The following is a 57671-nucleotide window of genomic DNA, read 5'->3' as shown; positions in this document are numbered from 1 at the left end:
TCGTCCTGCGAAGTTGGTGGCGGAACAAGACGTTCTCCATCATATCAATCGTCAGCCTGGCAATCGGCATTGCCTGCACAAACCTGTTGGCTGTTTTCGTCATCCATGAATATAACCTGGAAGCGGATAATCCGAACCGGGATAATATCTACCTGATGGACCAGGATTCACCACTCCAACCCGGCGAACGGGTTTGTTTCATTGTCGGCGGCATTCCGGGCGAAATAAAAGAAAAATATCCGGAAGTAACCGATTATGTACGCATGAATAATACCGGAATGGATTATATAATGGTAAACAATACCCGTTTCGATCCGATCACGATAGTGGTAGCCGATGCCTCCTTCCCCCGTTTCTTTCCCTACAAAGTAGTGAACGGAGACCTGAACGAGGTGCTGACTCAACCGAATAAAATCGCTTTGACGGAAGAATGTGCCCGGAAATACTTCGGCAAAGAAAACCCGATCGGCCAAACGATCACCACCGGCACGAACAATACGATTACTCGTGTCCGGAAAGATGGTACGATAGAAAAGGAAGAAAACGAAACGACCTATCAAGTTGCCGCTATCGTCGAATCGCGCGACCAATCCTATATCTCATTCGATGCATTAACCGGAACCGGAGGAACGCTCAACGGAGGATTGTGCCTCTTAATGACCAATCGCCCTATCGACGCGGATAAATTCGCCGAACAGATCAATAAAGACGGCATGCAGACATTTCTCCCAGGAGGGAAATACCATTTATACACTTTACAGGAAAGCTATTTCCGGAAATATACACAGGAAGGTTTCCTGTTCCTCAACAGCCGCCAGAAGACCTTGCTCTATGTCGGACTGATCTCCGCCATCCTGATCCTGCTGATCGCCTGTTTCAACTATATCAACCTCAACTTCTCACGTCTGCTGCAACAGGTACGGATGATTCATACACAGAAACTTATGGGTGCGACAAAAGCTGATATCAACCGCCAGCTTTTCCTCGATACATTCCTGACCGTTATCGCAGCATTCCTCATCTCCCTGCTGATCACAAACGACCTGATCCCGCTATTCAACTCGATTGTCTCAGGGAACATACAAACATCTTTCTTCTTCAATAAACAGGTATTGCCGATGATCGCCCTGTTTATATTCCTGTTATCCATCATCCCTTCCGTCTATATAAGCCGGAAAATAGGTAAGCTGTCGGCCTCCGGTTACCGCGAGTTTTTCACCGGGAATAAGAAAAGAAGGATCGTAACCGCCCTCTCCATCGCCCAATATACCGTTTCCATCGGCCTGATCATCGCGACACTTACGGTAAACAGCCAACTTCGTTTTATACAAAAAGGAGGAGAAGGTTACCGCGACTTAATTGAGGTAGGTTCCTGGGGAGGAGATAATTCCTACATGCCGGCTTTTGTACGCGAAATAAAAAAAATACCCGGTGTGGAAAATGTGACACTCACGGGAAGCTGTTTATTAAATATGGGGTTATCTACTGCGGACATCAAGAATCCGGACGGAAGCGAAACCCATTATATGAGTGCACAATATATGGGTGGACGTGATTTTCTGAAAACATTAAAGATAAAGATTATGCAGGGAATCGAACCGGACCGTGCACTTGAACAGTTCAAGAATCCGACTTATATCACTCAAAAATATGCAGATCTCCTGGTTCCTCCGGGAGAAAACCCGGTTGGCCAACCGCTGAGTAAATACGATAAAAAGAATGCAGAATATGAGGCAGACGGCAACAAGCCTAAAATGATCGTTGCAGGTATTGTCGAAGACATTTTTGCGAATTCACTCGAAGAAGATGTTTTCCCCAGTATCATCTATATAGTTCAGGATGACGACAAAAGATATGCCTTTGCAGAGATCAAACTCGGCAAAGGCCGCCTGCAAACCATTGCCTCCATCAAGAAAGTATGGGAAAAGATGAATCCCGGTAAATATTTCACTTTTCAGGATGTTTATAAGGAGTTCATGCAACGCAACAGCAGGACAACCGAACTGGCGGAATTAATGATCATGTACTCGCTGATCAGTATTTTCCTGACTTGTTTCGGGCTGTTCGGAATGGCTTTGTATGCTACGGAACAACGCACCAAAGAAATAGGCATCCGGAAAGTAAACGGTTCCAGCACTTTAGGGATTATGTTTCTACTGAATAAACAGTTTGTCGGCTGGATCGGAATAGCCTTCGTTATTGCCGTTCCTGTCTCATGGCTTTTCCTCAACCAATGGCTGGAACACTTTGCCTATCATACGGAAATATCCGTTTTCCACTTTCTGCTCGGTGGATTCAGTGTACTTTTTATAACGCTGCTCACCGTCAGCTGGCATACTTACAAAGCAGCTTCGGGCAATCCTGTCAAAGTTTTAAGAAGTGAATAACAACTAAGCTCAAAGGCTACTTACTTTAAGGACAAAAGCTATAGCTTCTAATCTCGAAAGCTATAGCTTTTGCATCATACCACCCCGGTGACGTTTCATCATCACCTAGGTGGCATTCCGGTATCATCCCGGTGATATATCGGACAGAAATTATATGTTTTCAAATGTTAATAGTGACAAACTCGAGGTCAAAAGTAGGGACCTTTTTACCCCGGTTGTAAGCCGTTTTCACCGTAACACACTGATAATAAGCCGTGACAAACTTTTTGCTGCCCCCTATAAAACAAAGAAAATATTATTTGTCACCGACGGCCTATCCGTTCACCTTTTTATAGTCGGCCAGGAAGGTTGCCAGTCCGCTATCGGTAAGCGGGTGTTTCAACAAACCTTTGATAGCAGCCAACGGGCAGGTTGCCACATCGGCTCCCGCCTCGATACATTGGATAATATGTTGTGTGCTACGGATAGAAGCAGCAAGCACCTCCGTCTCATAACCATAATAAGTATACATTTCCACTATTTTGGCAACCAGTTCAATTCCGTCACTGGATATATCGTCGAGACGTCCGACAAACGGAGAGACATAAGTAGCCCCGGCCTTTGCCGCCAAAAGAGCCTGACCACGGGAAAAGACCAGCGTACAGTTCGTACGGATACCTTTGTCCGTAAAATATTTAATTGCCTTAATCCCTGCTTCAATGCAAGGAACTTTTACTACGATATGCGGATTCAGGGCAGCCAGTTCCTCCCCTTCTTTGATCATTCCTTCATAATCGGTAGAGATCACCTCGGCACTCACATCGCCATCCACGATCTCGCAAATCTTTAAATAATGTGCCCGTTGGTTTTCCACTCCTTTAATTCCTTCTTTGGCCATCAATGACGGATTGGTCGTCACACCATCCAACACGCCCAAATCATTCGCTTCCCGGATCTGATCCAGGTTCGCTGTGTCTATAAAAAATTTCATCGCCTTATTTGTTTATGATTCTATTTAAATAACAAATTCATTCACTGATAGTTCTAATGTATTCAAAAGAAGATCAAAAAATGATTACTTCTTCACCGCAATCTTACTCAACAACCGAATCTCCTTCAAATCCGAATAATCATACTGGTAAATACCGTCTTCGGCAATCATCATCAATACATTATTATAAGGGATCACATCATAGCCCTCCATACCGGAATAATGGGCCAGGCGGTTTGCCATCAGAGTCTGCGGGTCATTGGCATTATAGATCTTCAAACCATCGTCACAAAGGAAAAGCGTACCGTTATCGATACCCAATCCTTTCGGTTTAGTCATCGTATAAGCAACGATCGGCTGGGGACGTTTCACGTCACTGACATCCAATATGATCAGTTCATTAAAATTCTGTCCGCAGTTATTACCTGCATGGACTGTCACATAAGCAATATCATCTTCCACAACGACCGGATCACAACCATACACATGCGACATAAACGACTGATATTCCGGATTTACAGGATCGGCCACCGAATAAATCAACATACCGGTCGGAGTTCCCATAAACATACAATCCTTATAGCTGAAAATGGTTTCCACATTTCCTCCGATATACATATTATCTGCCGCTTTCTCCGGCTTGGCTCCCCCCAGATTAAAAATACTCATCTGATTATTCAAGACAACATATAGATAATCCTGATAAAGACCAAAGCGGGACATGGAGCCATTCACACCTGTAGAACCACCACTGCTATTGCTTAAAGCCATATCATAATAGATTTCTTCATTCTTGTAATATTCATACGTTATTGTCTTTTCCTTTTTAGTCCAGCCGACAACAACGCCTTTCGTTTTTGCCTCTTCCGAAAAACACATCTGATAATCGATCTCACCTTCTTCCACCGGCGGTAAAGTTTCAAACACATTTTCCAAACGGTCTTTCAAAACGGGAAGAGCCGGATTGGCAATATCGAACCAAATCAGGTCCACATAGGAATCGGCATACAACATATTATTACGAATGGCTATATCCGCATTCCCGATCAACTCAATAAAACCTGTGGCACGGGGAGAAGAAGGATTCCGGTTGTCAATGATATGAATACCTCTTCCCGGTTCCGATACATACAGATACCCCTCATAAAAACAAATCTTACCTTGCTGAGTAATTTCTTCGGGTTGTGTTTTTACTTTCACTGACGAACGGAAAACATCGGCAGGCATAAATACAGGTTCATTCATGGTCAACGTAATCGTCTCCCTCACTTTCATATCATCGTTGCATCCGCAAAGCAAACAGATCAACGACACACAAAACAGACTCATTAGTTTTTTCATCTTCAATACATTTAGTGGATAAATACTTATAGTTCTTTCAATTAAAAATCAAAACGAATACCTGCACCAAGTCCGATAATCACAGAATTCTCTGTCCGGATGCTCGGCGGCTGGTCATTATCAAAATAATGCGAAATACGTGGTTCGAAATAAAAACTCCAATCCCTGTAAAAACGATAGGACACACCGGCAGAGGCATTCAAGGACCATTGAAGGCCGTTTATGCCTTTCTTCTCAACATTATTTACCTGTTCAAACTGCCAGAACCTGTTCTCCGTCTGTTTGGACCGTAACCCTTTTTCCATCATAAAGCCGCCCGACAGGTATATTTTCCATCGTGGATTTTGCCAAAGAGAGACAACCAGATTGACAGGTATACCCAGATAATGAAGTTCCAGACGGGACTTATACTGAACTTTATCCCATGCTGACAGATTGGAAGATAAATAAGTATATACCAACCCTGTCTCCACCCCGATATAACGATTGAAATCTTTCCGGACTGTCACACCGAAAGAGAGAGGCAATGCTGCATCCACATCTGTATATTGTTCAGGAGGCAATACATTCGAATTCTCAAACAAAGGCGGCTTGACCGGAGGAGGAGATACCTCTCCCGGATTACCCGGAGTTATACTACTCGAAGGATCATCCATATCCGCTACAAGATCCCCATTTCCGAGTCCTAGCGAGACATGACCACCAGTACCGAAACCTGCATTGACAGACCATCCGCCTTCCGCTGTCTTTTTCTTACCGGCAGAAGAGAAATTATATTTTTTCGATTCATAGCTATACAAATCCTGTTGCTTCTGTTTCTTTTCCGGCTGCTGCACCGTTTTTTCTTGTTCCTGTATTTCTTCTGCGACTTCCGCTTCCGATACTTCATTTTCAGTTATTTGCAATGGCTTGTCAGGTCTCGCGGCAGCAATCAGTTTCTTCGCTGGTACAGACTCAGTAACAGATGGTTTCGTTTTTTCCGGAATGTTCTCCTGAATCTCCTGATATATTTTCTCTTCATCCTGAACGGAAGCCACTGGCGGTACCACGCCGTCATAGGATCCGTCCCCTGCCCGAAAGGGTAAAAACAAAAACAGTAATGCAATGACGGCAGCAGCCACAGAACTTCCGGCCCACCACAACCATTTCTGTCCGCGGGGCTTCATATGAGGCTCGATATCCTCCCAGCAAAGATCATCGACAGGTAACCGGTGATCTTCCAGTTTCTGCTTCATGAATTCGCTGAAATCATCCAACTGTTCTCTATGATCCGTATCACTGCGCATCTTCATGCATAATTAATGATTGAACACTTTTCTGTAACACTTTCCGCGCCCTGATAAACTGTGTCCGCGAGGTTACTTCGCTTATATGTAGCATTTCTGCTATTTCACTGTGAGAATATCCCTCTATCGCATAGAGGTTGAACACCGTCCGGTAGCCATTCGGCAAACGGGCAATACAAGCATGCAGGTCATCTGCCGACAAACGGTCTAAAGCCGACACATCGACCTCATCAGCCAAATCCCCGCAGTCATCAAAGTTTACGCTTAACCGGATTGCATCATTTTTTCGGAGATATTCAAGAGCTGTAGTAACGAATACCCTGCGTACCCAACCGGGAAACGCACCGGATCCCGTATAACTTCCGATCTTTGTGAATATCTTGATAAATCCGTCCTGCAACAAGTCGCGAGCTGTTTCCCTGTTATTGACATACCGCATACATACACTCATCATGGCAGGAGCATACAGCTCGTAGACTTCTTTACGAGCCCATGACTCCCCACGTTTGCATCCGGCAATTAACAGCTGTTCGTCCATAGGTAATATTACTCTCTATCTGTATGATGAAAAAGCCTCTCCTAATGTTGCAGCTATAGTGGAGAAAAATAAAAATAAATAATTATCACTCGATATATAATACCATATTATTTCTAATACTCTGTTGGGGAGAATAAGAAATATCCAAAGGAACAGGCTTTGAAGCAGAACGCACCGATTTCAATGAAGACCGACCTGTTATTTCGTAAATAGCCTCTGCCAACAAAGGTTCATTCGTTTCTCCAAAACTTACCAAGTTCCAATTAAACTCATTGATCCTTATATCAGGAGAAAAACCATCTGCATAATCAGCCTTACCTTCCTTATTATAACTACGGAATGTAACAGGTGAAAAAATCCACCCATATTTCTCCGATTCGTCATAAACACTCATCCCTACCGTTTTACCGAAAGTTTGTACACCGATCAAACGAACATTATTACCCAGATAAGGCTTCAAAGAATTGATAACAAGTTCAGAAGATGAAGCAGTATTGCTTCCTGTCAAAACGAACAACCGTTTCAAGTTGAGATTTCCAGATCGGACCTCTGATGTTTTCAGGAGAGGTATCACATTATTCTTACTTTCGTTTTTGTCATTATATTCCAGTTTACAAAATGTATCTCCCAACACACTTTCAGGAGCAAGTAAAGAGGCCAGTAACTGGGCACATCTCACATCACCACCGCCATTATACCGTAAATCGAGCACAAACTCATTTACATTCCGGCTTTTGAACTTTTCAAATAATTGTTGCAGGTAAAGATTATAACTCATATCGTCACGCCCATCCGGACCGATAGTAAAATGATTATACATCAAATAACCGATACAACTATTACCGATAGTATAAACCGAATCTTTCAGAAAAGGGGTATCTTCCACAACACGGGATGCTCCCAAAGCTATTTCTTTGGTCGGAATAATAACCTCCCTATCCTCATCATATCGTGCCAGTTGAAGAGACACACTGCCTCCGCTTCTCAATATATCATAATTTTGAATCGTGCCTTCTGCCCCATTTACACCCAGAATCCAGTCACCACGTTTCAACCCGGCTTCCTCGGCCGGTGAGTCCTTTAATACATAAAGGACAACAGCTATTTTATAAATGTTATTCCCACTTTTTAAATTGGAAGTAGCGAAATCGAATCCATACGAATCTCTATCATTAAAAATACTTTTCGTCGCTACCGCCTTTTCCAGAGTTGAATAATAATGATGGCCTTCGGGCAGGTCTTTCCCGTCTTTATCTGATAATAAAGAAAGCAAAAAATCCTTCGGTTCCGCATCAAAGTTCAACGTGTTTTTTTCAGGAAGTTCAGAATACCAAAGATAGTTTTCTCTCATAATCCTTTCTATCCACAGATTCACATCATTATCTGTTTTTGGTCCATTGTTATCCTCCTTCTCGCAAGCTGCAAATGACAGCGAAAATAAAATAACCAGTATATAACTTTTAATTTTCATACGTAACATTCCTTTCTTTTTCTTATTAAAGGCAAAGATATGCTATATTTTCTCCTGCTAGCAGCCTCTACAAGAATTAATATGTAGTTTTTCTACTATTTTAAGTAAAAACAAGATCAATAAATATCTTATTTTAAGTAAATAATCTATCTTAGCGTCAATAAAATGATGTTGTGTATGAAGCGGGGATATTTTATAATTATAGCACTAGTGACATGTGTATGCTGTGGGCACGCACAGTCTGTTTTTGACTATGTTCTGAATGGTGATGGGAAAATGACTGCCATTCCCAAGTTTCAAAAATTCAATTTCAATATTCCTGAATTTTCATATAAAACATATACTCCTTCTCTAAGGACGGAGTTGGAGAAAAAACTCAGGGAATTCACTCCGGACTTTCCTGAAATTCAAGATCAACGTCCGATGGATATGCAGGTTCTGTCAGCCGCTTACCGTCCGTTCTTTAATCCGTTTACTCCAATGCTACGCCGCGTATCTCCAATGGCACTCGATTTTCAAGAGTCTAGTTTTACCCCGATCAGCGAAACAACCGGTCTGCTGACAGTCGGAGAACAATTTACCTGGCCAGGAGTAGGAGGACTTACAAGGGTTAGTTCATCATTAGTATGGCACCAGGACCGATGGACACTTACAGGAGGTACATTTGCCGGACGTTACTTCACGCCGTTCAACTACAGTCCTGACTTTATGGGAGGTGTTAATGCCACTGTCAGCATTGAGGTGGTCGACTGGATGACTGTCAAAGGTTGGGGGCAATATGCATTCTATCAGAAAGGAGAACGAATGAATCCTCACATGTTGCTGAATCCCTATTATAATCATACAAGCGTAGGAGGTGCTTTTGAATTTAAAGTAAAAGATAATTTCAGCTTCGGTGTCGGAGTAAATTATGAATATAATCCCTGGAACAAACGTATGGATCCGCAGTTCCTGTTCTATCCGGCGTTCAAAGGCAAAAATATCAGGATAGGCATTAATTAACGTACCGATTATTCATAAATCATCTTCTTAGTCATCCCGCCGTCTATTACAATATTCTGGCCGTTGATGAAATCATTTTCCGGGGCAGCCAGGAAAAGGCAGGCGCTTGCTATATCTGAGGACGCCCCACACGTCCTGACGGATGCTGGCTATGGTCCGACCGTTTCAGCAAACGGTAATCTTCATTCTGTATCCATCCCGGACTGATACTGTTTACAGTAATATTATAATCACTGAAAGACAATGCTAGCGCATGTGTCAACGAAACAATCCCCCCTTTGGAAGCAGCATAGCATTCCGAACCGGGTTCGCTTTGGAGATAACGGGTAGAAGCGATATTGATGATCCGGCCGTAACGCTGTTTCCCTTCCTCATTATTCCGATGGATAGCCAATGCCCGCGAAGTTATAAACACCGGCCGCAGGTTTGTTGACAACACTTTATCGAACTGTTCAATGCTCGTTTCGGCCAATGGAGAAAACTCACTGATTCCCACATTATTAACAATCACATCTATATCTCCCCACATGTTGAAAAGCCTGTTGATAACTTTTTGAAGAGCTTCCGGATCACTTGCATCAGCCTGGAAGAACTGGACGAAAGTAGGTAATAGATCGCAAAGACGCGAAGCCGCTTTTTCATCTGTATCACAAAAAGCGACCCTTGCTCCCACATTACAAAATGCAGTCACAATAGCTGCACCGATACCTTTAGCACCACCGGTGACAAAAACTCTCTTACCGTCCATACCCTGTTCTGTGTTTGATTGTCTGCTGCAAAGATAACAAAAGAGTCTTGTAAAACTGTTGTAACACTAATAAATAAAAAATTCACCCCTATTTATCCGAAATTTAATTAATTTCGCGGAGCTAAACAAAATTACATAAACACCATGAAAAAAGGTCTATTCGCAACAGTTCTACTGTTTATGATCACTTTCTGTTTCTCTTCTTGTCAGAAAACAGAAACATTTAAAGTTCTCCAGTTTAATATCTGGCAAGAAGGAACCGTAGTAGAAAACGGATTTGATGCCGTTGCAGATGAAATTGTTCGTAGCGATGCCGATTTCGTTACATTGAGCGAGGTACGAAATTACCACAACACACGTTTCTGCGACCGTATCGTTGAAGCTCTCAAAAAACGCGGACAAACATATTACTCATTCTACACGGAAGATTCAGGATTATTAAGCCGCTATCCCATCAACGACAGCAGTACTGTTTATCCTTTGAACGACGACCGGGGAAGCATTTATCGCCTGGTAACGAAAAAAGGGAACCAGGAATTTGCCGTATACACTGCCCATCTGGATTACCGCAATTGTGCTTACTACGATGCCCGTGGATATGACGGTAACAATTGGGAAAAAATAGAACCTGTTACGAATCTGGACTCGATCCTGGTATTGAACCGTGCATCCGTGCGTGACGATGCTATCGCCCGTTTCATCAAAGAAGCGGAAAAAGACAAGGCGGCAAGCCGTATCGTTATTCTGGGAGGTGACTTCAACGAGCCTTCTCATCTGGACTGGACGGAAGCAACTAAAGATATGCGCGACCATTATGGCCAGGTTGTTCCCTGGGACGTATCCGTTATGCTTGAAAAAGCCGGATATAAAGACTCCTATCGCGAAAAATATCCGGATCCTGTCACTCATCCCGGATTTACCTGCCCGGCAGATTGCCCGGACATTGCCTTAAAAAAACTGGTCTGGTCACCGGAAGCCGATGATCGCGACCGTATAGACTTTATCATGTACGCACCTTTCAATGGACTGAGCCTGACTGATGTAACAATTATCGGTCCTAAAGGAGATATACTTCGTGGTGAACGTATTATAGAAGAAACAGTCGATCCGATCATCGAACCACTTGGAGTATGGCCTACCGACCATAAAGCAGTTTTGGCAACCTTCCAGTTCATTAGACATCTATAGAAATGAATAAAACACATAAATACAGTTGGTTAACCTTTATACCGGCAGGTATTGCCTGTTTTTATTTTTACTTGCACACCTGCCCCTATCATTTGCTTCACAAAGAACAGACGACACTTTTTGTCTATGCCTCAGAAGTTTTATATTCTTATTTGAATAAACCCGCCGTATTATCTTGTTTGACCGGCGATTACCTGACTCAATTCTTTCGTACCCCGGTAACGGCTTCCATTTTGATGGGGGGTATTATGCTAGTATTGGGATTGATCTGTTATGCCGCATTTCGGAAATGGACAAACGGCTGGCTAGCCATCATTCCAGCTATCACTATCATGAGTTGGGAGATGATGCGTTCTTGCGGATTGCTTTACCCTTTATCTTCCACAATATCTTTAATTGGTGGTGGATGTTTATTTCTTCTCTATGATCCTATAAAGAACAGATATTTACGCATCGGAGCCGTTTTTTTCGGAATCGTTTTAGGATATTGGTTGTTCGGGTATGGAGTTTTTATCTTTCTGATTTTCGTGTTGATTTCTTCCCTAATACACAAAAGGAATAGATTATGGAACTGCCTGGCAGCCATCATGACGATTGTTTTACCGGGAATATGCAGTAAAAGTTATTTACTTACCTACAGCCAGGCCAGCCAATATCCTGCTACCTCCTGGTGGGATACCCCTAATTCTTTATACGAACGATTGATAGGACTCGATATTGAAGCTGAGGCAGGACATTGGGACAAAGTCCGTGAATTATCTTTCCCCGAAGAACACATAAGTGCTTGCAGTTATTATTATAATTTAGCAAATGCTGTTGAAAATAAACTGCCTGACAGACTGATGTATTATTACCAACCGGGAACCGAAGGTCTATTCATACCTATCAGTTCCTCCTCTTCTTATCTTTCTTCATTGTATGCCAATGAGGTCTGGTTCCATTTAGGTGACATGACGATGGCCGAACATGCAACTATACTGGGTATGATCTTTTCTCCCAATCACACAGGTAGCCGTATGGTAAAGCGATTGGCAGAAATCAACCTGATCAACCGAGATGAAGAAGCTGCCATGAAATACTTGCGCATTCTGTCAAAAACAAAATTTTACAGTCAATGGGCTAAAGACAGAATCCCCGGAAAAGAAAGCGACTCCGTCAAACGATGGTTAAAAGAAAAAAGGGCATTTATTCCTAAAACAGATACGATACGTATCTCCACAACCGATGTCGTCAAATCACTCCGGCTTCTACTTGCGAGTAACCCTAAAAACGAAATGGCACGCGACTATTTGCTTTGCCTACATCTGTTGGCAAAAAACTTGCCTGCTTTTATTGAAGACTATCCGAAACAACCGGGGAAAGCCCCCAAACGGTTATATGCCGAAGCATTGATGATTGATCTTGTTCGTCACCACGCCTCTGGTAAAGAAATACAGGAGACCATTATAGATCCTACTGTCGTACAAGATTTTAAAGAATATACTCGTTTACACCGACAATCAAAAGGAGACCCACAAGCATTGACCGGCAAATTCGGGAAAACCTACTGGTACTATTATCATTTTGCACAAAACCAATAAAAAGAAATAAAGATGATCTATAATATAAAAAGACTTATTCGATTGACAATGCTACTGGTATGTACAGCATGTACCTCCCAACCCAAACAGGTGACAGAAGTGAGCGAACCCGCTCCCATTTATCCTGATTACACAAATGTGACCATTCCATACAACATTGCCCCTTTAAACTTCCTGCTTCGCAACGAGGCATCCGCTTTACAGGTAACCGTTAGCGGACAACAGGAAAGTTTGACCGTCCACGGAAACCGAAAAGTTTGTTTTCCGCTCCGCAAATGGAAAAACTTGCTGGATGCTGAAAAAGGACAGACACTAACCGTCACTATCACAGCCAAGGTCGAAGGTAAATGGCTGCAATACCCAACATTCACTTGGAAGGTCGTTTCCGAAAAACTAGACAGTTTCTTAAGTTACCGCTTAATAGAACCGGGGTATGAGGTATGGAATACCATCCAATTATGCGAACGCAACATCGAAACCTTTGAAGAAAAAGTAATTGCCGACAACAACCTGGTAGATGGCAACTGTATGAACTGTCACATTTACGGAAAACAAAACGGCAATCTATCTCTGTTTCATCTGCGTGGAAAGAATGGCGGCACAATCCTCAACCGCAACGGCGTATTACGCAAACTGTCACTTAAAAATGACCAAATGGTTTCCGGTGCCGTATACGGAGATTTCCATCCATCGGGACGCTATGGAGTCTTCTCTTCCAATATCATCATTCCGGCTTATCATGCCAGAACAACAAACGCTTGGAAGTATATGACACAGTTTCCGACCTAGTTATTGCCGATTTCGACAACAACAAAATGCTTACCTCTCCTCAAACAGCCCGAAAAGAGGTATTCGAAACTTTCCCCACCTTCTCTGCCGACGGTAATTGGATATATTATTGCGCCTCTCCAGCTGTGGAACTACCGGACAGCCTTCATCAACTCCAATATTCCCTTTGCCGCATCGCTTTCGATGCAGAAAAAGGAGAATGGGGCAACCATATCGACACACTTTGGAATGCAGCAGAACATCATGCCTCCGTTTGCTTCCCGAAAGCCTCTCCCGATGGTCGCTATCTGCTCTATTCGGTTGCCGATTACGGCACTTTTCCCATTTGGCACAGGGAAACAGACTTAAAACTAATGGATTTACAAACCGGCCAAATCAATTCATTGCCTACTGTAAATTCCGACCGATCAGATACGTATCATAGCTGGTCGTCGAACAGCCGTTGGTTCGTCTTTGCCAGTAAACGGGGTGACGGGCAATATGGCAAACCCTACTTTGCTTATATCTCTCCCGACGGAACAGCAGGAAAACCTTTCGTCTTACCCCAAAAAGATCCGGAACATTACGATTATACATTCAAATCATACAATATTCCGGAGCTATCCTCCACACCTGTACCCTTCGACGCCTTCGACATATATCGGATATATCAGGGACATGAGTAATAAAACAGATTCCATCTGTTCATATTTTCATTTTTATCACTATCTTCGCTTTTGTTCACACTGTTTTAATATTACATACCATGATAACAGAAGTTTTCAGAGAAAAGTCACCTCTATCCATTAAGGACAGTTTCATACTATTCGAACGTACAAAATCCTCTTTCACTTTCCCTATACATGTCCACAATGTTTGGGAACTCAACTTTGTAGAAAATGCAAGCGGTGCCCAGCGTATTGTCGGCGACTCGGAAGAAACTATCGGCGAAAAAGACCTTGTACTGATCACCAATACAGAACTAAAACATGCCTGGATGAACGGAAACTGCCGTTCGAACGACATCCATGAGATCACTCTCCAGTTTCATCCCTCCCTGTTTTCTAACCCTGCATTCCAGAAAAACCAGTTCGATTCAATCATGAAAATGATGGCAAAAGCAGAACATGGATTGGCATTCGGACAAGCCGAGATCAACCGCATACAACCTATTATGCGAATGATATCTACGGAAAAAGGATTCTATTCGGTCATAAAATTCTTTATTCTCCTACATGAGCTCTCCTTGTCGGAAGATGTACGCGTTTTATCTAAAAACATATCTCCGCAATATACGGAGGCAGACTACCAAATGAAAAAAATACTCGACTATATCAGTAAGAATTTAGCCGAGCCTATAACGATAGACGAACTGGCTCAATATATGGGTATGAGTCTTTCCACACTTTCCCGGTTCCTCAAAAAGAACACAAATCGTAATTTCACAGACTTCCTGCAGGAATACCGCATCAACTCTGTTGTGCGCGAACTAAATAATAATGAAAAGGAATGCATCATGGACATCGCTTCCCGGTGTGGTTTTGTCAGCCAGTCCTATTTTTACAAAGTATTTAAGAAATTCAAAGGTGTTACCCCACAGGAGTATCGCGAGAATTACCAGCGTATGCGAGTTATTATATAACTCGCTGCTTGCTTCCGGTCAGTCAAAATAAAACCTGCACTTATTCATGTGACCGAATAGAGCAATCCGGTTTGACTTTACAGCGCACTCAAGATTCAGATAACATGCTAAATATAAACAACTTAAACAAATATAGCAAAACGAAATAACAAAAACATTTATTCACAATTAATATGTTTTCATTTCTTAATTTAATCTCTAAAAACACGTCTAGAAATTAATTTATGTTTAAAACAATATCCTAAAATAGTTTCACTTTAATAAAATTGACAGAAACACGCAATAAATTTGACTGAATAAGACACTTCTCGGTATTCTCCATTTCCTACATTTGCAATCAAAGATTAACATTAATATCATTTAATTATGAAAACACATCGAAATCTAACCTTAGGATTGTTCGCCTGTCTTTTCCTGCTAGGATCTTGTACTGACAGCGAAATTGTAGACCAGAAAGCTGGTGGTTCCATTGCGACAAAAGCCGTTGCAAATACTGACGTAATACTTCACTGGGATAAAGAAGAACAAAACATTGATGGTTTCGGTGTGGCACAGGCCGGATGGGCTGATTATCTGTATGCACACCGAAAACGTGATACAGTATTAGACCTAATGTTCGGAAAAGATGGATTGCACCTGAATATCTTAAGAGGCGAAATCTATTCCCATTATTGGAAAAACGAAGGAGATACTTCTTTCCATTTGGATGAAGATATCGATATGCCGCTCGACGATCCATTCTTCGATATCGACTACAGCGCCGCCGGGAATGAAGCAGAAGAAGAAATAGCCCAACGCAAAGGCCAGTTATGGATCAACCAACGTGTCAAAGCGTTATATGACGTCGATAAATTCGTTTATTCAGTCTGGAGTCCGCCTGCCTATATGAAAAGTAACGGCAGTGATTCGGAAGGGTATTTAAAATCAGCTTACTATCAAAAATTTGCCGATTATCTGTCAGCTTTTTGTGATGCTTACAGTTCGGTAGGTTTGAAACCTTATGCCATATCACCAGCCAATGAACCGGAATATGCAGCTCCCTGGAGTTCTTGCCTCTGGTTACCGGGAACAACGACCCTAGGGCGATTCATTGTTAACAACATGGGACCGACGTTTGCCACCAATCACCCGGATGTGAAGATTATCTTCGGTGAAAATGCACAATGGACAGGTATTTTAGGTTTTATCATGGGTAGTAAAAACTATGTACGCGATATTTTAAATGTCAATACCCGCATTACCAATTACCCGATCATCGCAGCCGGGCACGGTTATGTGGACCCAGTAACGAAAAAAGATCCGGGTATCGAACCGTTTACGAAGGCTGAATCAAAAAATATACCGGTATGGTTAACTGAAATCAGCGATCCGAACGACTCATACACAACTTCCATAGATGACGGGCTAAACTGGGCAGTCAAATTCCACCGTTACCTTTGTGAAGCCAATGTTAGTTCAATTATCTGGTGGGCAGGAGCCTTACCCGACAATGGTACTAATGAAGGGTTGATTTATATTAACAAAGAAAACCGTACTGATTACGAAATCGGTAAACGTTATGAAACATTCGGAAACTTTACACGCTATATTCCTGTAGGTAGTACCCGCATCTCAGCCGAATACAACTCCGACCAAGGCTATATGGTATCCGGTTATAAAAAAGGCAATGACTTTACGATTGTAGCCATCAATACCAACGACACAGAAACGACTATCGACCTGGCGTTAGACAACAACCAAACAGCTAGCCCGCTTGCCGGTTACCTGACTGATGCCACCCACAAATGGGAAGTTCAGGAGACTATCCAACCGGTAGGTAATACGTATGTGATAACTCTTCCTGCAAAGAGCGTTGTAACATTTACAGGAAACGTTGAATAACTTTAAAATCATTTAAATATTAATTTTATGAACAAAAAACTAGCTTTTTCTCTATTACTAGGAGCCTTTGCAGTATCCAGTTGGGCACAGCAGGCAGTTACCGTGAAAGGTACGGTAAAAGACTCGGAGAACAACCCAGTCATCGGAGCAACAGTTGTTGTAAAAGGAACCACAATAGGTACAACAACTGACATTGATGGGAATTACACCATCAATGTCAACCCAGGACAGGTCCTGGAATTTTCGTATGTAGGTATGCAACAATCATCTGTCACTGTTGGCAACAAAAACGTAATTGATATCACAATGGCCGATGGTGAATTATTAGATGAAGTTGTAGTAATCGGTTACGGTACTGTAAAGAAAAGTCACTTGACTGGAGCCGTTTCTTCCGTTTCCGGAAAAGAATTGCAGGCTAATGTTGCACGAACTACAGCTTCTGCCCTACAAGGACGTGTACCGGGTGTTACCGTATCAGCCAACACCGGACAACCAGGTTCAGGTATGACCATCAATATCCGTGGTATAAGCTCCTTGCAATCAACTACTCCGTTATATGTTATTGACGGCGTGTACGGTGATATAAATATGGTAGATCCATCAGACATTCAATCCATTGAAGTATTGAAAGATGCTTCTGCTGCCGCCATTTATGGATCGCGTGCTGCCAACGGTGTTGTTCTGATTACTACTAAAGGCGGACGAAAAGACATGCCGACTACAGTAACAGTAGACGCTTACACTGGTATCCAGATGGTTGCAAAAAAATATGATGTAATGGACGGTAATCAATATCGCGACTTCGCCAAGATCTACAACATCAATCAAGGTGTTGCAGAACTGACTGGCTGGCAAGGTAAAGGTACCGACTGGCAAGACGAATTATTCGAACAAGCCAATGTCAGCAAAGTGAACTTAAATGTAACAGGAGGTAGCAAAACTGCCACATTCAACGTATCCGGCAGTTATCTGAAACAAGACGGTATTGTAAAAACAACGGGATACGAAGCCTGGAACTTACGTACAAAGAACACATTTTCTCTCTTCAACAACCATGTCCGCATAGGAAACACTTTCTTAATGAAATTCGCAAAAAAAGATTTCGATGATATTTCTTTCAGCGAATTATTAAATATCGTCCCTCAACAGAATGTATATGACGAGAACAACTCTGTCGGTCATTGGGGTACAACTCCGAGTTGGGCAAAAGCCGGTGGAAACCCTGTCGGTTGGGCAGAAGCACACGACCGGCAAAAACATTCCATCGACTTAATGTTGAACGGCTGGGCAGAAGTGGATCTGTACCTTGAAGGATTAAAATACAAATTCAATGTCGGCCTGAACAAATATACCAATCGTAATTATACGTATATCGCACCTTACTATTTCAGTTCTGCCGGACAGAACCTAAAAACGCAATTGGACGAAAGTACCGGTTGGCAAAACGAATGGTTGATTGAAAATACCATCAACTATGACAAGGTATTCGGTAAACATACCATCAATGCAGTTGTAGGTTACTCTGCACAACAAAACGAATGGAGAGGTTTCGGTGCCGGACGTGACAATTTGCCGGAAGGCTTGTACGTGATTGATACCGGTGACTCTTCCACATCCACAACCAGTGGATCCACTTGGCGCGAATCAATGGTTTCCATGTTCGCCCGTGCTATGTATTCGTATGACGATCGCTATATGGCCAGTTTGTCTATTCGTCGCGACGGTTCTTCCAAATTTAATGACGGACACAAATGGGGTAATTTCCCTTCCGGTTCTATAGGTTGGAATATCATGAATGAAGATTTCTTTGAAGATTTGAAAGAAACATTCAATGAAGTGAAACTACGTGGTAGCTATGGTGTATTGGGTAACTTGAATGGTATTGGACGCTACGCAATGCAATCAGCACCTTACCAAGGTTTGAACGGTGTATTTGGAAGCCAATGGCAAAACAACGGAGCCATCACTGGATACGAATGGGCAACACCGGGTGTTACAACCTGGGAAAAAAATAAAACATTGGATATCGGTCTTGACTTAGGTTTGTGGAATAACAAATTGACAGTTAGTGCGGACTACTTTATCCAAAAAACAGAAGACATGTTATTAGCTATTCCGCAACCGGGTAGCTTCGGATTAGCAGGAACTCCAGTGTCTAACGCTGGTAACGTAGAAAACAAAGGCTTTGAAATCGCAATCAATCACCGTAACACAATTGGAGAAGTTTACTATCATGTTGGCGTGAACGCTTCTTTCTTGAGTAATGAATTAACTAAAGTAAATTCAACTGCTGATGAATGGACAGGTTATGACCCACACGGTGGAGGTGCTGTTACATACGCCAAAACCGGATATCCTATCGGAGGTTTTGGGTAATCAAGTCAAAAGGTATTTTCCAGAATCAAGGAGAAATTGATGCGGTAAACAAAGCAAACGGTTATACAGATGGTGAAGGCGTTTATCACGGTGTACAGGAAAAAGCACAACCCGGTGACTTGATTTTTGAAGATGCAAACGGCGATGGTAAAATCGACGTGGAAGATAAACAATATGCCGGTAGTGCATTACCTAAAGTCACTTTAGGATTGAATCTCGGTTTCGCATGGAAAGGTATCGACCTGAACATGTTCTTCGATGGTCAGTTCGGACATAAGATTTACAATGCGCTACCTTATTATAATATCAAAAAAGAAGGAGTTGGAAACTACTTGACCACATTTATGGACTCATGGCGTCCGGATAACACAAATACAACGATTCCTCGTTTTATTGGAGCCAGCGATGATCCGACTTCTATAACAGACAATAACGGTACGAATTGGGCTTATACAGACCGTTGGCTAGAAAACGGCGACTTCTTCCGCCTAAAAACATTAGAATTGGGATACACATTACCGAAAGCTTGGGTTACAAAAGCAATGTTGGAAAATGTACGTATTTATACAGCCATGGAAAACTTATTTACAATAACAGGGTATTCTGGTTATACACCTGATTTGGGAGTCAATACCGGTGACGGTGCAACAGGATCGGGTACAGACAATGTCATGAGTCGTGGTTGCGACGACGGTCGTTATCCTTCTGCCCGTACAATCAGTTTCGGTTTACAAGTAACATTCTAATTGATTTTAAAGAGATAGAAATATGAAAACAAATTTAAAGAAATATATCGCTGCCTTGGCTTTTTTTCCACTTCTGTTCGCATCATGTAGCGATAGTTTCCTGGATCAAGGAAATAACCCCAATAAAGAAACAGAAGGTACATGGTGGAATAATGCTGCTAATGTAGAACGCGCATTAGTTGCCGTTTATAATCCGATACGTGACCATATGTATGGTTATTATGGTGTATTCTGTGGCATATGGAATCATTCCATGCGTGCAGACGATTTATACCCGACTCGCGGAGAAGAAGCTTTCGCATGGGAAGTTTTGTCGTTTACCAATACTCCGGAAAGCGGTTATGCCAGTAACCTGTGGGAAAACCTTTATAAAAGTATACAGTACGCCAACAGTTTTCTGTTTTACGCCCCAAACTCTCCAGCAGATCCGAATAAATTGAAAGAGTGGATGGCAGAAGCACACTTTATGCGCGGTTTCAATTACTTCCTGCTCCAGCAAAACTATCGCGAAGCCGTTTTACGCACTTTGCCGGAAAAAGAAGCACCGGAGCATATTCCCTATTCTTCCCAGGAAGATCTCTTAAAACAATGTGAAGAAGATTTCAAAGCCGCTGCTGCTGCACTGCCCGACACACGTCCGGCAGAAGAAAACGGACGGGTTACCAAAGGTGCAGCTCTGGCAATGTTAGGAAAAACATATCTCTGGCAAAAAAGATATGATGAAGCAAAAAAGCAACTAGCCGATGTCATTAATGGTCCCTACGGTTATGATTTGGTGGAATACGAAAATAATTTCCGAGATGATACTGAATTTAATAAAGAATCCATTTTTGAAATTAATTATGAATTCGTTCCTGGTACAAGTGATGACTTGTGGGGAAATCAAAACGGAACAAATGCTTCCATGGGCAATAATATGGCCAATTTCTTCGGTCCGGAATTTAGAAAAGGGGGATGGTACAAAATGCAGCCTTCCGCTCACCTGATAGATGAATATATCGTAGAAGAACGTCCAGCAGGTTCAGACAGTCGTTGGGACAAACGTTTATACACAACCTGTTACTTCAATTATGAAGATTACAATGACGTAAAGAAAAACGAAATATTTTATGGAGATGCTGATTTTGAAGAAATGTGGGAAGGTTGTTTAAATAAAAAATTAAAACCTATGCCTGCGTTCCCGACGATTAACGGAAAGCCCGGACGTTTCTTATTCAAAAAATGGACATCATGGTGGGTAGAAGCCGGAGCATCCATGTATGCCGGTAATGATGCCCGTAAAAATAACCTTCGTGTCATGCGTTTTGCCGAAGTATTATTCCTGCATGCTGAAGCTTGCCTGCAAACCGGTGATATAGCTGGTGCTATGGCAGATATCAACCGCATCCGCATCCGTGCCGGACTTGCTGAAAAACAAATAAGTGACAGCAATGCTGCCTGGAAAGAACTCCGTCATCAGAAACTGTTGGAATTCTGTGGAGAAAACATCCGTTGGTACGACTTGATCCGCTGGTATGACGCCGCTGAACTAAAAGCATACCTGATGGATACCAAAGATCCGACACAGAATATCACTGCTTTCGAAGCTAAACACATGTATCTGCCGATCCCTCAAAGCGAAGTGGATGCCAACCATGCTTTGGAACAGAAAGAAGATTGGAGATAGTTCCTATTAGATATTAGTCTTACATGTACAGCCGGGGCAATCCCGCCCCGGTTGTTTTTATCCGGCAAAATAATAATGTTATAAATACTTACAGTTGAATCGATGATCATGAAAACAAATATTACATACATATTCTTTTTTATTTTATTCTCTTTTACCGCTTGCAGTGAAGATCAGGAGGAAACTGTGTGGATCTCCCCTAAAGAATGTACCACTATCAAACAATTAATAGAAAACAACTCCTTTTTGAAAGAAATCACGAAGAACAAAGAAGATTACACCTTATCATTTGAAACACAAACAGTAACTTTAAACCAAAAAGATATCAAGGACATAGATATCAATAAAGATAACTGGAACACAACCATCACGTTCCCAGATAATTCGACATTGGAGATTCCGACTGTCGGCACATCTATCGACCAATTTATCAGCTATATAAACATCAATCCTTCCCAATACAATCCACTGGCAGCAGAGGTTCGTCTGAATCTTCCAGCCGGAGGGGGGGTTAAGACAATTGTATACACAAAAAAAGGATATCAAACACCTGATATAGAGCATCAGAATTCTTTTACTTCTCAAAATATTCAATTCATAACGATATTGGGGTTATACGAAAATTATACCAACAAGGTAGAATTTATTTATACAGACCGCAACGGAAAAGAACGTGGACGTACCACCATAGAAATTCCGATTAAAGCATTGACTATGGACAATCTCCCCCTTTTTCATGTGGTAAAAGTATTACCTAACAGAATGGAACCAGGCTTGAATTTGGTAAATAGTCCTGGACATGACGAAGACGATACTTCACGCCCCTATATGGTAGACATGGATGGGGAAATCCGTTGGTTACTTGATTGGCGTGAATCAAAAGAGTTGTTACATATCGGTGCCCAATGTGGCCTACATAGAATGAAAAACGGTAATTTCATCACTGGAGATGCTAACTTCCATCGGCTTGTCGAATTGGATTTATTAGGAAATGTTATTAATATATGGGATCTGAAAGCATGGGGATATAACTTTCACCATGAAGTATTCGAAGATAAAAACGGGAATATTATAGCTACAGTAACTAATAACAATGCAAAACTTCCTGATAATAAAACCTCCCGCATTTTTGACCATGCAATAGAAATTAATCCTGAAACATCTACAATCACTAAAGTTTGGGATTTTACATCCTTTTTAGACCAGACCCGGATATTAAGTGTAGATAAAGATTTACCGCTTTATGCTTACTTTGGCCAAAATGAAGCAAACTGGTTACATAATAACGGCCTTACGGAAATAGGTGATGACTTATTAGCTACAGGACGTTGGCAAGGCGTGTTCAAATATACCCGTGAAGGTCAATTAAAATGGATCATTGCACCACATAATGACTGGAAGGATTCGTATAAACAGTATTTACTCACTCCTTTAGACAAAAACAATCAACCTATCACAGATCTGGATGTATTGAACGGGAAAAAATCTCATCCAGATTTCGAATGGTGTTGGGGAGTACATTGTCCGGTAGCAATGCCTAATGGACATATTCTGGCTTTTGATAACGGATATTGCCGTAACTATGTACCCCAATTGACTAATGCATCCGGTCAATATAGCCGTATCGTTGAATACGAAATTAATGAAAAGAATAAAACAATACGTCAAGTATATCAATATGGAAGAGAACGTACAGATTGTTTTGCTTTTGCTATATCCGGTGTACAGTATCTGCCTAAAACAGATAACAGATTATTCTGTCCAGGGCAAAACAATCAATTAAGTGATGGAACAACAGGAGGGCGAATTATTGAAATAGATCCTCGGACAGGAGAAGTCGTATTCGAATTAGAAGTAAATACGAATACATGCGCCAGTGCTTTCCACCGTGCCAACCGCATCTCCCTTTATCCCGAGGTCTTTAAAACATTATTCCGAACAGCCATTCTCAATACGGCGTATTGAGGACGTCAATATGACGTATTGAGCGCGTCAATACGCCGTATCGAGAAATTAACATATTTATTAATAAAAAAACAAAAAGCTATGCCATTCTACAAGAAAGCGTACAACTCAAAGCAGAAAGTGTATTACCCTCGCGCCATCGTGCAAGGTAAACCGGTAGAAACAGAAACAATCGCCAAAGATTTGGCTAAGATTTCTACAGTAAGTAACTCGGACGTTCAGGCCGTGTTAGGTGACATCGCAGGCGTAATGCACACCCGTATGTCGCAAGGTAAGAGCGTACATATTAAAGGATTAGGATATTTCCGTTACGTACTCGACACGACTGGCGTAAAAGATTTGAAGGATTTCAACTTCACCAAACAGGTAAAAGCCGTCCACGTTGAATTTATTCCGGAACGTACGAAAATGGCAGGCGGTAATTACAGTCGTGCCTGGTGGACAGCGACGACCTGGAATGGATCGAACTTTCACCCGAAACGGAAGATACGACTCCCGGCGATGGTGGCGAAGGCGACCGTCCTGAGATCGAATAGAACAGAACACTTTGCCGCATACCGGTAAATTACATAGATAAATAAAGAACAATACGATAATGGAAATCAATTTCTCAGATACGATCGAAAAGTTGCAGATACAGCATGAAATGCTTCTATCTGCAGAGAATGTCCCTCTGGATGCTCCCCGCAGCATTGCTACACGTTATAAGAACCCTGTCGTAACAGCATCGCATGTGCCACTCGAATGGCGTTACGACCTGAATCCGGAAACCAACCCGTATTGCCTGGAACGCATCGGGGTGAATGCCTGTATGAATGCAGGTGCCATCAAATGGAACGGTAAATACCTGCTGATGGTACGCGTAGAGGGATTCGACCGAAAATCGTTTTTCGCCATTGCCGAGAGTCCGAACGGCATAGATAATTTTCGGTTTTGGGAACGTCCGGTCAATCTTCCAGATATTGATCCGGAAGAAACCAACGTGTATGATATGCGCCTGACGGCACATGAAGACGGGTGGATATACGGTATCTTTTGCAGCGAACGGCATGACCGGGCAGCTGCTCCGGGTGATCTGTCTTCGGCTGTGGCCAAAGCCGGGATTGTCCGTACCAAAAATTTGATCGACTGGGAAAGGTTACCCGATCTGATATCGAAAAGCCAGCAACGCAATGTTGTGCTGCATCCGGAATTCGTGGATGGGAAATATGCATTATATACCCGTCCGCAGGATGGTTTTATCGATGCCGGTAGCGGTGGCGGCATAGGCTGGAGCCTGATCGATGATATAACAAACGCGTCTATTCTCTCTGAACAAATTATAGACAAACGCCACTATCATACAATCAAAGAGGTCAAGAATGGGGAGGGACCACATCCTATCAAGACTCCGGCGGGCTGGTTACATCTGGCCCACGGAGTCAGGGGATGTGCTGCCGGATTGCGCTACGTACTTTATCTGTATATGACATCGCTGGAAGATCCGACCAAAGTCATCGCACAGCCCGGAGGCTACTTTCTCGCTCCGTGTGGCGGAGAACGAATCGGGGATGTTTCCAACGTCTTGTTCTCCAACGGATGGATTGCCGACGAAGATGGGAAGGTATCATTATTATGCATCCAGTGATACAAGGATGCATGTTGCGGTTTCAACAATAGAGGTACTAGTCGATTATTGTATGAATACCCCGCCCGACGGCCTCCGGTCTGCCGCTTCTGTAGCAAAGATCAACGAGTTGATTGACAAGAACAAACAATACAAGGTGATGTGTCAAAAGTTGAAATTAAAGAACGCTGATCTCTAATCGTTATCCGGCAAAACTTTATTGGGAATAGCAACAGTGAGACTATCCACACAAGCTGTTCCCAATATGCCTACTCCTCCTTCGATATTATTGAATACACGAACCGGTTCGGCAAGACCAATATCCGCAAGGTCGTTATTCAATGATCCGTCATTCAAAGAAGCCAAAGCTAACATATATTTATAATAAGATTCAGATATAGCGTATAAATAAACCCTCATTGAATCCGGCATAATAGGCTCAGAACTTTCAGGTGAATAAGAATAACCACCTTCCAACTTCATAGTATATTCCTTCCCGTTAAACAACTCATCCGAAAAAGGCCGTCCTTGTCCGCCAGACAACCAGTCATTTCCCATTACCTTATCCAGAATAGTAATTTTATTTTCAAATATCGGTTCAGATGCAAAATTAACAGACTGCGAATACCATTTATAAGATCCCCTGTAAACCTTCGTTTTCTCCCAATCATCCCCCACATAATCATACTCTGGATAGCCTCTGGCAAAACGAACAAGATAGCAGTTTCCAGCAGATGGATCATCCCGGAATGTAACTTTCAAACGTTCCTGGAAATAACGATAATAATAACTCTGATTAAAATAATTTTCCACAGCAAAATTAAGTAATGTAGGAGGACCCGGTATTACATCTTCTGCCATAACCGATTTATACCCCTCCATTTCCGCTTCAACACGTATTTTATCTCCGACAACCGGAACATAAGTAGCCACATAGCCTCCAAATGTATTATAATTATACGCATTTAGATTAAATGATAACTGTTCTACAAAACGGTCATTTACGTATAACTTGACATCCGCGCCTTCCATAAGATGGTTAACTCCGCCCTCCGTGTAAAACCAAGTACGTGACAAGGAAGCAATTATCGGTTTGTCCTGTATAATGACACAGTTCAATACAAGCTTAGGATCCGGACGCAAATGCTCCAGATCAATCTCTTTCATACAGGAAGTAACTAATAAAAGAAGAGCTAAAAGAAATATATGTTTCATATGCATACTCATAATCATTAAAATTTATAGGTATAAGAAATAGAAGGAATAATAGGCATTATTCCAATAGTTTTAAAGACCGGTACATTCTTACCGTAAGGGCTGCCTGGATCAAGAATCGTCTTATCACTTTTATAAATCATAAAAGGATTCATGCGGGAATAGACATTATATATGCTAACTGTCCAGATACCCATCCGCCCTTTCTTTTTAGGACGATATATCTTGATTCCTAAATCGAGTCGATGATAGGCTGGCAACTGATAATTATTTCGTCCTTCGTAATAATCTATTGACTCACCTGAATTAACCACATAATGGTTATCATTATTCGTTGGAGAACCTGTTCCATTTTCATAATAGTTTTCCAAAGATAATGTCACATGATTTCCGGAAGCATACGACCAGGCAGCAGAAAGTTCAACTTTAGGAGATATCTTATGCATCACCACTATATTCAATTTATGCCGGTTGTCAAAACGAGCCGGATAACGTGCTCCCTGATTCAGTTCGTCAAACTGACGGTCGGACCAGGACAGGCCATAACCCACCCAACCCGTCGTACGACCGGTTTCTTTACGTACCATAAATTCCGCTCCATAAGAACGTCCCTCACCAGCCGTCAGTTTGTCTTCCCAATTGACAAAGGAAGGAGTAAAGGTATGTCCGTCACGATATTCCAACAGATTATCCAATGTTTTATAATATCCTTCAACAGAGAAATTATATTCTTTATTAAGATTGTAGTAGAAACCGGCAGAGACCTGGTCACTTATCAGCGGTTTCAATTTTCGTGTAACCGGCATCCAGGCATCGGTCGGTAAACTGATAAAACTATTACTAATCAGATGTACATATTGATTCATCCGGGAATAAGAAGCTTTAAAACTCAGATTATCATCCAGCAACCAACGAAGAGATACCCGCGGTTCCAGTCCGGTATAAGTCTTTCCCTGCACATTGAAAAGACTGAAACGCAATCCGGCATTCAACCTTACGGCAGACGATAATGTCCAGTCATCTTCGGCATAGACTCCGGCTTCATGCCCCCACAACAAATCGTTTGCAAATTCCTGTCCTATCTCGACCGATGTTTCTTCATTCTTTTCATAAGCTACCGAACGATTGTATTCCGGATGAAAACGGTGTACCAGATAATCACCTCCAAAACGAATATGATGAGCAGATGCCGGCAGATAATCAAATGAAGTGCGCAACCCAAAATCCGTAATACCCGTATTTGTTTCATTCTCCCTAAACGAATCAGAATAATCCTCATCTCCTTCGTTTCCTACCACATCGTGTTCTGTATTCCTCAATCTGGAATGATAACGGGTAAAAACACCTGACACTTTACCAAACAAACGGTTATTAAACACATAAGTCCAACCGGCAGTAGCCATGATATTCCCCCAACGGAGGGATACATCGGAATCATAATTATAATTATTGTCACTATCTTGATCCGGGAAATCTGTACTTCCTCCTTTCAACACATCATTACCATTGTAAAGACTCAGATACATGCGGCTACGGTCGTTAAATATATGATTCACCTTCAAGTTCAGATCATGAAAAGCGTAACGGGCCCGCAGACGTGTTCCATCCTTCTTCGTTATCTTATTGGCGATAGCTACAGCCGGAGCTGAAAGTACATCCAGCCAGGTACGCCGCAAACCGATATTAAAAGAAGTACGGTCTTTTATGATAGGCCCTTCAAAATTTAGATTACCGGAAATCAAGCCAATTGAAGCACTACCGTGATATTCCTTCATATTACCCTCTTTTGTATGCACATCCACTACAGACGAAAGTCGTCCGCCATAACGCGAGGGGAAACCGGATTTGAAGAAATCCATACCGCTGATCGCTTCCGGATTAAATGCCGAGAAGATACCGCCGATATGATTGATCTGATACACCGGGTTACCATCGATCAGGAATAAGTTTTCATCCACATTACCGCCACGGACATACATTCCTGCCGTTCCTTCCGTACCGGCCGACACGCCTGGCGTCAACTGCAAAGTCTTGATAATATCAGCCTCCCCAAACATTACGGGAGTAGAGCGGATCGTTTGCTGATTAATTTCCAACGCTCCCATCTGGGTACTTAACACAGATTGCTTATCATTACTTTGTCCGGTTATGACAACTTCCTCCAACGAAGCCGAAGGCTCCAGTTCGATAGTAAGCACTGTATCGCGCTCAAGTCCGTTAAGAATATGCTGATGACTGGTATAACCAATATAAGAAGAACGAATTGTAATATCCCCTGGTGGCAATGTCAAACTGAAAAAACCAAAATTATTGGAAGCTGTTCCCACACGACTATGGGCTTCATAAACCGAGGCCCCGATCAGAGATTCGGCGGATCTTTTATCACGCACAAAACCACTGACCGTTACCTGCTTGGGTTTACGCTTCAGAACCACTACGTTTCCTGTCATCTTGTACACTACCGGAAGATTCGCGAACAAACGCGTCAGGCAATCCGTCAGTGCTTCATCATCCGCACGGAACGTTGTTTTCTGAAGTCCACTCAACAAAGATGATTCGTAAGAAAAGGTTACTCCGGTTTGCTTCTGGATTTCGTCCAGGATTTCCCGAACAGAGGCCTTTTGCATGTTCAACGTAACCATCCGTGTTTCATCCACTCTATTTGTCTGTGCCTGAAGGCCGGACAAACTAAAAATCATCATCATTACTACCAAGGTAACACGGGCAAATTGTTTTGCAGGGTATACTTTCTTCATCTTGTTATTTGTTGATATCTGTTTTTAAGACAGATTTTCAGGAAATACCCCTATCGGGTAAGACAAAAAAAAATTAAACCTAGGAATATTCCCCTTTTTTGCTTATCTTTGTAGAAGAGTTAGAGATATAAATCATTATTGCACAGTTCTCCTTATCATTTTAAGCAGGTCTCTCCTTTAATTATACTCCTCACTCCACTTAGTATTTATCTTATAAAAAAAGTTATATGGCAAGATCAATGACAGTTGACAAACGTGAAAATGAAAAGAAAAGACTCGCTAAACGAGCAGAAAAGCAAAAGAAGAAAGAAGAAAAGAAGTTATCCGGCAAGGCAAGCAGTTTCGAGGATATGATTGCTTATGTCGATGAGAATGGCGTTATTTCATCAACCCCACCGGCTGAGAATCTCAAAAAAGAAGAGATCAATCAGGAAGAAATACTGATCTCGGTACCTAAAAAGGAAAAAGAGGAACCGGTCGTTTTAAAAGGTAAAGTCGATTTCTTCAACACATCCAAAGGATTCGGTTTTATCAAAGAACTGGTAAGAGGTGAAAGATACTTTTTCCACGTAAACAATTTACTTTCAAAGGTTGAAGAAGGTGATATTGTTACATTCGACCTGGAACGTGGTTTGAAAGGAATGAATGCGATCAATATATCTTTGGAGAACGAACCGGAGAATAAAAACCCGGAAGACGATATCACTTAATATTAAATAGACAAAAGTATGAAAAGGGAAATCAACATGCGGTCAGACAGGAATCAGGCCAATCAATTAATTGAAAATTCACTGAAAGAGTATAAAAAAAGCATTGGCGAGGTAATACTCGTTTCAGTAGGTCCGCGAACAACTATTGAATTGCCGGCCAGTCTGACACAGGCAGAGAGAGAAGCCCGTATCGAGATCTATAAAAAATTACATAGTTCGAAGATCTAAAAAATCTCAATCAGATGGATACAGCCTAGTACCACACGTGCGTCCGATCACCGAAAGGCATTGTAAGGCGACGTGTGGAAATCTGATAACCTGTTACTACTCCGAAACCGTCAGTTACATTCGAATAAATGGCAGTCGGTTCCAGCAAACCATCCAGAAAAGCATCCCCCAAAGAGATAGAGAAACCGCGAATCTTTTTCAGATAGTTATAATAAGCTTCCGAAATAGACATCAGATGGATATCATAATGTACAATAGCTTCTATCGAATCATTCTTAAAAGAACTTTCTGTAAAAAAGGAACTGGTCAACGTATACTCTTTCCCATCAAACATCTCATCGGATAAAACACCCCAGCAATAAGTCCCGTCATACTCCTCCAAAGCGGAGATGGAATGCCTTGCTGAAATGCAGGATCATCATAAACCAGCCTGAAGTCATAAGATACAATTACGACCTCTACACTGTCACCGGAAATTACAGAGTCTCCCCAATTATCGTTAAATGAACTTACCCACATCACCTTATCCCCTTTACGATATTCGACCAGACGTTCCACCACCAAACGATAATAATTCCGGACAGAAGGATCATCTTTTAACGTCAGATATACCCGGGTACGCGCCGAACTATAATCAGAGGTAATCACACTGGCTGTATCGAGTGATAATATATCTGTTTTAGAAGGAATAATGGTTTCACCCTTTACCGGATCAAATCCCGGAGCCTGAGCTTCAAGCCGCACTTTATCACCTGCCTGTACGTGGTAACCCGGTAGTCTGAACTGCCCTTTATATGCCATGTTATCGGCCGGATCGTCGGATCGCTGCATAGTTCCCCGAAAAGCATCATTCACGTAAACGTCAACCTTCACTCCTTCATCCGGTAGATCATATTCCGGAACACTATCCAGCAAAAACCAGCTTTTTGACAAAAAAGCCGCCACTTCCCGTTCCGGCGTTACGGATGCATTCAGAACCAACACCGGAGGTGCAGGGTCAAGTTTTAATATCACATCGCGTGTACACGAAAGGCATATGAATAATAACAACAGAGACAGCGGGAGTAATAATATCTTTTTCATAACGATCAGAATTTATAAGTATAAGACACAGAAGGCAGGAACAGAAACAGGATGGATTGTTCCAGATATATATTTTTCTTTCCTGTCTCATCGTCCATATAATGAGTTCTCACAGAAAACGGATTCGGATGGAGATACGCATTGCAAAGGCTCAGATTCCAAACACCCAGACGTCCTTTCTTTTTATAACGATAGAAATTCATCCCCAGGTCGAGACGGTGATAGGGCGATAGCTGATAGTTATTACGCGAACTGGCAGCATAAGCGACACCTTCGCCCTCCTTTAGTATAACGTCTTCTCCCTGCATATAGCCATGGTCGGTCTGCCCGGTTCCTCCATGATAGATCTGATCCATGATAGTAATATGATTACCAGAGGCAAACATCCAGGCGGCAGTCAACTCTACTTTACGGGAAATTTTATAGGTTGCCACCAGATCAACCTTATGGCGATTATCATATTTGGATGGGAAACGGCGCCCTTTGTTCACACTACCGTCCGGAAACCGGCGGTCAGACCAGGACAACGTATAACCGATCCAGCCGGAAAGGCGTCCGGACTTTTTCTGGGCCATCAACTCCATGCCATACGCACGACCATATCCCATACCAACCCGCTCTTCCCAGTTAGAATAATCCGTACCGACCGGAATGCGGTCTTTATATTCTATCAAATTATTCATTCGCTTGAAATATCCTTCCACAGAAAAATTATACTGCCTGTGTAATGTATAATAAAGACCAGCTGTAAACTGGTGGGCATTCATCGGCCTGATATTACGGGTAACGGGCACCCAAATATCCGTAGGCTGGCTGATATAAGAATTGGAAAGCAAATGGATATACTGGTTCATTTTCGAATACGACAGTTTTGCCGAAAAATTACGCGCCAGCAAATAACGGGCGGATAAACGGGGTTGCAAAGAGAAATAAGTCTCCCCCTGCACATGAAAGGTCGTTGCACGCAAACCGACATTAGCCGTCAGGCGCTCTATCACATGCATCTCTTCTTCCGCAAACAGAGACACTTCGTGACCGCGGATCAGCGAGTTTGCATAGACCGTATTGGTCTTCTGCGATTTGACAGAATCTTTATATAAACTCTTCATCGTATTCTGCTCCGGACGGAAATTATGGAAAAGATAGTCTCCCCCGAACTTCAGACGATGTTTCTCATGCAGACGATAATCGAAAGACGCACGCAGACTGACATCTTCCATCGCCGAACGGTAATGGTTTTCCTGGCTGAATAACTGCCGGTCCTTCCGATTGGGCGATAAAGTATACCCTTCCTTATCCTGCTGGATATGCGAACGATAACGCGTATAGCCTGCCGTAAACGTAGCAAACAATTTATTACTGAACACATGGCTGATCCCGGCCGAACCGATCAGGTTTCCCCAGCGCCAACGGAAATCTTTACCTACACGATCTTCTTCGTCTTTCTCCTCTCCGTTCAGATAACTGTCGCTTCCCATATAAAAACTCATATAACCACGTGTCCGGTCACTAAAGGAGTGGTTTACTTTCGCATTCATATCGAAGAAATGATAACCACCCCTGATCTTCTTCTCTTCCCCGCTGTTGAGAGCTTTCAGCAAAGGCCAGGTAATCAGCTCCATCCAGGTACGCCTGACAGACACATTGAAAGAGGATTTCCCTTTTACGATAGGACCTTCCAGGTTGCCCCGCAAAGCCAGCAGACCAATCGAGAGATTACCATGATATTCATACCGGTCGCCATCGTTGGTCCTTACGTCTACTACGGACGAAAGCCTTCCCCCATATTCGGCAGGAAAGCTTCCTTTATAAAATGTTGCATTTTTGACGGCATCCGGGTTAAAGGCGGAAAAGAAACCGAGCAGATGGTTGGTGTGATAAACCGGATTGCCATCCAGCAAAAAGAGGTTCCCATCCGCATCACCTCCCCGGACATGAAGTCCGGTCATCCCTTCGGTCCCCACTGCAACACCGGGCAGTCGTTGCAGGGTTTTCACCACATCCGTCTCCCCCAGCAGGGCAGGCATCGACTTGATGCGCTGGGCAGGCACCTCCACAACCCCGGTTCGTGTGCTTAATACCTCCGATCGGGGATTCAGCCCCTCCACGACCACTTCGCCCAATGCCCTCGACGAAAGCAAAGGTATATCTATCAATGTATCGCAAGACAATTCAAATGTAACCTCTTTCGCTTCGTATCCGACATAAGAGGCCCGCAAGGTTACTTTTCCGGGTGGAAGCGTGATACTGTAAAAACCATAATTATTGGTAGTCGTACCGGTTCGGGATTTACGTTCAAAGACATTGGCATTGATCAGACTCTCATACGACACCGAATCGCGGACAAAACCACTGATCGTATACAGCCGCGGTTTCCGTTTCAGTATCACGATCTGCCCTGTCTGTCGGTAAGTAAGAGGCAAGGTGGAAAATAATCTTCTCAGGCAATAGGAAAGCGATTCGTCCTGTGCCTTGAATGAGATTTTCGGAAACTCATCCAGCAGAGACGATTCATAGGAGAAAAAGATTCCGGTTTGCTTTTCCAGTTCCTGTAAGATTTCCAACAAAGGGACCTGTCGTTTGTCCATCGTAACCGTAGGCGTCGGTTCCACCGGAAGATCGACAACAAAGGCTTCTTCCCTGGCTTTTACCTGGGAGAAAAGCATAAGAAGCCCTGTCAGCAATATCCATATACGTTCCATAGATTACTTATTTATTGGTGTCAGGAGCCAGACGAGTATCGAGTGTCTGGTTGATAACCAATAAAACATCTTCCAGCGGAAGATCATTGAAAGTGGCCGTCAGTTTCAGATTCGGGGTTTCTGCTTTATTGATTATATTCACCTGATAATATTCACTCAGATCGCTGACCACCTTCTCCAACGGGGTGTCATTGAAGCGCAACTGCCGGGTTTTCCACGACAGGGTATTAAGGTCTTCTTCTTCCAGTATCGTGATCCCTTTACTTTCCATAGAATAGGAGGCCGACATTCCGGCGGTTAATATCACTTTGTCCGTTTCACTGCCGGTAACGCCAAAGCTGACTTTACCGGTCATCACATCCACATCCGTCCCTTCCGGCTGTTCATCTATCTGAAAACTGGTGCCGAGCACGGTGACTTCCGTCCGTTCAGTATATACAGAGAAGGGGCGTGCTTCATTCCGCGTCACTTGGAAAAAGGCTTTTCCTTTCATCTCCACTACACGCCGTTCCTTTCCGTAAGCTTTTTTATCATATCGGATGGAAGAATTACCAGCCATCGAAATCAATGTGCTGTCGGGCAGGTAAACTTCCATAATTTGTCCCGGTTCGGTCGTAACAGCAACCCATTCGGGCGAATTACGTTCGGTTATAAAATAGGTACCAAAACCAATGAGCAGCAACAACACCGACGCAGCCGCCATCCAGTAGCGACGGAAAGAGACCGTACGGCGCACCTGATGCTTGCCGGCAAACTTTTGCCAAGCCTTATCAGTATCCAAACGTCCTTCCTCGTAGTGTTTCGCTACGAAACGAATGCGTTGTTCCAGTTTATGTTCCTGCTCGTTGTTCATATTTTATTTCATTCTCTAAAATCTATATCCTATCGTAAAACTTACAGTATGATATTTCAATCCTATATCATCATATTTATACTCTTTACCCAATCCCATATCATAAGTGGCATTAAACGTAAAGCGTTTTACCTCAATACCGGCATTCAACATAAGTCCCCAGTCGAAACGTTCATAACTACTGTTTTTTCCAAACGGATTCCAGGAATCAGAGGTCGTCGAAAAACCTTTTTCTGATATTTCCATTAACGAATACTGCTTCTTACCTCCGATCCCATAAGCTAAATAAGGACCGGCTGCTATATGCAATCTTACATCTTCACCGATCTTCCAGTTAAAACGGGCTAAAATGGGCAACTGTAAATAATCTCTCCGAATACTTCCTTCGTTCAAACGGATACCTTCTACCCGCATATCCAAAGGAAAATTTATTCCTCCATTTCCGTAATAACCATATCCGCCATAACCGGTAAAGTTCCCATAACCAAAACTTTCCAAATATCCCGGAGCAAAATTCAGGAAATAATCAACCTCTTTCCCATCTTTGTCCATGGTTTTACCATAAGCTGCTCCATAAAAGCCTTTCCCCGTCCCCCGTTGTACATAATACAGGCCGGATTGAAGTGAAAACAATCCTGAACCAAAAGTATAACTCACAGCCGCACCGGCTTTAAAACCTACAGCAGCAGGCGAATCCTTGTACTTCGTCACATTCATTCCGGCCTCAGGAGTTACAGACCATTGTGCACTAACCTCCGTCACACACATCAACATCATCATCAACATCACGCAAGATGTAATCTTCTTCATCATCATTTCTCTCATTCTTAGTGAAACAAAAATTTGTAATACCTTTTGTCTCTAAGACAGAGTTAATGGAAAAAACCCCTACTCCGGATAAAACTTTTTTCTCAGGTCACGCCAGCCCCAAGAGAAAATTATAGATACGCACAGCTGTTTCCCGCAACGCTTTCAAAGCCTTACCCATCTGATTCTCAACCGTCTTGATTGAGATATTCAGTTCTTCCGCGATCTCCTGGTACTTCAGGCCGTCGCGTTTGGAAAGTAAAAAGATTTTTTTGCGTTCGGGAGGTAAACCGTCGATGGCATTCCACAGTCGGGCATCACGTTCGGCATTATACATCTGCTCTTCTTCCGACACGTCTTCCATATCCGGAAACTGGTCGGTAGTCTGCAATTCGACCGGCTGAGTCACCAGCGACAGGGAACGGTTGCGTACCGCCTGATACATATAGGATTTAAGATTCTCAATCAACACATTATTGATATTCTTATCCCATACATCGGCAAAGGCTTGCTGTACAATATCCTCCGCATCATCTAACCGTTCAGTGAAACGAAGCGCAAACAAGCACAGAGGTTTATACAAATCCCTGAAATACTGTTCAAACTCTCCGCTGGAAATGATTGCCATACGTTTGCTATCTGTAACTATTCACCACAAAGTAAAGCAGATTTCTTGATAGTCAGATATAATTTCAACATCTTTATCACATATTTAAGAAATTATGGACTAAAGGATAGTTAATCTATTATCAAATCCAGCACGATTTATTGCAAGATTGTTATCTTTGTTGTGTAACAAAAAAGACAGGAGGTAGTATGAACCACATTTTACACAATAAACTGGAAGCTCTAAAGGAGCTTTGTCGGCGGTATAAAGTAAAAAGCCTTTATGCTTTTGGTTCGGTAAATACACCCCGATTTACCGAAAAAAGCGATATCGACCTACTGATAGAGTTCGAGCCGGATATTTCTATTGAAGAATATACCGATAATTATTTTCTTTTACATAATAAACTAACAGAGTTGTTTCGAAGGAAAATCGATCTTGTCACTCATCGTTCACTCTCAAACCCATTCTTTATTGCCGATGTAGAACAGACAAAACAGCTTCTTTATGGCGCGTAGTATTCAGAAATATCTATATGATATACAACAATCGATCTCATCGATCGAGGAGTATCTGGGTGAGAAAAGAGATTTCTTCGCTTATGAACAAAACAAACTATTGCGTAGAGCAGTAGAACGGGAACTGGAAATTATCGGTGAAGCTGCAAAGCACATATTAGATATGGAACCCGACATTCAGATAGATGACGCCAGAAAGATTGTTGACTTGCGTAACTTTGTAATCCATGGCTATGATAAAGTCGACAACGTCATTATCTGGGGAGTTGTTAACAAAAATCTGCCGAAACTAAAAGAACAAGTTGAAGACTTATTAGGAGGTTTCACCATATTATAAAGGCACACAGAATAGATCTCTGCGTGCCTCTCTTTTTTTTCTCCTAAACTATCCTGAAATCAATACGGCCGGAACCCGATAATTTCACGAACTTCCGCTAATGTTTTAGCGGCGCTTTCGCGGGCTTTTTCGGCTCCCATGCGGGCTACTTTCTCCATGTATTCCTCGTTGGAGCGGATGTCGATAATCTTTTCGCGGATCGGTGCACAGAAGTTGTTGATATCTTCTGCCAGCTGCTTCTTCAAATCGCCGTAACGAATTTCGCAGTTGTTGTACTTTTCGTTGAAGAAATCGTATGTATCTTTCGTTGAAACGATATCCATCATGGCAAACAAGTTAGCAATCGGCTCGGGCTTCACACTGTTCGGTTCCGTAGGACCGGCATCGGTAACTGCCTTCATGACCTTTTTCTTGATTGCTTTTTCATCGTCGATCAGATAGATGGCATTGCCTTCGCTCTTACCCATCTTACCGGAACCGTCCAGGCCGGGCACTTTTACTGCCTTCTCTGTCAGGTGGAATGATGCTGGTTCGGGGAAGAAATCGACTTCAAACGTTGAATTGAAGCGGCGGGCAAAACGACGGGCCATCTCCATATTCTGTTCCTGGTCTTTCCCTACCGGCACTTTCACGGCTTTGTGGATGATGATATCACCGGCCATCAAAGTCGGGTAAGTCAGCAAGCCTGCACTTACGCTATGACGGTTTCCTTCGTTGAAGATTTCTTTTTCCACGTCACCTTCCGCCGTATTTACACGGTCGATATGAAGCATCTGACGCGCCTTATCCTTGAAAGAAGTCGTACGCATCAATTCACCGATACCAGCATTCATATTGAGGTAGAGATACAACTCTGCCACTTCACGCACGTCGCTCTGTATATAGATAGTCGCCTTTTCGGGATCGATGCCGCAGGCAGATATTCAGCCAGGATTGTCTTCGCGCTGTTACGGATATTTTCCGGACGCGGATGCGTAGTCAGGGAGTGCCAGTCTGCAATAAAGAAAAAGCAATTATACTCATTCTGCATTTGCAGAAAACTCTTTACTGCTCCGAAGTAATTCCCCAGATGCAAATTACCTGTTGGCCTGATGCCACTTACTACTGTTTCCATTTCTAAATTCTTTATTTTATTCAAACAGCCGCAAAGATAGTAATTTTAGAATACAAATCCGTTCCAGAAAGACGAATTGTCTTTCGTTTTCTCCTGCTCCAAAGTCATTTGGTTGCGCAGCTTCTTAATCAGTTTGGCATGTTTCTTTTCTCCTGCCAGGTTATTCATCTCCCAAAGGTCGGCCTTCAGATTGAACAGTTGGGTGGTACGCACGCCTTTTACATTATATTCGCACAGCTTCCATTCGCCATCGGATACGGCACGTTGGTTATCCATATAGCTGTAATAGAGATAATCGCGCACCGGCTTGTCTTCTTTGATGGCGGGGACAAGGCTCACACCGTCTACCGAAGAAGGGATGTTCGCACCGACCATCTCGCACAAAGTCGGGAAAACGTCGATCAGGTAACACAGCTTATCGCTCCTCTGTCCTTTGACGTCTTTGCCTGCCTGTTTAATCATCAGAGGAACACGGACACTATGTTCATACACATTCTGCTTACCCATCAGACCGTGTTGTCCGACTGCCAATCCGTTATCGCCGGCAAAGACGATGATTGTATTTTCATATTCGCCCGTTTCTTTCAAGGCTTTCACGATATCGCCCACACGGCGGTCCACATGGGTGACCATGGCGTAGTATTCCATGATATGCTTCTTGATTTCGTCCGGCACACGGGGAATAGCGGCGAGTACCTCGTCACGGATCACCAGTTCGCCGTTGTCGAACGGATGCTTATCCATATAGTTCGGCGGCAACTGGATTTTGTCGAAGTCGTACTGGCGCATGTATTCGTCCGGCATGGTACGCGGGTCGTGCGGCGACATATAGGCAACGGAGAGGAAGAAGGGTTTGCCGGCTTCCTTTTGTTTTTCGATATATTCGACGGCATCTTCGGTAAAGATATCCACCGAGTGTTTGCCGGAGAGCATATATTCGCCTTTTTCATACGTAATGACATTGCTTTTTGCACAATCTTTTACGACAGGGCGTTTATTGCTATAATCGCAGTCGGCATTGTAGTCGTAGAGCGGTACGTTCCAGTGGTCCCACATACCACCGAAGTAGATTCCTTTACCATCATTGAAACAACGGTTCATTGCCTGATAGCCGTTATGCCATTTGCCGGTATGGAAGGAATTATAACCGGACTGCTGCAATGTTTCACCGATCAGTTTATGGTCTTCCGGAACGGTTGCCCCCTGCTTTTCCAGGGTGTAAAGATATTTACCGGTCATCAGCATGGCACGGCTCGGCATACTAACGGCACCGGAGGTTCCGCCCATGATATGAGCGTTCGTAAAGACGGTACTCTCGGCAGCCAGTTTATCCAGATTGGGAGTGTGTATGTCCTCGACACCCAGGAAATCCATTGCTGTTCCGCGCATGTCATCCGCCAGTATCAGGATGATGTTGGGATTCTTGTCGGCGGCAAACAGGCTGGTTGCTGAAAGCATGGCCGTACTTAATAAGGTTAATTTCTTATTCATAAAAGATCTGTTTTATGTTATGTGCTTTATATTTATTGCCATCCGAAGATAAATCTTTATTAAACAGGATGTTTTATTACTTGATTGCCTATGTAATCTGTTGCCGACGCTGTCGGCTAAATAAACGACAGTGTCGGCAAAGCTTTCGACAGTGTCGGCAAAGCTTTCGACAGTGTCAACAATATTGCCGACAGCGTCGGCAACAGATTACATAAGCAGATAAATAGAGTTACTTACCGGAGCTTAAGAATTACATCAAGGCGTAACCGGAATTACCCGGTAGCTTGTTCCCGCAGTAGTCGCAAATACTGTTTCGAAATATTCCTTCCCGTTGGAAGTTACCGGAGAAGACGATGCGATCTCCTTGCTTCCTTGCCTGATTGTTACCGGGACAGCTGTCCGCAAACGGCATTCGTTTCCTTTATTGGAAAGGAGGGTCGCCTCTGAGAGACTGCCTTGTTTCCATTGCATCGCTATTTCGAAATTGCCACGTGCCTTCAGCCGGATACGGCCCCCTCGCCCCATACATCAGGCAAGGCCGGCAATAACTGGATAAATCCGGCATGGCTCTGCATCAACATCTCGGCTACACCGGCAGCATATCCGAAGTTACCGTCGATCTGGAAAGGCGGACAAGCATCCAGCAAATTACTGTATAAACCTCCGCCGTTTCTTTTCTTCGGCCCAAACTGAACCGGATTGAATAAGTTCCTGATAATTTCATAGGCATGATTGCCATCCAGCAGACGGGCCCAACAGTTAATCTTCCAGCCCATTGACCAACCGGTAGCTGCGTCGCCACGCAAGTTCAATGTCTGTTCTACAGCCTTAAACAACTCAGGCGTTTTATCCGGTGTGATTTGGTCGCCCGGATAGAAACCGTACAGATGAGATAAATGGCGGTGTTGCGGGTCCTGCTCTTTAAAGTCGTACATCCATTCCTGCAACTGGCCGCGGCTACCTATCTGATAAGGAAGCAGTTTAGCCAGTTTATCTTCCAGTTCTTTGCGGAAATCGGTATCCTGGTTAAACATTTCAGACATTTGGATGGTCCGCTCGAATGTTTCACGAATAATCGCCATATCCATCGTCGGGCCCATACTCAAAGCGGTTCTTTCGCCGCCGGGAGTAATAAACCAGTTCTCCGGAGAGACACCGACGGGAGTAACCAGACGGCCTTTTCCATCGTCGATCAACCAGTCGGCAAAGAACTCGGCAGCACCTTTCGTCAACGGGTAAGCCGTATTTTTCAAAAATTCCTTATCACCGGAATACAGGTAATGCTCCCACAAATGGCTGCATAACCATCCCTGTACCATCGGCCAGAAAGAGGCGGAAGGGACATTGTCGTTCGGCAGGGATTCGCGCCAGAGGGAAGTGTTATGATGAGCCACCCAACCCCGACGACCGTACATGTCGCGGGCAGTCTCTGCTCCGGTTTCCGACAGTTCCTTAATCAGAGTAAATAAGGGTTCCTGACATTCCGACAGATTAGCAGTCTCTGCCATCCAATAATTCATTTCCAGATTGATATTCATAGTATATCCGCAGTTCCAAGGCGGAACGACTTCCTTATTCCAGATTCCCTGTAAGTTCAACGGCTGGCCGCCGGGACGCGAACCGCTAATCATCAGATAACGACCATACTGGAACAGTAAGGCGGACAGAGCCGGGTCAGCCTTTTCATCAAAACGGATAATACGTTCGTCGGTAGGTAAAGCCAGTTGTTCCTGGTCTGATACCAGCTTCAGTTTTACCCGGTCGAACAAATTCCGGTAATCATCCAGATGTCTCTTTTTCAACTCTTTGTAATCATAGGCAACAGCCTTATCCAATATACCGGCAGCTTTCTGAGCCGGGTCTATACCTTCCAGGCTCGGACTTTTATCGTAACCGTTATAGCTGGTAGCCAGACTCATGACGAAATAAACTTCATCCGTTCCGCTAACATGTATACCTGAATCTGTGATTTCGCAAGTACCGCCTGAAGGTAAAACAGGCTTGATCTGTGCCTCAAACAACATTCCTTTGTTGTCTATCTCTTCACCGTATAATACACGTTTATCAAACTTCCGGTTGCCTTTCTCATCGTACAGCTCCGGATGTTTATGCTGGTCGCCCCAGCTTTCCATCTGTTCGAACGTGCGACGTTCCACATATCCGGGAGCCTTGCCTTGTACGGCCAGACGGTCGTTCTTGCTTTTTTGTACAGCAGTCGGATGCTCCGATGTGAAATTGAGGGAAATATCAATCCCGTCCGGCTTATTACTTTTCAGGCGGACAACAATTACATTCTCCGGATTCGACGCAAAGACCTCGCGCTCATATGCTATGCCGTTCTGCACATAACGCGTACCGGCTATGGCATCCGATATATTCAGGTCGCGCTTGTATCCGCTGACTTCACCGGATTTATTGTTCTTAATATGAAGATCGGCAAAAGGTTGGTAATACTGATGCAAACGTCCCAGCCAGTTTTCACATACCAGGTCGGTTGCTTCTTTATATTTTTCTTTTTTCATCAACCCCACCACTTTGTCGAACATCTCCGGGGTGACCTTTATATCTTTGAAGATGACCGAAGGCTCTCCACTGTATAAAGTATTTTCATTCAACTGTAACTGTTCCGAGTCCACACCTCCGAACACCATAGCACCTGCATGACCGTTCCCTATGGGCAAGGCTTCATTCCAGTTCTCCGCCGGGCGATCATACCATAAAGACAATGGCTCTTCCCTTGGTGTTTCCGCACACGCAACAAAAGCGAATACGAACAAAAAATAAGATAAAATGCGCATAATGATGATATTAGAATTATAATTGATAAAACAATGCCTCCGGACAACAAAAGTAGTTGTTTTCCGGAGACATCAAAAGTATTTAAGCCATTTTCAATCAGAGCAGGTCTAATTCACCTATTGTAAACTGTCCCTGTGCCATTTCTGTTATATCGAAACGTACATAACGGGCAGAGACTGACTTCTTGAAATAATGGTACCGTTTGCTCGGATCGTTAATCAAATTACCAAATTCAAAACTTTCCACCGTTCGCCAGTTTTTGCCATCATCGCTGACTTTAAAAGTTCCTTTTGTCACTCCCCCTTTAAAACCTTTGCCGGTCTGTGGTTTGTAGGCAAACCCATTCAAATCCTGATTATTACCCAAATCTAAAGCAAGAAGGGACGGATTACTACCCCCTTTTGCATCCAACAACTTCCAGTCTTTCTTGATCAACCCCAGTCGTTCACCGGACACTGTTCCTTTCTCGCCATGTAAAACAGCCACGGCTTTCAGTTCGCAACGATCCAGCTGCACAGGTTCCGTATATTCGGCGGATGCTTCAGTCGGCTCTGTTCCGTCAGTCGTATAATAGATCTTATAACCGGCGTTCAGGTTTCCGGCGGCATTCTCACCATGAGACTTCCACCCGAAGTCCTGCAATTTGGGTTCGATCGTAACCATTCCGTTCATATCCTGCCGGAAACCCAACTGAGGCGGACGGGATTTATAATAATGGGCGGATATATGGCTGATAGCCGGAGTCTGACGCGATTCCAATAAACGGAAACGAAGTTTATCGGTTGTTATTTCCGGAAAACGAAGTATGCGTTTATATCCGATATTGGTGGAAACGGCAATCTCTTTCCAGGCACCGTCCATCCAGGCATCTACCGCATGTTTTTCCACACGCTCCCCATTCGTCGCAATCGCTTCCTGAAGCATGATACGGTTGATCGTTACCGGAGAAGGCATCTTAACAGTGAACTCCTTATCTTTCATCAACAAATAAGTATCCTCTTTTCCATCCAACACCTCTTTCGGTCCTTTGGCTCCAGCCAGCAAATTCGTACCATATGTTTCACGGATACGTTTACCGGTTTCCTTCAACGATTCAACATCCCTGGGAGAGAATTTCCCATCACGGTTAGGCGGTATATTCAGCAGGAAGGTCGAGTTTCCACCAACTGCCCGTTCATATATATCAAATACATCATCGGCACTTCTAACCTGCTGATGTGTATCGTCCCGGTAAAACCAACCTTCGCGGATGGATGTATTGGTTTCAGCCTGTTGATAATGAAGATATTTTCCTTTATACAATTCGTCACGTCCACCCAATACGGCATCTGTCATATCGGCAAACTGCGTCATGGTATCCGGATCTGCCGGATAAGGAACTACATTCCATTCGGTCGGTCTTGTTCCTCCGGCTTCGTTACCACACCAGCGCACATCTTCGCGACCGAAAATAACGGCATCCGGAGCCAACTTATGAATCAGTTCTTTCCAGGCAGGATAGTTGTAGGTCTGTCCGCCTTTCCGCTTCGGATGGGCACCATCGAACCAGACTTCGTGTATAGGACCATATTCTGTCAAGACCTCAAACAACTGGTTCAGGAAATATTCATTGTAATCATCCACTACAAATTCAAATTTCGTTTGATTAGCGAACGGCCTGCCGGGAACTTCGCGCGGGATGGTCCGTTTAGTATATTTACTTAGATTTCCATATAAACCATCCGGGCTTTCTATCTGGAACAAATCGGCAGGCGAAAGATAAACACCTAACTTCAGTCCGTATTTCTGACAAGAAGCCGACAGGTCTTTCAGAACGTCTCCTTTTCCATCATCAAAACCGGAAGACATAATCCCGTGCTTTGTGTACCTACTCTGCCACAACACAAAGCCATCATGGTGTTTCGCAGTCAGGATAACCATTTTCATCCCGGCAGCTTTCATCGCCTCACACCATTGATCGGTATCGAGCTCTTTCAGATCGAATATTTTAGGATCTTCCATACCGTTCCCCCATTCCATCCGGGTAAACGTATTCGGCCCGAAGTGAATAAAAGCAATAAATTCATTTTGCAGTGCAGCCAACTGGTTCGGAGTCGGAACAACATGGGCCGCCTTTTCAATGATGAGTTCCTGACTGTCCCCCTCTTCAATCTTAATCGTATTTTGAAAAGGCATACCTCCTTCTTGCGTTTGCGAACATGCTGTAAAAAGCATTGTCCCAAGCAGAAAAGAATAGATTTTTTTCATGTGTGTGTTTATTATGATATGATAATTTGATCAAAAATACAGTATTAATCTTTGACTTAAAAATAAGTGCCGGGAAAAATCTACGCAAAGGTTTGCAAGGAAGGACTTTCCGGTTGTATTCACACACTGAATATCACCTCTACCTGCTATTTCACTCAGCAATATATTTTTAATCATTCCAAAAACAGTTCTACATCTCTCATCCGGCTTTCCGGCAAGACTTCCAGCTTTTGTATTTCACCATTTCTATATTCCACTTCCACAGTTGTGTTTTGAGGAGCATGCAACTTGAAACAGACATCTTTGTCTTTCGGCCAGCAAGGTAATACATGTATCTTGTTTCCTATAGTTTGCAATAACATCTCCTGCAAACCGATCATACCCGAGCCTCCCCAATTATGATCCGGTACCCAATCGTGCCCTGGCCCCCAAAACGTGGGGAAACGTCGTTCCGAATCCTTCAGTTTCTGCCTATTATACTGATACGCCTCCTCTACCATCCCCATCCGGGCATAAAAAATGCCGTCCTGATGCCAGCTGATTACCATATTCTTCGGGAAATTCCCATGTTTCCATGTGTTTCTGAATACAGGAATCTCACTACTGTTTATATCGTAACGGTTGAAAGGAAAAAGAGGATAAAACTGCGGACATTCCACATTCTGATACTTGATATAGGATTCTGCCGGTTTCACAACCGTATCACCCTCTATCACATCATAATATAAATCGGGCAATCGTTCCAGATAAGCGGAGAAATAGGCTCTGTCCTTATCCGACACAGAGTCGCTCCGCAACACCAGCAACGATTCCAGACAGGAACGGATACCGGAAACCAGATCCGCCGGATTTTTTGCACCCCGATAGGACTCGCACGAAGTAGACGGAAAGAAAACCAGCTTCCCGTTTTCATCCAACGTCTTCCCAGCCCTCATCTGCTGCCTTTTTTGATAATGCTCATCGAAGAAAATCAAGGCATTCTTGATAAAAGGCATATATTCATCAATATTTCTTCCGGTGAAACGATTATATTCCAAAAGCATATACGCATGTTCTACCTGTGATTCCCAATGATAAGAGATGGAACCGTTAGCCATAACTCCTTGTTCAACAGGCTCAAAATAGGTATTGACAGCTTTTATCTCAGGTGAGCCGAACGGTAATTCCTTCCCGCGCTGTCTCATTTTACTTCCTTCCCATCCCCATCCGGCACCAAAATCCAAACCTGCATCATTTGCATATTCACAATACACGGCCCCGTTATGTCCGAAATACTCCCGGACTTTTAACTGGGCACCGCGTAATCCTCTTTTATATAAATTGAACTGGGCAATCATCCCGTCAAAATCGCCACTCTTCAGCATAGGCCAGAAAAGGAGACGTTGGTTTTGTGCGGTAAAGACATCGCCGCCCCATTGGCGCCAATCAGGATCATGCTCCATTTTGGGGTCGACATATCCCGGATCGAATGTAAGGTTACCACCATTAAACTTGGATGGATATTCTCCATACATATTGCAGCCCAGCTGATAGCGGAAGAGTTGATAATTACGTCCAACTTCCCATAAACTACCTGTATCTTTCCGGGCCGGATCAGTGATAATCCAACTTTGGTTCCAGAACTGCCGCCACCATTCCGCATTTTTTCCCGGATTTCCTTTCTCCTTATCCACCAATGCTGCTTTTTCTTTTAAACGGGTTGTCCATTGGTTCATATCCGGAGTCTGTTCCCTGTGAGTAACAATCTGTAGATGATAATTATTGCTGGTTTCCTTGCTTTTCAAAGACCATGCTTTAAAATCAGTGTTACAATACCTTCCTTCCGTTACATCACCGGCTACCAGATTATCGCCAAACATAAAACCTCCGAACGTCAGATTACTGATAGTATTACAAATCTCATCTTTATATTTAGTCAGTTTCTGTTGCTCTATCATCACATCAGGTGATAATGTATTTTCCGCATTCCGATGGTAAAACAGGATACCGTTTTCCGAAAAAGCAATCTGATCTTTCTTCTTAATCACTTCCCCCGGATAACCTTCCATTCCAAAACATCCGAAACGACCTCTCTTTTCATTAGCCAACTCCCGATCCTCCGTTCTCCAGTTCTCATAAAAAGCTTCCATGGCTATTTTTTTATCCGAATGCAGATCGAAGTGAATGGATTGTGTAAAAATATCCACCCACATTTTAATATGAACCGATTCTTTATCTTCTTCACCGGCCGAAATCAGAATCGAACCGTCTTCCAGCCTGAGAGATTGTTGAAAACCAGTCACTCCGGCAAAAGGATTAGGCGTAAGACGTAAACGGACGCGCCCTAATTTCAGGTATTCGCCATTTTCACTAAAACTACCGCTTTTCTGCATATAAAACAGAATATCACCCGATTCAACCCAAACATTACAACCGATATCTCCTCCACCTAAAGGCATAGACTCCGAAGCATTCAATGAAGGTTGCTCCCAAGTAATATTATACATGTCGGTCCACAGGGTTTCATTAGCCATTTTCTCCTTGCTTTGACAGGATAATAATATCAGAAGAAAGATTAAGAATTGAAAACATTTTAGAGAATTCATGATATTGATTTTAAAATATTCGTTTATATATTCCTGCTCTGGTGATAAATAGACGGATATATAGAGACCCTTCCTCAAGAAAAGTCTCTATATTTTTATTTTTTTAATTATTTCATCCAACTCAATTGCCTCCAAACCTCAGGTGCATCATTCTTTTGAGGAATTCCGGGAGTACTTCGCCCTTCCTTGACATACTTAGTCATCAAAGCTTTAAGTTCATTGACAATTTCAGGATATTCGGCATACACATTATTAGTTTCTGCCGGATCATCCTTCATATTATATAGTTGTATGGAAGGTAAAGTTTTAATAAGTTCATCATCATTTCCCGGTTTTGGAAAACTCCATCCGCCTGAACTGGGAGATAAAAGTAATTTCCAATCGCCTTTACAAATAGTAAAGCCACCTCTAATAGAATGGTATACAGTTGCTTCACGTATTTTTGGTTTGTAATCTGCCTGGATCAACAGAGGCAATATATTATAGCTATCTTCTGCTTCGTCATCAGACAATTCATAGCCCGTTATACAAGCAAATGTAGCCATAAAATCAATCAGACTAATAGTCTGGTCTACACGATGATGATTAATTTCTGAAGGCCAACTGACAATACAGGGAATGTGGTGTCCTCCTTCAAATAAATCAGATTTCATTCCACGGAAAATATAACTAGGGTTATGCCCTTTTTCTGCAAGTAGTTTAAAATCAGCTTGTGGAGAACAGCCATTATCGGAAGTAAAGACAATTATTGTATTATCCGCAATATTATTATCTGCCAGTGCCTTCATTATATTCCCTACCACAGCATCCGATTGCATCACAAAATCAGCATATTTATTCAATTTCGACTGATCTGCAAATTCATCCGTCGGAACAATCGGTGTATGAGGAGAAGTTAACGGGATATAAAGAAAAAACGGATCTTCATTACTTGCTGCCTGAGTTATATACATAACAGCTTTTTCTTCTAAAGCAGGGAGAATTTCTTCCATTTTCCAATTAGCCAATCCTCTTCCGGGACGGGCATCCATTTCTTTACTAAGCGGATAATAAAAGTCCGGCATTCCTATTGTATGACGATTTTCAATAAAGCAATAAGGAGGATAGTTGGGTGCATCAACGCCAAAAAAATATTCAAATCCGACATCACAAGGTCCTCCCGTTATTTCTTTTGAAAAATCGAGATTATATGCATCAGGTGTATCAACAGGTTTCTCGCCATCTTTTGTAGGAAAATTCATACCTAAATGCCATTTTCCAATACAAGCAGTATGATAACCCTGATTTCTCAGCATACTGGCCATAGTAGTTCTATCTCCTGCTATCAAAGGTTTATCATACCAACCCAATACCCCATTTTTCAATGTTGACCGCCAATTGTAACGTCCAGTTAGTATTCCATATCGGGATGGAGTGCTGACTGCTGAAGAGGAATGAGCATCGTTAAATACAACGCCATTTTCGGCCATTCTATCCAGGTTGGGAGTTTTAATTCTCCCTTTTTCATTCAAATATGAAAGATCACCATATCCTAAATCATCAGCCAGGATAAAAACAATATTCGGTAATTTCTTATCCTGCGCTACTAAATGAAAGCCTATACCGACCATCATACTTGACAAAATAAGTATTCGTTTGTTCATTTTTATTAGATTTTATCATTAAAATCCCGAAAAACGATTTCTAAAGTTTTCCGGGATTTATACAAATTTCAAAGATCCTTATTCTTCCATCCAACTCAATTGGCTCCAAACTTCAGGGCCATCATTCTTTTGAAGAATTCCGGGAGTACTTCGTCCTTCTCGGATATATTCAAGAGTGTCCAGACATAAAGGGCTAACAATTCACCTGAACACTCCAAACTGATTATTACAAATTAATATCCCGGATTCTGTTCTATCACAGCTTCCGTATTCCGTTCTATTTCACTATATGGAATAGGCCATAAATTATGATGATTTTCTATTGATTTCCCGGTTACAGGATTATACTTCCGATTACGTTCCACTAACTTACCCATGCGACACAAAGTCAGCATACGAAGTTCTTCACCATATAATTCTCTCATACGTTCATCCAGTAAATAATCAATATCGACTTCATCTGCTCCCGCAGGCTCCGCATGCGCTCTTTTACGAATTACATTAATATCTGCGGTAGCGCTAGCCTTATCGCCTTTCATCAGATATGCTTCTGCACGAAGGAGATAAGTCTCGGCCAATCGAAACAGGTATTCATCTTTATAAGAAGAATTGGCACTATTACTCATCAGGTGTTCACCAAACATAGTCATTAAAGGATTTCCGTTGCTATCTCTCAACCAAAACTCTTCCGGGAAATTATTCATACGAGAAAATTTCGTTATAATCGGATACCACTGGCGGATAGAATCAGCCTGTTTAGAATATCCGTCTTTTACAAACCATTTTCCGGCTGCTGGAGAAGTGGAGTTATTGATTCTCACATCATGCATAATATTATATTCCGAATTACGAATATCATTTCCAGACCAAATCTCTTCAAAGAAATATTTAGTCGGTTGTACCCAACCTATTCCACGTCCCCCCATTCCATCTGTAATACCGGCAAAAGCTGTTGTTGCAACATCTTCTCCTGCTGCATTTTTAGCTGTAATCATAATATTCTGATAAAAAGGAATGATAAAATAACCACCCAGATTAGAAGAGGTCGTCGACCCACTATTCAAATAATCATATTGAAGTACCCAAAGCCCTTCCTTATTTCCGCTGGTTCTGTTTTGATTGTTAAGCCGGTACAGATCCCAATACACATCCCCCTCTTCGGCTTGACGGGAACCAAAGCGGTCAGTCATCAGACAAAGTTCCGGATGATTAATGACATCACTAGCTGTTTTAACAGCTTCATCGTACAGCCCCAAACAAATATTGATCTCCGTAAGCAGATGTAAAGCAAGTTGTTTATTTACTTTCCCATCTTTTACCGATTCAATATCAGGAAGTAAATTAACTGCGTCCTCCAAATCCTGCTTAGTCTGTTTGTATACCTCTTCACGTGTCGCACGAACGTAATCACGACGTGGAACTGTTACCTCTTCTAAAGTCAGAGGAACACCGCCAAATAAATGTGCCAGCATCCGGTAAGAATAAGCCCGGAAAAATTTAGCTTCTCCTTTAATTACAGACTTATTTTCATCATTAACCTGATCCGTTTGATCAATCCGGTTCAAAATAACATTGGCATTCGTAATAACGTCATACACTTCATTCCATATATTTTTCGGTATATTGGAAGTTGGAACCATTGTATTGACATAATCATTCAATTTAGCCGGTTTATAATAATCAGTAGAGTTATGAGCAAAATCAGTTGCATAATAAAAAGCCAATCTGCTATCCGGATCCATTTCCCAAAGCTGCCTTCTTACCCGATTATAAAGGTAATTCAATGAAGATTGAAAATGCTCGGTCGTGACCATAGAATCTCCGGAGAATAAAAATCCAACGGTTTCTCTTCCAGAAAGTCATCACATCCGATAAAGGTAAGCAGACTCAATAATAAGCTGATGCCATATTTTATTGTTTTCATAATTGCTGTGTTTTAAAATTCGACATTAAGACCGACTGAATAACTTTTCATAACCGGATAAGCATCTGATTCCAAGCCTTTGCCTGTTTCCGGATCCCATCCGTCCCAATCCGTAAAAGTCAGCAGGTTCTTACCTGTTACATATAGCTTTAATCTGTTTACATTAAACTTTTTCAAGAAAGAAGCCGGAACATTATAAGACAATGTAACATCCTGCAAACGGACAAAATTACGCTGGACATAAGGAGAAAAAGCATGTCCGCCCAAAGCCTCCGGATAATAACCGATCTGACGATAACGTGCATTGGGATTTTCCGGTGTCCAATAATCAAATTTAAACAGGTTATTCTGGTAGATATTATCCGGATTAGCCAGACTCTTACCTGGCTGACCATAATAATAATTCTTTCCTCCCTGTACGGAATTGATCATGAATTTAAATTCCCAGTCTTTATACCTGAATGAGTTTTGAATGCTAAAACGATAAGCTGGATCTGTATAACCCAGAATCTTTCTGTCCTTATCGGCCGTATATTTACCATCGCCATCTATATCCTCCACCTTATAAGTTCCATATTCAAAGCCTGAAGGAATCAAGCCGGCCTGTTTATCTGCCAGTTGCCACATGCCTATGATATTATAATCGTAGCACACACCATAAGGATGGCCTATAAAAATTTTGTTAGCTATCAGGTCATCTTCACGGCCATCGCCATCAGCATCATTACCCAAAATACTTTTTATCTCATTACGGTTGCGGGAAAAGTTAAATGTAACGTCCCATTGGAAATCTTTAGTCTGCACAGGTACACCTGTTACCGTCATTTCAAAGCCTTTATTACTCATTTTCCCAATATTCGTAGGAATTTTTCCAATGCCGTTGATTTCGGGAATTTCGATATTATATAACAAATTATTCGTTTGAGAAGTATAATACTCCAATGTTCCGTAAATACGGCTACCTAAAGCGCTAAAATCAACAGCCGCATTGAATGTATTCGTTGTTTCCCATTTCAAATCCGCATTGGCAAGCGATAAAATCCATTGCATTTGTTCTGCACTGGCACCATCTCCAAACAAATATCCTGAATTGTAAGTCGTATCATCAAATTTTACAGATCCAACTCCAGATCCCATCTTAGCTAACGTCTGATAACGTCCAACGGTACGATTACCATTCTGCCCATACGAAAGACGTAATTTCAAATTCTCTATCCAGTCGATCTTATCTTTGAAAAAATCTTCCTCACTAATACGCCAGGCTACCGCTCCGGATGGGAATACACCATACTTATGATTTTCTCCAAATCCGGAAAAACCATCTCTTCGAACCGTCCCCGTAAAAATATATTTATCGGCATAAGTATAACTTGCACGAAACATTGTATACAAACTGGATTCTTCCCAAGCTCCGGACTTCGCAGTCTGAAGATCTGCCTGTCCCGCACCAAGATTATTAAAACCTAAAGCTGAATTCGCATAATTAGTGGATCCGGCTTTAGTCATTTCATACTGCCGTTTTTCAATACCGTATACAAAAGTCGCATTTACAGCATGTTTTCCAAATGTATTTTTGTAAGTTAAAATATTGTCAACCGTATAATTGTAGGTACTATTATTTTCTTTAGAGCCTTCACCTGTAAAGTTAGATCCCCATTCATTAAAATTGAATAATTTATTTTCAATCAGATTTTGAGAGAAATTCAAACGATAATTCAGACCTTTGATAAACGGAAAATCTATATCCACATAAAAATTAGCAAACAGATTGTAGCGCTTATTTACATCATCCCGATCAAGAGATTGCAAAGGATTATTATAATATTTATAAGGCTGTTTGATCATGTTACCTTCTTCATCATACGGAGATACAATCGGAGGTAAAGCGATAACTGTACTCAAACTCGGAGCAACACCGGAATAGTCGCTTAAAGCAAAGAAGGACTGAACACCCACCTTTAACCAATTGGTAATTTTAGTATCTAAATTAACACGTATGTTATAACGTTTATAAGTATCATTAATCACCAGATTCTGCTGGTCGGTATATCCCATAGAGAAAAAGTAACTGCTTAATTCACTCTTTCCACGTACACTCAAATTATGATTCTGGATGTAAGGATGATCATTTGTCAATAAATCCCACCAATCCGTATTGGTTCCATTCAAATAACCATTCAACGTATTATTATCCATCATATGTTTCGTCGGGTCCCAATTAGGATTCATTTGCAGCATATCATCTCCGGTCCGGCTTTCATCCAGATAACGGTCAGCAACCTTACGTAGAAAACCATCCCTGTTTTCCGGATACATGTCTTTGTTTGTCGGAGACTGGAATGAATAAGAACCACTGTACTCAATAGTCGGCTTACTCATCGCTCTTCCTGTTTTCGATGTAATAAGGATTACACCATTACTGGCTTCCGACCCATAAATAGCAGCAGCACTGGCATCTTTTAATATATCAATGGATTCTACATCATTCATATTAATATCAACTATTTCACCACGGAATATAATACCGTCCAAGACTATCAGCGGAGAATTTCCCCCACTGATGGAAGTACGCCCGCGGATAGATATATCCGGCCCTTTTCCTGCCTCTGTGACCGCACCCACATTTAAACCGGGAACAGTTCCCTGCAAAGCTGAAGCCAAACTGATATTCGGGGATTCTTTTAATGTTCCCAAATCGGCACGAACAACAGAACCAGCCAAATCGCTCTTCTTTGCGGTACCATAACCAACAACGACCACCTCATCCAAAGCCTGCGTGTCATCTATAAGTGTAATGTTAAGAACGGTCTTTCCTTTCACACTCACACTCTGACTGAGATACCCGATAAATGAAAACTGGATAGTCGCATCATCGTTAACGTCTAAAGTATAGTTTCCGTCTACATCTGTAATAGAACCATTCGTCGTTCCAGCTTCTACGACATTGGCTCCGATTACCGGTTCACCTTTAGCATCGGTCACAACACCTGTGACTCTCTTCTTGTTCTGCTTTACATCCGGAAGAGCTTTGGAAAGTGTGATATAATTATTTTCAAATACATAATTAATATCGGCATTTTTACACATTTCCTCCAAAAGTTCTGCGACTTTGGCAGATGTCTTTCTAAAAGAAATCATCTTATCGACATCTACATCCTGATTGCGAAAAACAACCAGGTAGTCAGTCTGAGATTCGATCTCTTTTATAAACTGCTTAACAGAAATATTATTCTGTTTAATCTTGACTACTGTATTTTGTGCATCCATATCAGTTGCCATCAACTGAAATACACAGACAAATAAAAGAACCAGCGATATTCTCATAATCCTAAAAAAATCTTTAATGCTGTTATTATGCACAGCAAAATACTGTAACAAAGTTTTTCTTTTCATACATTTGTTCAATGTTTAAAGTGAATACTAAAATTTTACGTCTTGTGTTTACTTTACATCGGCGGCAGTTGTTGGTAGCTTCTGTCGCTTTTGTTTTCTTACTTGTGTTATTTCCTCATAAGCATCTCATTTTTAGTTTAACATGTTATTTACTCAAGGTTATAATATTTCGATCTTTATCTTTTTCGATTTTGAATCTCCGTATCTGTTGTAATACCCGGAATACATCATCCAGACTATCACGCTGCCTGAACTTTCCTGTATAGGTATCGTTAAACAGAGAAGTATCTTTAACTACAATCCTGACATCATAATATAGCTCCATTTTCTTCAGGATCTCAATCAAAGGTTCGTTCTCAAAAGCATAAATACCTTCACGCCATAAAAAATGATCTTCCAGGTTTATCGGTGAAACATGCATTTCCCCTTGAGAAACGGTAACCTGCTGGTCCGGTTTCAGAATAACCCCTTCATTTTCTTTATCCGGAAAAAACACTTTGACGGAACCTTCCAGCAAACTAGTCTGTATATACCCGGCATCCGGATAGCAGAAAACGTTAAACTGTGTCCCCAGCACCTTCATATCGACATCTTGTGTTGAAACGATAAATGGTTTTGAGGGATTTTTCGCTACATTAAAAAAGGCTTCTCCTTCAACGGTCACCCGTCTTTCCTTTCCAACAAACTGTGCCGGATAAACCAGTTTCGACTTCGCATTCAGCCACACTTCCGTTCCATCCTGCAAAACAAGTTGTGCACGCTGCCCGGCCGGTGTATATAAAGTATTCATTATATTGGCTGATAAATCCTGTTGCAGGCTATTCCACACATACCAATACGTCAATATACTTGATGAAACAACCAGTAAGGTAATAACAGCAGCATAACTGAATCGCCGTGACCACAATTTCAGGCGAACTCCACGTTGCTTCCTGGAAACAAACTGATTGAACTTATGTTTGCCGACCTCTCTGTTTTCCACCTGATGCCCCAAATTCAACAAGGCATACAGATTCTGATATTCTGCGAATTGTCTTTTCAGTTCTTCATTTGCTTCAACATCACGCAACAAAGAAACCCGTTCTTCAGGGGAAAGCTCCTCATAAAAGTATTTATATATTCGTTCGTCCATATTTTCCGTTTAGTAATTAGTAAACGGATGAAGGTATAAAAACCCCCAAAGAGGAAATTATTTTTTTAGTTATTCAAAAAAAATAAAAGAAGAGGCAAATAATCTTTTAACTCGGACTTGATTTTCTTATAAGCTATATTCATTTGGTTCTCAACGGTTTTAAGAGACAAATTCAATTCTGCGGCAATATCTTTCTGTTTCTTCCCTTCTATTTTACTTTTAATAAAAATCTCCCGACATTTTTCAGGTAACGAGTCGATTGCCTCTGAAATTATCTTTTCAACATCCTGCTCCGACAAAAGTGATTGGTCAAACAATTCCAAAGACGCCAGTTTCACATTTAAAGTAATCTGGTATTCTTCCTGCATTTGGTTTACCGCTTCTCTCACGGTTACTTTATGGCGTAAATGATCTATACATCTGTTTTTTACAGCAGTAAAAAGAAATGCGACTAAATTTATATTATAGGTAAGTAACTCTTTTTTCTCCCAAAGTTCTGTAAAAACATCCTGTACAATGTTTTCCGCATCTTCTTCGGACAAGACATATTCACGGGCAAAACATTTCATCCTGGAGAAATATGATACATATATTTCTTCAAAATCATACGGTATATTCCTCTTTTCTGTTAACATATCTCTCCCTCGGATAAATAAAATCCCGGAAAACAAAAGTAACTGTTTTCCGGGATTTTCCAAGGATTCAAAATATTATTCTTCTATCCAGCTTAGTTGCTTCCAGACTTCGGGACCATCATTTTTCTGAGGGACTCCCGGAGTACTACGGCCTTCCCTGACATATTTTATCATCAGTTCCTTCAGCTCTTTCACGATCTCAGGATGTTCTGCATATACATTTTTTGTTTCTGCCGGATCATCCTTCATATTATACAACTGAACCAACGGTAATGTTTTGATAACATCATCATCCGTACCTGGTCTCGGAAAACTCCAACCACCGGAACCGGGAGACAACAATAGCTTCCACTCTCCTTTACGGATCGTGAAATCACCATTGATCGAATGATGAACCGTAGCCTCACGGATAACATTACTTTCTTTCTCATTCAACAACAAAGGCAAGATATTGTAGCTGTCCTCACCTTCAGAATCTTTCAACTGATAATCGGCAACAGCGGCAAACGTCGCAAAGAAATCTGTCAGACAGACCGTCTGGCTTACCGTATGAGGTTTAACCTGTGCCGGCCATCTTACAACACAAGGGATACGGTGACCGCCGTCAAATAAGTCGGCTTTATGCCCGCGATAAATATAACTCGGATAATGCCCCTTTTCCTGTAGTTCATCAAACTTGGCCTGCGGACTGCAACCGTTGTCGGTACTGAATACCAATATTGTATTATCATCAACACCGGCATCCTTCAAGGCTTTCATTACCTTGCCTACCATATCATCCACCATCAGTACAAAATCGCCGTAAGGATTCAGACCGGATTTACCCTGGTACTCCTTGATCGGCAAGATCGGAGTATGAGGGGCCGGTAACGGGAGATACAGATAGAAAGGCTTGTCTTCCTTTGATTTATCATGGATATAATCCACCGCCCTGTTGATAAAATTAGGTAATGTCTGTTCATGATCAAAATCGGAAGCCGCCGGTCCCTTACGCCAATACTTCATACCGTCATTCACAGTCACCCGGTCAGGCAAAGCTGTCGGCATATCATTTTCCACATAAACATAAGGAGCCATATCCAGGGAAGCAATGATTCCGTAAAAATAATCGAAACCTCTTGTCGTAGGCCCGTTGGAGATAGGTTTGCTAAAATCCACACTATCCGGCCCTGCTTCTATATTATTCCAATCCCATCCGAGGTGCCATTTACCGATACAGGCAGTCTGGTACCCCTGATCCCTCAGCACAGAAGCGATCGTTCTGCGGTCCGGAGCGATCAAAGCCTTATTGTATCCCATCAATACACCGGATTTGAGATCGGAACGCCAATTATACCGTCCGGTCAACACGCCGTAACGCGAAGGTGTGCTGACAGACGAACTGGAATGTGCATCTGTAAAAACAACTCCTTCATTGGCAATCCGGTCGATATTAGTCGTTTTTATCTTGGAATTTTCATTCAATGCAGAAACATCTCCATATCCCATATCATCCGCAAAGATGAACACGATATTCGGCTTCTTTGCTTCCTGTGGCTGTTGTTGGGCACAACTGCTAAAGACTGCCAGGCTGCCTAAAGAAAGAAGCAGCCCGCGATTTTTGATTAACTTATTCATATCTCTTTCCATTTAAAATCCAAACAAAGTTGGATAATTCATTATTAATTAACTTTTATAATTTATCTTTGTATCAGGATGTTAAGAGGAAGTAGGCTCTGCTGAGGAGCAACC

General features: G+C 42.4%; 39 protein-coding genes and 5 pseudogenes (1 of these 44 running past the window's edge). 17 read left to right on the top strand and 27 right to left on the bottom strand.

Going from position 1 to position 57671, the window contains the following annotated elements:
* On the top strand, window positions 1-2387 hold the 3' portion of the coding sequence (locus DXA15_RS09065) for an ABC transporter permease (RefSeq protein ID WP_128133824.1). The gene continues 22 nt to the left of window position 1, outside the view; the window shows 2387 of its 2409 coding nt (coding positions 23-2409); its start codon lies off the left edge, out of view; the stop codon is at window positions 2385-2387.
* 313 nt (window positions 2388-2700) lie between these two features.
* Here DXA15_RS09065 and fsa read toward each other — a convergent pair whose 3' ends face one another.
* The 5 genes from fsa to DXA15_RS09040 all read right to left on the bottom strand — a co-directional run bounded on the left by fsa (window position 2701) and on the right by DXA15_RS09040 (window position 7993).
* Window positions 2701-3357 (bottom strand): fructose-6-phosphate aldolase, encoded by a 657-nt coding sequence (fsa, locus tag DXA15_RS09060; protein ID WP_046145530.1) that lies wholly within the window; start codon window positions 3355-3357, stop codon window positions 2701-2703.
* Between the two features lie 84 nt (window positions 3358-3441).
* Window positions 3442-4698 (bottom strand): LVIVD repeat-containing protein, encoded by a 1257-nt coding sequence (locus DXA15_RS09055; RefSeq protein ID WP_128133823.1) that lies wholly within the window; start codon window positions 4696-4698, stop codon window positions 3442-3444.
* 41 nt (window positions 4699-4739) lie between these two features.
* Window positions 4740-5990, bottom strand: coding sequence for a porin family protein (locus DXA15_RS09050; RefSeq protein WP_233567033.1), 1251 nt, complete (start codon window positions 5988-5990; stop codon window positions 4740-4742).
* Complete coding sequence (locus DXA15_RS09045) at window positions 5974-6522, bottom strand: RNA polymerase sigma factor (protein WP_007655522.1); 549 nt, start codon at window positions 6520-6522, stop codon at window positions 5974-5976. Before DXA15_RS09045 ends, DXA15_RS09050 begins: the two co-directional genes overlap by 17 nt.
* Window positions 6523-6607: 85 nt before the next feature.
* On the bottom strand, window positions 6608-7993 hold the full coding sequence (locus tag DXA15_RS09040) for a S41 family peptidase (protein ID WP_128133822.1): 1386 nt from the start codon (window positions 7991-7993) through the stop codon (window positions 6608-6610).
* Window positions 7994-8170: 177 nt separating this feature from the next.
* Here DXA15_RS09040 and DXA15_RS09035 point away from each other — a divergent pair, with 177 nt between their 5' ends.
* Complete coding sequence (locus DXA15_RS09035) at window positions 8171-8995, top strand: hypothetical protein (protein WP_128133821.1); 825 nt, start codon at window positions 8171-8173, stop codon at window positions 8993-8995.
* An 89-nt stretch (window positions 8996-9084) separates the two neighbouring features.
* Here the strand turns inward: DXA15_RS09035 and DXA15_RS09030 are convergent.
* Window positions 9085-9743: pseudogene (locus tag DXA15_RS09030) on the bottom strand (SDR family NAD(P)-dependent oxidoreductase); the annotation flags it as partial.
* A 144-nt stretch (window positions 9744-9887) separates the two neighbouring features.
* Here DXA15_RS09030 and DXA15_RS09025 point away from each other — a divergent pair.
* The 11 genes and pseudogenes from DXA15_RS09025 to DXA15_RS08980 all read left to right on the top strand — a co-directional run bounded on the left by DXA15_RS09025 (window position 9888) and on the right by DXA15_RS08980 (window position 25360).
* Window positions 9888-10931: an endonuclease/exonuclease/phosphatase family protein gene (locus DXA15_RS09025; protein WP_128133820.1), complete on the top strand. Its 1044-nt coding sequence runs from the start codon at window positions 9888-9890 to the stop codon at window positions 10929-10931.
* Window positions 10932-10933: 2 nt separating this feature from the next.
* Window positions 10934-12511, top strand: a complete 1578-nt coding sequence (locus DXA15_RS09020; RefSeq protein WP_128133819.1) for a DUF6057 family protein — start codon at window positions 10934-10936, stop codon at window positions 12509-12511.
* Window positions 12512-12559: 48 nt separating this feature from the next.
* A pseudogene (locus DXA15_RS09015) lies at window positions 12560-13965 on the top strand (TolB family protein).
* A gap of 80 nt (window positions 13966-14045) precedes the next feature.
* Entirely contained in the window at window positions 14046-14921 is an 876-nt protein-coding gene (locus tag DXA15_RS09010; RefSeq protein ID WP_128133818.1) for an AraC family transcriptional regulator, read from the top strand.
* A gap of 366 nt (window positions 14922-15287) precedes the next feature.
* On the top strand, window positions 15288-16802 hold the full coding sequence (locus tag DXA15_RS09005; RefSeq protein WP_128133817.1) for a glycoside hydrolase: 1515 nt from the start codon (window positions 15288-15290) through the stop codon (window positions 16800-16802).
* 27 nt (window positions 16803-16829) lie between these two features.
* Window positions 16830-19178, top strand: coding sequence for a SusC/RagA family TonB-linked outer membrane protein (locus tag DXA15_RS09000; RefSeq protein WP_233567032.1), 2349 nt, complete (start codon window positions 16830-16832; stop codon window positions 19176-19178).
* A gap of 119 nt (window positions 19179-19297) precedes the next feature.
* Window positions 19298-19924, top strand: a complete 627-nt coding sequence (locus DXA15_RS26165) for a hypothetical protein (protein WP_233567031.1) — start codon at window positions 19298-19300, stop codon at window positions 19922-19924.
* A gap of 22 nt (window positions 19925-19946) precedes the next feature.
* Window positions 19947-21590 (top strand): RagB/SusD family nutrient uptake outer membrane protein, encoded by a 1644-nt coding sequence (locus DXA15_RS08995; RefSeq protein WP_128133816.1) that lies wholly within the window; start codon window positions 19947-19949, stop codon window positions 21588-21590.
* 108 nt (window positions 21591-21698) lie between these two features.
* Window positions 21699-23555 (top strand): aryl-sulfate sulfotransferase, encoded by a 1857-nt coding sequence (locus tag DXA15_RS08990; protein ID WP_233567030.1) that lies wholly within the window; start codon window positions 21699-21701, stop codon window positions 23553-23555.
* Window positions 23556-23636: 81 nt separating this feature from the next.
* Window positions 23637-24091, top strand: a pseudogene (locus tag DXA15_RS08985) (HU family DNA-binding protein).
* Window positions 24092-24150: 59 nt separating this feature from the next.
* Window positions 24151-25360, top strand: a pseudogene (locus DXA15_RS08980) (glycosidase).
* On the opposite strand, the gene DXA15_RS08975 reads toward DXA15_RS08980, so the two are convergent.
* Both DXA15_RS08975 and DXA15_RS08970 read right to left on the bottom strand, forming a co-directional pair.
* Window positions 25357-26376: a DUF4249 domain-containing protein gene (locus tag DXA15_RS08975; protein ID WP_233567029.1), complete on the bottom strand. Its 1020-nt coding sequence runs from the start codon at window positions 26374-26376 to the stop codon at window positions 25357-25359. The pseudogene DXA15_RS08980 and the gene DXA15_RS08975 overlap by 4 nt on opposite strands.
* Before the next feature lie 17 nt (window positions 26377-26393).
* Complete coding sequence (locus tag DXA15_RS08970) at window positions 26394-29075, bottom strand: TonB-dependent receptor (protein ID WP_233567035.1); 2682 nt, start codon at window positions 29073-29075, stop codon at window positions 26394-26396.
* 284 nt (window positions 29076-29359) lie between these two features.
* Between DXA15_RS08970 and DXA15_RS08965 the strand changes: the two genes are divergently transcribed.
* Window positions 29360-29842 (top strand): cold-shock protein, encoded by a 483-nt coding sequence (locus DXA15_RS08965; protein WP_048316926.1) that lies wholly within the window; start codon window positions 29360-29362, stop codon window positions 29840-29842.
* 18 nt (window positions 29843-29860) lie between these two features.
* Window positions 29861-30070 (top strand): hypothetical protein, encoded by a 210-nt coding sequence (locus tag DXA15_RS08960; RefSeq protein ID WP_007655555.1) that lies wholly within the window; start codon window positions 29861-29863, stop codon window positions 30068-30070.
* Window positions 30071-30095: 25 nt separating this feature from the next.
* On the opposite strand, the gene DXA15_RS27565 is transcribed toward DXA15_RS08960, so the two are convergent.
* The 6 genes from DXA15_RS27565 to DXA15_RS08935 all read right to left on the bottom strand — a co-directional run bounded on the left by DXA15_RS27565 (window position 30096) and on the right by DXA15_RS08935 (window position 36143).
* Window positions 30096-30404 (bottom strand): DUF4249 family protein, encoded by a 309-nt coding sequence (locus DXA15_RS27565; RefSeq protein WP_255419936.1) that lies wholly within the window; start codon window positions 30402-30404, stop codon window positions 30096-30098.
* On the bottom strand, window positions 30377-31153 hold the full coding sequence (locus DXA15_RS08955) for a DUF4249 domain-containing protein (RefSeq protein WP_255419935.1): 777 nt from the start codon (window positions 31151-31153) through the stop codon (window positions 30377-30379). The genes DXA15_RS27565 and DXA15_RS08955 overlap by 28 nt, the downstream gene beginning before the upstream one ends.
* Before the next feature lie 5 nt (window positions 31154-31158).
* Window positions 31159-33855: a TonB-dependent receptor gene (locus DXA15_RS08950; RefSeq protein ID WP_128133812.1), complete on the bottom strand. Its 2697-nt coding sequence runs from the start codon at window positions 33853-33855 to the stop codon at window positions 31159-31161.
* 7 nt (window positions 33856-33862) lie between these two features.
* Entirely contained in the window at window positions 33863-34708 is an 846-nt protein-coding gene (locus DXA15_RS08945) for a FecR family protein (protein ID WP_128133811.1), read from the bottom strand.
* Between the two features lie 15 nt (window positions 34709-34723).
* Window positions 34724-35524: a porin family protein gene (locus DXA15_RS08940; protein ID WP_128133810.1), complete on the bottom strand. Its 801-nt coding sequence runs from the start codon at window positions 35522-35524 to the stop codon at window positions 34724-34726.
* A 100-nt stretch (window positions 35525-35624) separates the two neighbouring features.
* Window positions 35625-36143, bottom strand: a complete 519-nt coding sequence (locus tag DXA15_RS08935) for an RNA polymerase sigma-70 factor (protein WP_128133809.1) — start codon at window positions 36141-36143, stop codon at window positions 35625-35627.
* A 188-nt stretch (window positions 36144-36331) separates the two neighbouring features.
* Here DXA15_RS08935 and DXA15_RS08930 point away from each other — a divergent pair, with 188 nt between their 5' ends.
* Together DXA15_RS08930 and DXA15_RS08925 are read left to right on the top strand one after the other, a co-directional pair.
* Window positions 36332-36640, top strand: a complete 309-nt coding sequence (locus DXA15_RS08930) for a nucleotidyltransferase family protein (protein WP_007655564.1) — start codon at window positions 36332-36334, stop codon at window positions 36638-36640.
* Entirely contained in the window at window positions 36630-36977 is a 348-nt protein-coding gene (locus tag DXA15_RS08925) for a DUF86 domain-containing protein (protein WP_010801557.1), read from the top strand. The genes DXA15_RS08930 and DXA15_RS08925 overlap by 11 nt, the downstream gene beginning before the upstream one ends.
* Before the next feature lie 59 nt (window positions 36978-37036).
* Here DXA15_RS08925 and trpS read toward each other — a convergent pair.
* The 13 genes and pseudogenes from trpS to DXA15_RS08870 all read right to left on the bottom strand — a co-directional run bounded on the left by trpS (window position 37037) and on the right by DXA15_RS08870 (window position 57557).
* Window positions 37037-38091: pseudogene (gene trpS, locus DXA15_RS08920) on the bottom strand (tryptophan--tRNA ligase).
* A gap of 45 nt (window positions 38092-38136) precedes the next feature.
* Window positions 38137-39582, bottom strand: a complete 1446-nt coding sequence (locus DXA15_RS08915) for a sulfatase-like hydrolase/transferase (RefSeq protein WP_128133808.1) — start codon at window positions 39580-39582, stop codon at window positions 38137-38139.
* 255 nt (window positions 39583-39837) lie between these two features.
* Window positions 39838-40107: a glycoside hydrolase family 95-like protein gene (locus DXA15_RS26160; protein WP_233567027.1), complete on the bottom strand. Its 270-nt coding sequence runs from the start codon at window positions 40105-40107 to the stop codon at window positions 39838-39840.
* Window positions 40080-42380, bottom strand: coding sequence for a glycoside hydrolase N-terminal domain-containing protein (locus tag DXA15_RS08910; protein WP_233567025.1), 2301 nt, complete (start codon window positions 42378-42380; stop codon window positions 40080-40082). The genes DXA15_RS26160 and DXA15_RS08910 overlap by 28 nt, the downstream gene beginning before the upstream one ends.
* 97 nt (window positions 42381-42477) lie before the next feature.
* On the bottom strand, window positions 42478-44628 hold the full coding sequence (locus DXA15_RS08905) for an alpha-L-fucosidase (protein ID WP_128133807.1): 2151 nt from the start codon (window positions 44626-44628) through the stop codon (window positions 42478-42480).
* A 173-nt stretch (window positions 44629-44801) separates the two neighbouring features.
* Window positions 44802-47141 (bottom strand): DUF5703 domain-containing protein, encoded by a 2340-nt coding sequence (locus DXA15_RS08900; RefSeq protein WP_128133806.1) that lies wholly within the window; start codon window positions 47139-47141, stop codon window positions 44802-44804.
* A 179-nt stretch (window positions 47142-47320) separates the two neighbouring features.
* Window positions 47321-48856 carry a sulfatase-like hydrolase/transferase gene (locus DXA15_RS08895; RefSeq protein ID WP_128133805.1) on the bottom strand — a complete coding sequence of 512 codons (1536 nt, stop codon included), beginning with the start codon at window positions 48854-48856 and terminating at the stop codon, window positions 47321-47323.
* A gap of 233 nt (window positions 48857-49089) precedes the next feature.
* Window positions 49090-50598: a RagB/SusD family nutrient uptake outer membrane protein gene (locus DXA15_RS08890; RefSeq protein ID WP_369683050.1), complete on the bottom strand. Its 1509-nt coding sequence runs from the start codon at window positions 50596-50598 to the stop codon at window positions 49090-49092.
* A 38-nt stretch (window positions 50599-50636) separates the two neighbouring features.
* A complete protein-coding gene (locus DXA15_RS26155; RefSeq protein WP_233567023.1) occupies window positions 50637-50780 on the bottom strand; it encodes a hypothetical protein in 144 nt (47 codons plus the stop codon).
* Window positions 50781-50792: 12 nt separating this feature from the next.
* On the bottom strand, window positions 50793-54104 hold the full coding sequence (locus tag DXA15_RS08885; protein ID WP_233567022.1) for a TonB-dependent receptor: 3312 nt from the start codon (window positions 54102-54104) through the stop codon (window positions 50793-50795).
* 214 nt (window positions 54105-54318) lie between these two features.
* A complete protein-coding gene (locus tag DXA15_RS08880; protein ID WP_128133804.1) occupies window positions 54319-55305 on the bottom strand; it encodes a FecR domain-containing protein in 987 nt (328 codons plus the stop codon).
* A 65-nt stretch (window positions 55306-55370) separates the two neighbouring features.
* Window positions 55371-55940, bottom strand: a complete 570-nt coding sequence (locus DXA15_RS08875; RefSeq protein ID WP_128133826.1) for an RNA polymerase sigma-70 factor — start codon at window positions 55938-55940, stop codon at window positions 55371-55373.
* Window positions 55941-56015: 75 nt separating this feature from the next.
* Complete coding sequence (locus tag DXA15_RS08870) at window positions 56016-57557, bottom strand: sulfatase-like hydrolase/transferase (protein ID WP_128133803.1); 1542 nt, start codon at window positions 57555-57557, stop codon at window positions 56016-56018.
* Between the last annotated feature and the right edge of the window lie 114 nt (window positions 57558-57671).

Origin of the sequence: Parabacteroides sp. AM58-2XD (assembly GCF_003463685.1) — a bacterium.
GTDB classification, from domain to species: Bacteria; Bacteroidota; Bacteroidia; order Bacteroidales; family Tannerellaceae; genus Parabacteroides; species Parabacteroides segnis.
Note: the sequence above shows the minus strand (reverse complement) of the source record. Positions and strands in the feature narration are given on the sequence as shown.

Excerpts from the sequence above, each read along its gene's own strand:
- DXA15_RS08870 (WP_128133803.1), bottom strand. The coding sequence starts at position 57,557 with ATGAATAAGTTAATCAAAAATCGCGGGCTGCTTCTTTCTTTAGGCAGC.
- DXA15_RS08950 (WP_128133812.1), bottom strand. The coding sequence starts at position 33,855 with ATGGAACGTATATGGATATTGCTGACAGGGCTTCTTATGCTTTTCTCC.
- DXA15_RS08900 (WP_128133806.1), bottom strand. The coding sequence starts at position 47,141 with ATGGCTAATGAAACCCTGTGGACCGACATGTATAATATTACTTGGGAG.
- DXA15_RS09025 (WP_128133820.1), top strand. The coding sequence starts at position 9,888 with ATGAAAAAAGGTCTATTCGCAACAGTTCTACTGTTTATGATCACTTTC.
- DXA15_RS08975 (WP_233567029.1), bottom strand. The coding sequence starts at position 26,376 with ATGAAACATATATTTCTTTTAGCTCTTCTTTTATTAGTTACTTCCTGT.
- DXA15_RS08945 (WP_128133811.1), bottom strand. The coding sequence starts at position 34,708 with ATGAACAACGAGCAGGAACATAAACTGGAACAACGCATTCGTTTCGTA.
- DXA15_RS08935 (WP_128133809.1), bottom strand. The coding sequence starts at position 36,143 with ATGGCAATCATTTCCAGCGGAGAGTTTGAACAGTATTTCAGGGATTTG.
- DXA15_RS08895 (WP_128133805.1), bottom strand. The coding sequence starts at position 48,856 with ATGAACAAACGAATACTTATTTTGTCAAGTATGATGGTCGGTATAGGC.
- DXA15_RS08955 (WP_255419935.1), bottom strand. The coding sequence starts at position 31,153 with ATGAAAAAGATATTATTACTCCCGCTGTCTCTGTTGTTATTATTCATA.
- DXA15_RS08940 (WP_128133810.1), bottom strand. The coding sequence starts at position 35,524 with ATGATGATGAAGAAGATTACATCTTGCGTGATGTTGATGATGATGTTG.
- DXA15_RS27565 (WP_255419936.1), bottom strand. The coding sequence starts at position 30,404 with ATGTTTGATGGGAAAGAGTATACGTTGACCAGTTCCTTTTTTACAGAA.
- DXA15_RS26160 (WP_233567027.1), bottom strand. The coding sequence starts at position 40,107 with ATGGGGCGAGGGGGCCGTATCCGGCTGAAGGCACGTGGCAATTTCGAA.
- DXA15_RS08960 (WP_007655555.1), top strand. The coding sequence starts at position 29,861 with ATGAAAAGGGAAATCAACATGCGGTCAGACAGGAATCAGGCCAATCAA.
- DXA15_RS09035 (WP_128133821.1), top strand. The coding sequence starts at position 8,171 with ATGAAGCGGGGATATTTTATAATTATAGCACTAGTGACATGTGTATGC.
- DXA15_RS08875 (WP_128133826.1), bottom strand. The coding sequence starts at position 55,940 with ATGTTAACAGAAAAGAGGAATATACCGTATGATTTTGAAGAAATATAT.
- DXA15_RS08910 (WP_233567025.1), bottom strand. The coding sequence starts at position 42,380 with ATGCGCATTTTATCTTATTTTTTGTTCGTATTCGCTTTTGTTGCGTGT.
- DXA15_RS26155 (WP_233567023.1), bottom strand. The coding sequence starts at position 50,780 with ATGAAAACAATAAAATATGGCATCAGCTTATTATTGAGTCTGCTTACC.
- DXA15_RS08990 (WP_233567030.1), top strand. The coding sequence starts at position 21,699 with ATGAAAACAAATATTACATACATATTCTTTTTTATTTTATTCTCTTTT.
- DXA15_RS09000 (WP_233567032.1), top strand. The coding sequence starts at position 16,830 with ATGAACAAAAAACTAGCTTTTTCTCTATTACTAGGAGCCTTTGCAGTA.
- DXA15_RS08995 (WP_128133816.1), top strand. The coding sequence starts at position 19,947 with ATGAAAACAAATTTAAAGAAATATATCGCTGCCTTGGCTTTTTTTCCA.
- DXA15_RS09055 (WP_128133823.1), bottom strand. The coding sequence starts at position 4,698 with ATGAAAAAACTAATGAGTCTGTTTTGTGTGTCGTTGATCTGTTTGCTT.
- fsa (WP_046145530.1), bottom strand. The coding sequence starts at position 3,357 with ATGAAATTTTTTATAGACACAGCGAACCTGGATCAGATCCGGGAAGCG.
- DXA15_RS08965 (WP_048316926.1), top strand. The coding sequence starts at position 29,360 with ATGGCAAGATCAATGACAGTTGACAAACGTGAAAATGAAAAGAAAAGA.
- DXA15_RS08905 (WP_128133807.1), bottom strand. The coding sequence starts at position 44,628 with ATGAAAAAAATCTATTCTTTTCTGCTTGGGACAATGCTTTTTACAGCA.
- DXA15_RS08970 (WP_233567035.1), bottom strand. The coding sequence starts at position 29,075 with ATGATTTTTAGTTTGTCCGGCCTTCAGGCACAGACAAATAGAGTGGAT.
- DXA15_RS09040 (WP_128133822.1), bottom strand. The coding sequence starts at position 7,993 with ATGAAAATTAAAAGTTATATACTGGTTATTTTATTTTCGCTGTCATTT.
- DXA15_RS09020 (WP_128133819.1), top strand. The coding sequence starts at position 10,934 with ATGAATAAAACACATAAATACAGTTGGTTAACCTTTATACCGGCAGGT.
- DXA15_RS09010 (WP_128133818.1), top strand. The coding sequence starts at position 14,046 with ATGATAACAGAAGTTTTCAGAGAAAAGTCACCTCTATCCATTAAGGAC.
- DXA15_RS09005 (WP_128133817.1), top strand. The coding sequence starts at position 15,288 with ATGAAAACACATCGAAATCTAACCTTAGGATTGTTCGCCTGTCTTTTC.
- DXA15_RS09045 (WP_007655522.1), bottom strand. The coding sequence starts at position 6,522 with ATGGACGAACAGCTGTTAATTGCCGGATGCAAACGTGGGGAGTCATGG.
- DXA15_RS08915 (WP_128133808.1), bottom strand. The coding sequence starts at position 39,582 with ATGAATAAGAAATTAACCTTATTAAGTACGGCCATGCTTTCAGCAACC.
- DXA15_RS08925 (WP_010801557.1), top strand. The coding sequence starts at position 36,630 with ATGGCGCGTAGTATTCAGAAATATCTATATGATATACAACAATCGATC.
- DXA15_RS09050 (WP_233567033.1), bottom strand. The coding sequence starts at position 5,990 with ATGAAGATGCGCAGTGATACGGATCATAGAGAACAGTTGGATGATTTC.
- DXA15_RS08885 (WP_233567022.1), bottom strand. The coding sequence starts at position 54,104 with ATGAGAATATCGCTGGTTCTTTTATTTGTCTGTGTATTTCAGTTGATG.
- DXA15_RS08880 (WP_128133804.1), bottom strand. The coding sequence starts at position 55,305 with ATGGACGAACGAATATATAAATACTTTTATGAGGAGCTTTCCCCTGAA.
- DXA15_RS08890 (WP_369683050.1), bottom strand. The coding sequence starts at position 50,598 with ATGGATCCGGATAGCAGATTGGCTTTTTATTATGCAACTGATTTTGCT.
- DXA15_RS08930 (WP_007655564.1), top strand. The coding sequence starts at position 36,332 with ATGAACCACATTTTACACAATAAACTGGAAGCTCTAAAGGAGCTTTGT.